The organism is Stackebrandtia soli, assembly GCF_965137155.1.
Lineage (GTDB): Bacteria > Actinomycetota > Actinomycetes > Mycobacteriales > Micromonosporaceae > Stackebrandtia > Stackebrandtia soli.
Map to the genome: position 1 here is coordinate 114,505 of NZ_CBCRZX010000002.1, position 57,671 is coordinate 172,175.

General features: G+C 67.2%; 49 protein-coding genes (1 of these 49 running past the window's edge). 21 read left to right on the top strand and 28 right to left on the bottom strand.

The features are described 5' to 3' along the window. Positions 1 to 56 precede the first annotated feature (56 nt). The 8 genes from ACM9NP_RS01745 to leuS all read right to left on the bottom strand — a co-directional run bounded on the left by ACM9NP_RS01745 (position 57) and on the right by leuS (position 10,215). Positions 57 to 605 carry a hypothetical protein gene (locus ACM9NP_RS01745; RefSeq protein WP_415644756.1) on the bottom strand — a complete coding sequence of 183 codons (549 nt, stop codon included), beginning with the start codon at positions 603 to 605 and terminating at the stop codon, positions 57 to 59. 103 nt (positions 606 to 708) lie between these two features. After that, on the bottom strand, positions 709 to 1,251 hold the full coding sequence (locus ACM9NP_RS01750) for a hypothetical protein (RefSeq protein ID WP_415644757.1): 543 nt from the start codon (positions 1,249 to 1,251) through the stop codon (positions 709 to 711). Between the two features lie 253 nt (positions 1,252 to 1,504). Beyond that, the gene (locus ACM9NP_RS01755) at positions 1,505 to 2,050 is read right to left on the bottom strand and encodes a hypothetical protein (protein ID WP_415644758.1); all 546 of its coding nucleotides are present in this window, start codon (positions 2,048 to 2,050) and stop codon (positions 1,505 to 1,507) included. A gap of 245 nt (positions 2,051 to 2,295) precedes the next feature. Beyond that, on the bottom strand, positions 2,296 to 2,838 hold the full coding sequence (locus ACM9NP_RS01760) for a hypothetical protein (protein WP_415644759.1): 543 nt from the start codon (positions 2,836 to 2,838) through the stop codon (positions 2,296 to 2,298). A gap of 22 nt (positions 2,839 to 2,860) precedes the next feature. Next, positions 2,861 to 3,436, bottom strand: coding sequence for a hypothetical protein (locus tag ACM9NP_RS01765; protein WP_415644760.1), 576 nt, complete (start codon positions 3,434 to 3,436; stop codon positions 2,861 to 2,863). Positions 3,437 to 3,546: 110 nt separating this feature from the next. Next, a complete protein-coding gene (locus ACM9NP_RS01770) occupies positions 3,547 to 5,775 on the bottom strand; it encodes a HelD family protein (protein ID WP_415644761.1) in 2,229 nt (742 codons plus the stop codon). A gap of 239 nt (positions 5,776 to 6,014) precedes the next feature. Further along, a complete protein-coding gene (locus ACM9NP_RS01775) occupies positions 6,015 to 7,079 on the bottom strand; it encodes an N-acetylmuramoyl-L-alanine amidase (protein ID WP_415644762.1) in 1,065 nt (354 codons plus the stop codon). A 313-nt stretch (positions 7,080 to 7,392) separates the two neighbouring features. Further along, positions 7,393 to 10,215 (bottom strand): leucine--tRNA ligase, encoded by a 2,823-nt coding sequence (leuS, locus tag ACM9NP_RS01780; protein WP_415644763.1) that lies wholly within the window; start codon positions 10,213 to 10,215, stop codon positions 7,393 to 7,395. A gap of 440 nt (positions 10,216 to 10,655) precedes the next feature. On the opposite strand from leuS, the gene ACM9NP_RS01785 reads away from it, so the two are divergent. From ACM9NP_RS01785 to ACM9NP_RS01795, 3 genes are read left to right on the top strand one after another with little or no spacing between them, the layout of a single operon-like run. Next, the gene (locus ACM9NP_RS01785; protein WP_415644871.1) at positions 10,656 to 11,618 is read left to right on the top strand and encodes an AAA family ATPase; all 963 of its coding nucleotides are present in this window, start codon (positions 10,656 to 10,658) and stop codon (positions 11,616 to 11,618) included. 3 nt (positions 11,619 to 11,621) lie between these two features. Next, positions 11,622 to 12,920, top strand: coding sequence for a DUF58 domain-containing protein (locus ACM9NP_RS01790; RefSeq protein ID WP_415644764.1), 1,299 nt, complete (start codon positions 11,622 to 11,624; stop codon positions 12,918 to 12,920). Further along, entirely contained in the window at positions 12,917 to 15,286 is a 2,370-nt protein-coding gene (locus ACM9NP_RS01795; protein ID WP_415644765.1) for a transglutaminase TgpA family protein, read from the top strand. The genes ACM9NP_RS01790 and ACM9NP_RS01795 overlap by 4 nt, the downstream gene beginning before the upstream one ends. Positions 15,287 to 15,400: 114 nt before the next feature. Here ACM9NP_RS01795 and ACM9NP_RS01800 read toward each other — a convergent pair whose 3' ends face one another. From ACM9NP_RS01800 to ACM9NP_RS01845, 10 genes are all read right to left on the bottom strand, one after another. Continuing rightward, complete coding sequence (locus tag ACM9NP_RS01800; RefSeq protein WP_415644766.1) at positions 15,401 to 15,814, bottom strand: DUF3040 domain-containing protein; 414 nt, start codon at positions 15,812 to 15,814, stop codon at positions 15,401 to 15,403. 140 nt (positions 15,815 to 15,954) lie between these two features. Continuing rightward, entirely contained in the window at positions 15,955 to 17,217 is a 1,263-nt protein-coding gene (dinB, locus tag ACM9NP_RS01805) for a DNA polymerase IV (RefSeq protein ID WP_415644767.1), read from the bottom strand. A gap of 21 nt (positions 17,218 to 17,238) precedes the next feature. Beyond that, positions 17,239 to 18,408 carry an alkaline phosphatase family protein gene (locus tag ACM9NP_RS01810; RefSeq protein WP_415644768.1) on the bottom strand — a complete coding sequence of 390 codons (1,170 nt, stop codon included), beginning with the start codon at positions 18,406 to 18,408 and terminating at the stop codon, positions 17,239 to 17,241. A gap of 11 nt (positions 18,409 to 18,419) precedes the next feature. Continuing rightward, positions 18,420 to 19,178 carry a methyltransferase domain-containing protein gene (locus ACM9NP_RS01815; RefSeq protein WP_415644769.1) on the bottom strand — a complete coding sequence of 253 codons (759 nt, stop codon included), beginning with the start codon at positions 19,176 to 19,178 and terminating at the stop codon, positions 18,420 to 18,422. Between the two features lie 61 nt (positions 19,179 to 19,239). After that, entirely contained in the window at positions 19,240 to 22,548 is a 3,309-nt protein-coding gene (locus ACM9NP_RS01820) for an error-prone DNA polymerase (protein WP_415644770.1), read from the bottom strand. Positions 22,549 to 23,678: 1,130 nt separating this feature from the next. Next, positions 23,679 to 24,386, bottom strand: a complete 708-nt coding sequence (locus tag ACM9NP_RS01825; protein WP_415644771.1) for a hypothetical protein — start codon at positions 24,384 to 24,386, stop codon at positions 23,679 to 23,681. A gap of 298 nt (positions 24,387 to 24,684) precedes the next feature. Further along, positions 24,685 to 25,098, bottom strand: a complete 414-nt coding sequence (locus ACM9NP_RS01830; RefSeq protein ID WP_415644772.1) for an SAV_6107 family HEPN domain-containing protein — start codon at positions 25,096 to 25,098, stop codon at positions 24,685 to 24,687. Between the two features lie 277 nt (positions 25,099 to 25,375). Continuing rightward, entirely contained in the window at positions 25,376 to 25,981 is a 606-nt protein-coding gene (locus ACM9NP_RS01835; RefSeq protein WP_415644773.1) for a hypothetical protein, read from the bottom strand. Between the two features lie 168 nt (positions 25,982 to 26,149). After that, complete coding sequence (locus ACM9NP_RS01840; protein ID WP_415644774.1) at positions 26,150 to 27,559, bottom strand: sensor histidine kinase; 1,410 nt, start codon at positions 27,557 to 27,559, stop codon at positions 26,150 to 26,152. Between the two features lies 1 nt (position 27,560). Continuing rightward, positions 27,561 to 28,247 carry a response regulator transcription factor gene (locus ACM9NP_RS01845; RefSeq protein WP_415644775.1) on the bottom strand — a complete coding sequence of 229 codons (687 nt, stop codon included), beginning with the start codon at positions 28,245 to 28,247 and terminating at the stop codon, positions 27,561 to 27,563. 119 nt (positions 28,248 to 28,366) lie between these two features. On the opposite strand from ACM9NP_RS01845, the gene ACM9NP_RS01850 reads away from it, so the two are divergent. The 4 genes from ACM9NP_RS01850 (at position 28,367) to ACM9NP_RS01865 (ending at position 32,284) form a co-directional block, all read left to right on the top strand. Then, positions 28,367 to 29,080: a PepSY domain-containing protein gene (locus tag ACM9NP_RS01850; protein WP_415644776.1), complete on the top strand. Its 714-nt coding sequence runs from the start codon at positions 28,367 to 28,369 to the stop codon at positions 29,078 to 29,080. A gap of 308 nt (positions 29,081 to 29,388) precedes the next feature. After that, positions 29,389 to 30,342 carry a hypothetical protein gene (locus ACM9NP_RS01855; protein WP_415644777.1) on the top strand — a complete coding sequence of 318 codons (954 nt, stop codon included), beginning with the start codon at positions 29,389 to 29,391 and terminating at the stop codon, positions 30,340 to 30,342. Next, positions 30,339 to 31,595 (top strand): sensor histidine kinase, encoded by a 1,257-nt coding sequence (locus tag ACM9NP_RS01860; protein ID WP_415644778.1) that lies wholly within the window; start codon positions 30,339 to 30,341, stop codon positions 31,593 to 31,595. Before ACM9NP_RS01855 ends, ACM9NP_RS01860 begins: the two co-directional genes overlap by 4 nt. Further along, a complete protein-coding gene (locus tag ACM9NP_RS01865) occupies positions 31,592 to 32,284 on the top strand; it encodes a response regulator (RefSeq protein ID WP_415644779.1) in 693 nt (230 codons plus the stop codon). The genes ACM9NP_RS01860 and ACM9NP_RS01865 overlap by 4 nt, the downstream gene beginning before the upstream one ends. Here ACM9NP_RS01865 and metF read toward each other — a convergent pair. Further along, the gene (gene metF / locus ACM9NP_RS01870; RefSeq protein WP_415644780.1) at positions 32,262 to 33,179 is read right to left on the bottom strand and encodes a methylenetetrahydrofolate reductase [NAD(P)H]; all 918 of its coding nucleotides are present in this window, start codon (positions 33,177 to 33,179) and stop codon (positions 32,262 to 32,264) included. The two genes, ACM9NP_RS01865 and metF, sit on opposite strands and share 23 nt — an antisense overlap. A 156-nt stretch (positions 33,180 to 33,335) precedes the next feature. Between metF and ACM9NP_RS01875 the strand changes: the two genes are divergently transcribed. The 4 genes from ACM9NP_RS01875 to ACM9NP_RS01890 all read left to right on the top strand — a co-directional run bounded on the left by ACM9NP_RS01875 (position 33,336) and on the right by ACM9NP_RS01890 (position 37,861). Then, a complete protein-coding gene (locus ACM9NP_RS01875) occupies positions 33,336 to 34,397 on the top strand; it encodes a polyprenyl synthetase family protein (protein WP_415644872.1) in 1,062 nt (353 codons plus the stop codon). Between the two features lie 186 nt (positions 34,398 to 34,583). Then, positions 34,584 to 35,057 (top strand): hypothetical protein, encoded by a 474-nt coding sequence (locus ACM9NP_RS01880; RefSeq protein ID WP_415644781.1) that lies wholly within the window; start codon positions 34,584 to 34,586, stop codon positions 35,055 to 35,057. A gap of 51 nt (positions 35,058 to 35,108) precedes the next feature. Beyond that, positions 35,109 to 35,897 (top strand): class I SAM-dependent methyltransferase, encoded by a 789-nt coding sequence (locus ACM9NP_RS01885; protein ID WP_415644782.1) that lies wholly within the window; start codon positions 35,109 to 35,111, stop codon positions 35,895 to 35,897. A 62-nt stretch (positions 35,898 to 35,959) separates the two neighbouring features. Continuing rightward, the gene (locus tag ACM9NP_RS01890) at positions 35,960 to 37,861 is read left to right on the top strand and encodes a Stk1 family PASTA domain-containing Ser/Thr kinase (protein ID WP_415644783.1); all 1,902 of its coding nucleotides are present in this window, start codon (positions 35,960 to 35,962) and stop codon (positions 37,859 to 37,861) included. A 45-nt stretch (positions 37,862 to 37,906) separates the two neighbouring features. Here ACM9NP_RS01890 and bfr read toward each other — a convergent pair whose 3' ends face one another. Together bfr and ACM9NP_RS01900 are read right to left on the bottom strand one after the other, a co-directional pair. Further along, positions 37,907 to 38,386, bottom strand: coding sequence for a bacterioferritin (bfr, locus tag ACM9NP_RS01895; RefSeq protein WP_415644784.1), 480 nt, complete (start codon positions 38,384 to 38,386; stop codon positions 37,907 to 37,909). Positions 38,387 to 38,497: 111 nt separating this feature from the next. Further along, a complete protein-coding gene (locus tag ACM9NP_RS01900) occupies positions 38,498 to 38,698 on the bottom strand; it encodes a (2Fe-2S)-binding protein (protein ID WP_415644785.1) in 201 nt (66 codons plus the stop codon). Between the two features lie 182 nt (positions 38,699 to 38,880). Here ACM9NP_RS01900 and ACM9NP_RS01905 point away from each other — a divergent pair, with 182 nt between their 5' ends. After that, positions 38,881 to 39,936: an ABC transporter ATP-binding protein gene (locus ACM9NP_RS01905; protein ID WP_415644786.1), complete on the top strand. Its 1,056-nt coding sequence runs from the start codon at positions 38,881 to 38,883 to the stop codon at positions 39,934 to 39,936. Then, entirely contained in the window at positions 39,933 to 40,907 is a 975-nt protein-coding gene (locus ACM9NP_RS01910) for an ABC transporter permease subunit (RefSeq protein ID WP_415644787.1), read from the top strand. Before ACM9NP_RS01905 ends, ACM9NP_RS01910 begins: the two co-directional genes overlap by 4 nt. 38 nt (positions 40,908 to 40,945) lie before the next feature. On the opposite strand, the gene ACM9NP_RS01915 is transcribed toward ACM9NP_RS01910, so the two are convergent. After that, positions 40,946 to 41,974, bottom strand: a complete 1,029-nt coding sequence (locus tag ACM9NP_RS01915) for a threonine aldolase family protein (RefSeq protein ID WP_415644788.1) — start codon at positions 41,972 to 41,974, stop codon at positions 40,946 to 40,948. Between the two features lie 89 nt (positions 41,975 to 42,063). Here ACM9NP_RS01915 and ACM9NP_RS01920 point away from each other — a divergent pair, with 89 nt between their 5' ends. After that, the gene (locus ACM9NP_RS01920; RefSeq protein ID WP_415644789.1) at positions 42,064 to 42,309 is read left to right on the top strand and encodes a hypothetical protein; all 246 of its coding nucleotides are present in this window, start codon (positions 42,064 to 42,066) and stop codon (positions 42,307 to 42,309) included. A gap of 66 nt (positions 42,310 to 42,375) precedes the next feature. Here ACM9NP_RS01920 and ACM9NP_RS01925 read toward each other — a convergent pair whose 3' ends face one another. After that, complete coding sequence (locus ACM9NP_RS01925; protein ID WP_415644790.1) at positions 42,376 to 43,770, bottom strand: class II 3-deoxy-7-phosphoheptulonate synthase; 1,395 nt, start codon at positions 43,768 to 43,770, stop codon at positions 42,376 to 42,378. Positions 43,771 to 43,933: 163 nt separating this feature from the next. Here ACM9NP_RS01925 and ACM9NP_RS01930 point away from each other — a divergent pair, with 163 nt between their 5' ends. The 4 genes from ACM9NP_RS01930 to ACM9NP_RS01945 all read left to right on the top strand — a co-directional run bounded on the left by ACM9NP_RS01930 (position 43,934) and on the right by ACM9NP_RS01945 (position 47,172). Next, positions 43,934 to 44,557: a cyclodeaminase/cyclohydrolase family protein gene (locus ACM9NP_RS01930; protein WP_415644791.1), complete on the top strand. Its 624-nt coding sequence runs from the start codon at positions 43,934 to 43,936 to the stop codon at positions 44,555 to 44,557. Further along, complete coding sequence (locus ACM9NP_RS01935; RefSeq protein ID WP_415644792.1) at positions 44,554 to 45,402, top strand: bifunctional 5,10-methylenetetrahydrofolate dehydrogenase/5,10-methenyltetrahydrofolate cyclohydrolase; 849 nt, start codon at positions 44,554 to 44,556, stop codon at positions 45,400 to 45,402. The genes ACM9NP_RS01930 and ACM9NP_RS01935 overlap by 4 nt, the downstream gene beginning before the upstream one ends. A gap of 47 nt (positions 45,403 to 45,449) precedes the next feature. Then, positions 45,450 to 46,574, top strand: coding sequence for an ADP-ribosylglycohydrolase family protein (locus ACM9NP_RS01940; RefSeq protein ID WP_415644793.1), 1,125 nt, complete (start codon positions 45,450 to 45,452; stop codon positions 46,572 to 46,574). A 220-nt stretch (positions 46,575 to 46,794) separates the two neighbouring features. After that, positions 46,795 to 47,172, top strand: coding sequence for a hypothetical protein (locus ACM9NP_RS01945; protein WP_415644794.1), 378 nt, complete (start codon positions 46,795 to 46,797; stop codon positions 47,170 to 47,172). Here ACM9NP_RS01945 and ACM9NP_RS01950 read toward each other — a convergent pair. From ACM9NP_RS01950 to ACM9NP_RS01960, 3 genes are all read right to left on the bottom strand, one after another. Then, positions 47,101 to 47,556, bottom strand: a complete 456-nt coding sequence (locus tag ACM9NP_RS01950; protein WP_415644795.1) for a hypothetical protein — start codon at positions 47,554 to 47,556, stop codon at positions 47,101 to 47,103. The two genes, ACM9NP_RS01945 and ACM9NP_RS01950, sit on opposite strands and share 72 nt — an antisense overlap. A 42-nt stretch (positions 47,557 to 47,598) precedes the next feature. Then, on the bottom strand, positions 47,599 to 48,624 hold the full coding sequence (locus ACM9NP_RS01955) for a 6-phosphofructokinase (protein WP_415644796.1): 1,026 nt from the start codon (positions 48,622 to 48,624) through the stop codon (positions 47,599 to 47,601). 92 nt (positions 48,625 to 48,716) lie between these two features. Further along, positions 48,717 to 49,220 (bottom strand): polyadenylate-specific 3'-exoribonuclease AS, encoded by a 504-nt coding sequence (locus ACM9NP_RS01960; RefSeq protein WP_415644797.1) that lies wholly within the window; start codon positions 49,218 to 49,220, stop codon positions 48,717 to 48,719. Positions 49,221 to 49,673: 453 nt separating this feature from the next. Between ACM9NP_RS01960 and ACM9NP_RS01965 the strand changes: the two genes are divergently transcribed. From ACM9NP_RS01965 to ACM9NP_RS01975, 3 genes are all read left to right on the top strand, one after another. Continuing rightward, positions 49,674 to 50,318 (top strand): Crp/Fnr family transcriptional regulator, encoded by a 645-nt coding sequence (locus tag ACM9NP_RS01965; protein ID WP_415644873.1) that lies wholly within the window; start codon positions 49,674 to 49,676, stop codon positions 50,316 to 50,318. 201 nt (positions 50,319 to 50,519) lie between these two features. Next, positions 50,520 to 54,059: a DNA polymerase III subunit alpha gene (gene dnaE, locus ACM9NP_RS01970; RefSeq protein ID WP_415644798.1), complete on the top strand. Its 3,540-nt coding sequence runs from the start codon at positions 50,520 to 50,522 to the stop codon at positions 54,057 to 54,059. Between the two features lie 116 nt (positions 54,060 to 54,175). Beyond that, a complete protein-coding gene (locus ACM9NP_RS01975) occupies positions 54,176 to 56,611 on the top strand; it encodes a PEP/pyruvate-binding domain-containing protein (RefSeq protein ID WP_415644799.1) in 2,436 nt (811 codons plus the stop codon). A 34-nt stretch (positions 56,612 to 56,645) separates the two neighbouring features. On the opposite strand, the gene ACM9NP_RS01980 is transcribed toward ACM9NP_RS01975, so the two are convergent. Further along, the gene (locus tag ACM9NP_RS01980; protein WP_415644800.1) at positions 56,646 to 57,314 is read right to left on the bottom strand and encodes a response regulator; all 669 of its coding nucleotides are present in this window, start codon (positions 57,312 to 57,314) and stop codon (positions 56,646 to 56,648) included. Beyond that, positions 57,311 to 57,671: the 3' portion of a sensor histidine kinase gene (locus ACM9NP_RS01985; RefSeq protein ID WP_415644801.1), read on the bottom strand. 14 nt of this gene lie beyond the right edge of the window; the window shows 361 of its 375 coding nt (coding positions 15-375); the start codon falls outside the window, past its right edge — the gene reads right to left on this strand; it ends in the stop codon at positions 57,311 to 57,313. Before ACM9NP_RS01985 ends, ACM9NP_RS01980 begins: the two co-directional genes overlap by 4 nt.

The following is a 57,671-nucleotide window of genomic DNA, read 5'->3' on the forward strand; positions in this document are numbered from 1 at the left end:
CGGCACGCCGATCGACCGGGCCGACGAGGACTCTCGACACGGTCCGCCGTCGACCGTCAGCCGCCCGTGTCGTGCTCGTAGCGTTCCGACACCGCCGGCCCCTCGCGCGTCCACAGGCGACGGCCGGCCCCCGTCACCAGCAACATCCCCTTCTTGAACGGCTTGTCGACGGTCCCCCAGCCGTACGCGGTCAGGCGTTCGCCGGCGACCAGCCCGGTGGAGTCAGACAGATGAACGTATCGATACCGGTCATCGCTTCGCGGCAGGCAGAGCGCCACCGAGATCGGATACGGCCGGTCGGCGTCGTCACAGTGCACGACCGCCGAGCACGCGACGGACGACTCGGCGCCGTCCAGAATCCGTTGCGGCGCACCGGGGCCGGGCGCCAGTTCGCTCAGGCCGACGAGCCCGTAGAAGGTCGCGAAGGCGATGACGAAACCGCAGACGATGTCCAGGCACCAGTTCATGCCGTCGGACCCCTCGGAGAACAGCCACCACCAGGCGAACGGCGTGAACGGGGCGATGGACGTGCCGACGATCAGATGGCGTCGATCCTCCGCCGCCCACTTCGTCAACGTCGCGACGTCGTCGTCCTGCGATCTCATGGTCACCACCGTCGGATCTGCCGTGACGCTACCGATCCCAACCGACGACGTCGACGGACGGCGATCCGATGAACGCGCCGAAGACGGTCGAGACCGTCCGCCGTCAACAGGGGTCGACCTCGTGGCGCTCGGTGATCAGCAGATGTTCACGGATCCACAGGCGACGACCGTTCTCCGGTTCGAGGAGCACTCCGTCCCGGAACAGGTCTGTGGCTGGCCCCCACCCCATGGCCGCCAAGCGCTGGCCCAGCCCCACGCCCGAATCGGTCCTGAGATGCACATATCGACGCCGCTCGTCTCCGGGCACGTCGACCCGGACCGACAGCGGCGTCGGCGAGTCGCCGTCGTCGCAGTGCACGACCGCCGAATACCGTACGGTCGGCTCGACTCCGTCCAAGACCAGATCGGGCACGCTGCGGCCACGGGACAGGTCCACGATCGCGATGCCCGCGATGATGCTTCCGAACAGGGCCACGGGGCCGAGGAGCAACTCCAGACCGAAAACGCCGAAATCGATGAGTTCCTCGATCAGCCACCACCAGACGAACGGCATGAACGGTGCGAGGCAGACCCCGATGACCCGATTCCGGCGCTCGGCCGCCGCCCACTCGGTCAGCGCCGCGACATCTCGGTCGTCGAGTCTCATGCCCTCACCGTCGGATACTCGGTGCCGCTACCGATCCCAGGCGGCCGAGAGAACGCCCGTCACCCCTCGGTGTCGGTCCACCTTCGCCGATCCATATGCGACACCCATTCGGCCCTGAAACGGGACGTCGCCACGGAACAGGTCCTCAAGCGAGCCCCGCCCCATCGCGTGCCGACGGCTCCCACGTCGAGACCGTGCGTCGCCGGAAACGGAACGTACCGACGACGGACGCGACGACCCTACCGATCCTGGATCACCCCCAGGTGCCGTCCTCGTAGCGGGACGTCGGCCCCGGGCGTTCCCTGGTCCATATGCGACGCCCGTTCGACTCCTCGAGCAGGACGCAGTCCGGGAACGGATAGTCGGACGACCCCCAGCCCATGGCCTTCAAGCGCGTCCCGACGACGAGGCCGGGCACCTCGTGGAGCAGGACGAACCGATGAGGGGTGTCGCCGGGAATGTCGATGCGGACGGACAGCGGATACGGCGAATCGCCGTCGCCGCGATGCACCACCGCCGAGTACACGATGGATGGATCGGCGCCGTCCAGGATCCGCTGAGGAAAAGAGCGCCCGCGCGACAGGTCGAAGATCGCGGAGCCCAGCAGGATGGTCCCGAACAACGCCACGGGGCAGAGGATCACCGCCCCCCAGATGCTCTCGGACGGCTCGAACTCCGTGAACAGCCACCACCAGGCGAAGGCCGCGAACGGTGCCGCGCTGACTCCGAAGATCCGGTATTGACGCTCGTCTTTCGCCCATTCCGTCAGCGTCGCGATGTCCTTCTTGCCCAGCCTCATGACACCAGCTTCGAGCGCCCCGCACCGCTACCGATCCCACTTCTCCGGGGAGCGACCTCGAGGACACTCCGGCACCGTGTCGCGGTCCGCAGGAGCGGATGACACCCGGGGCCCTGTGCGTGGGCCCCGCATCCCGCCGCGCGCTCACCGTCGACACGTGGCGGCGTTGTCGCATCAACCCCGGTGTACTTCCGCCCTTGTCACCCACCGCGTGGAGGCCGCTCAAGACCGACAAAGATCCATATCTAACCGAACGCCTCCGGCGTCCTCCAGCGTGCCGTTCCACCGCCGGGCACTCCGCGGCTCCACCATCGACGGCCGGTCTCCGACTCGTACAGCGTCACGTACCGGAACGGCGTGCGCTCTGTGGCGAAGCCGACGACGGTCAGATTATCGCCGACGCGAAATCCACTGTCGATCGACTCGTTCGTCCAGCCGCCGTAAGGAGCGGGAGCGTCGACCATGATGGACACCTCGTTGGGAGAATCGCCGTTGGCGCGGACGACGGTGCCCGTCAGGCGGATGGTGGGTCGACCTCCGGCGAGGATCCGCGCGGGGGAACCGGCCCGCGGAATCCACAGTGGCAAATACTCCGCGACATAGAGGGACGCGAACAATGCCGTGCCGCTGCAGATGAATCCGAGTGTGAGATTGCCTGGGATGACTTGGAACATCCAGTAGCAGGGGAACGGTAGAAGCGGCAGCAGCCCGATCGCGGCCCACCGGTGCCGACGATCGGAGGCGGCGAACCGCCGCAGCACGGCCTTATCGTTCTCGTCGAGCGTCATCGTGATTCCTCCCCGCCGCCGCTCAGATGGCGTCGACGTATGGCGGCCGGACGTACGAACGCGCCCGCCCGTATGTGACGCCCGCCTTCCAGTGACGCCGACCGTCCATGATCGACTCGACGACGGCGACGCCGTGAACCGAACCCTTCCCGAAGACGCGCAGGCGGACCCGAGCCCCCTCGGTGAGCAGCCACGCGGGGTCCGCGTCCCCGACGTAGACGTACCTTTCCCCGTTCACCGGTTCGTCGAGCCCCATCGACCATCCGAAAGGGTCGTCGCCGCAGGTCTCCGCCATCCTGCCGGTGACGACCACCGTCGGCCCCGCACCCGCCAGCACGCACGCGACGCCGCCCGAACCGCCCAGGATCGGGCGAACCGTCCACACGAGTTGGACGACCATCGCACCCGTCAGGACGAGAACCCACCACGGCAAGGCGTCGACGTCCACGACGAACACCGCGAGAACGAGCACCAACACCGCCACCGGGCCGAGCACGAGCGCCGACACGACGACGCCCGACCATCCGCCCCGCCGGGAACGCATGGCCCCCAGCGCGGCGCGATCCTCGGCGGTGAGCCGGAATCCGGTGTCGGCCATCGGGTCCTCCTCGATTCGATGCCACACCGTAACGAGAGTCGGGGCCTACCGATCCCAGGCCGCCGGGGCGTCGGCCCGCCACGGACCGACGCCCCGGATTCACCGTCCGATCAGCCGGTCACGTCGATCCGGCCGAGCCGCCGCGTCGCGCGTGTCACGGCGACGTACAGGTCGTTGAGCCCGTGCCGGGACTCGGCGACGATGCCGGGCCCGTCGACCACGACGACCGCGTCGAACTCCAAGCCCTTCACTCGATCGACCGAGGAGATCACGACCGGCTCGGTCAGGTCACCGGCGACGTCGAGGCCGAGCGCGCCCGCCAGCGCGAGCTGACGTCCACGAGGGACGATCACACCGAGGCGGCCGTCCCCGATGAGTTCGCGCTCCCGGTCGATCGACGACGCGAGCTCCCGAACCAAGGCGGACTCGGACACGAGGACGCGCCACGGCTCATCCTCCACATCGCGCACCGCGCGCGGCACCGACAAGCGAGGATCAATGCGGCTCAACACCTCTGCGGCAACCGACATGATCGACGCGGGCGTCCGATAGCTGACCGTCAACTCACGGAACCGGTAGCGGTCGGCGACGTACTCCCCGAGCACCTCGTCCCACGACGAGGCGCCGTGCGCGGCACCCGTCTGGGCGAGATCTCCGACGACGGTCAGCGAGCGGGTCACGCTGCGGCGCATCACCATCCGCCAGGCCATCGGCGACAGTTCCTGGGCCTCGTCGACGACGATGTGCCCGAACGTCCACAAGCGGTCCGCCGCCGCGCGCTCCGCCGTCGTCGCTCCGCTCGCGTCGACATGGCGTTCTCCGAGGATCGCGGCGTCCATGATGTCGGTGACCAACAGGATCTCGGGGTCGTCCTCGTCCTCGACGTCGATCGACGCCGATCCGGCGGCGATGTCGAGGACACCCTGCGCGTACGCGGCCCGTTCGGCGCGACGGCGCTCCTCGCGATCGTTCGCGGCCGAGCCGTCGACCTCGCCGAGCAACTCGGCGGCCTCGTCCAGCAGCGGAATCTCGGACACGCTCCAGCCCGACCGGGCGGGACGCAGCAGGTCACGGCGTTGCGCGGCGGTCAGGTCCGGTGCGGCCGAGGCGATGCGCGCGTCGGTGCCGAACAGTCCCGCGACGAGTTGCTGCGGGGTGAGGACCGGCCACAACCAGTCGAGAACGGCCTGGACGTCGGGTTCGACGGCGAGTTCCGCGGCGACTTCGTCCACGTCCGCCTCGCCGAGAAGATTCTCGCCTCCGAGCGGATCCTCGCCGATGCGGTGCGCGACCTGCGCCGCGAGTGCCGCCAACACGGCGGTGACGAACACGGCCCGGGCGCGGTTGTGGGGGCGATCCGTGGATCGGGCGGCGGCGCGCGCCTCCGCGATCTCCTCCGGCGTCAACAGCAGCGGCCCGTACTCGGTGTCCATGTCCACAGACGAATCCGGGACCCGTTGCCGGTCCGCCACGGCACGCCGCATGACCTCCACCATGGATAGATCGCCCTTGATCGCGGCGGCCCCCTCGACCTCCGGACGGTCGGCGGACTCCCCCGGATACAGGTCACCGATCGTGCGCAGCAGGACGTCGGTCTCGGCGAGGCCCGGCAGGACGTCGCCGATGTAGCGGAGGAACGTCGGCGAGGGGCCGATCAACAGGACACCGCGCTTGGCGAGTCGATCGCGGTGTTCGTACAGCAGGTACGCGGCGCGATGCAGGGCGACGGCGGTCTTGCCCGTCCCCGGCCCGCCCTGCACGACCAGCACACCATCCAAACCGGACCGGATGATCGCGTCCTGTTCGGACTGAATGGTCTCGACGATGTCTCGCATCCGCCCGGTGCGATCGGCCGTCAGCGCGGCCAACAGCGCCGCCTCACCGGTGACCTCCTCGCGCCACTCCGAGCGGGGGGCCGACAGGTCGAGCACCTCGTCGTTGACGTCCGTGACGGTGCGCCCGCTGGTGTGGATGTGCCGACGACGACGCACGCCCTCCGGTGCCGCCGCCGTCGCCTGGTAGAACGGCCGCGCTGCGTCGGCGCGCCAGTCGACGAGCAGCGGTGGCTTGGAGCGATCCGGGTCGAGCAGACCCGTCCGGCCGACATAGCGAGTCACGCCGTCGTCGAAGTCGAGTCGACCGAAGCACAGTCCGTACTCGACGGAATCCACTTCAGACAATCTGCGGCCGTACATGGCCACCGTCATATCGCGTTGAAGCATTCGCTGGTCGGTTCCGTCGTTGTCCCGACGCGCCGCCGCGAGCCGGTCAAGAAGAAGTTCTCGCAGGTCATCAAGCCGCCGATACAACACGGACACATATTCTTGTTCCGATCGCATTTCCGTGTCGGACGTCGCGCTAACGCGATTTGACAACGCCTCATCCCATCTGGTAGCATTCGTGCAATCGAACGCCATAGTGGGCGTTCTTTTTTTGTGCGCAACCATTGAAGGTATCAGCATCGCGAGAGTTTCCGCGTTGAGCGGTCGCCGCGCGACCGCGGCCGATCGATGGGGACACGAAACGGCCCACGCGAACAGGCGAGTTCGACGCGGGCCGTCCTTGGGTTCGACGTGGGTCAGCCCAGCAGGGCCTGCCATGTGATCGGGCCGACGACGCCGTCGACCGTCAGTTTCTTCCGGGACTGGAAGGTGCGTACGGACGTGTCGGTGCCAGGCCCGAAACTTCCGTCGACCGTGGTGGCGATGCCGTGCTTGGACGACAGCGAGCGCTGGATTCCCTTGACGGCCTCTCCGGTGTCGCCGTTGCGACGGGTGAGGACGGTCACCGCCCAGGTCTTGGGGCCGACGACGCCGTCGACCGTCAGATTGAGGCTGGTCTGCAGCGCGCGCACCGCGGTGTCGGTCGCCGGACCGAACGAGCCGTCGACGACGACCGTCTGACCGCGCTGACGCAGCAGGTACTGGAGGGTCCGCACGTTCTCGCCGGTGGAGCCCTGGCGCAGCGTCGGCCACGTCGGTGTCGGGTCGGGGGTTCCACCGCCCAGCCCGAGGTACTGGGCGATCCCCTTGGCGTGACCTATCGCGGTGGCCTTCAGGAACGCGGAGTTCTTGAGCAGTGCCGCGTCTGCCGCCCGGTCGATGAACAGTGTCTCCGTGAGGATCGCGGGCATCGACGTCTCACGCAGGACGTGGAAGTTGGCGCTCTTCTTGCCGCGGTCGGTCACCGATCCGACCGACCGCATTCCGGCCAGGATCTGGGGGTGCATCGCGTTCTGCAGCGCCACCGAACCCGCCGATGCGGTCGTGTAGCGGTAGCTCTCGAAACCGGTGCCGCCGCCGGAGTTGATGTGGACGCTGACGAACAGGTCGGCGCCCCACGAGTTCGCGTCGGAGGAGCGGTAGGCGAGGGTGCGGCTTATGTCGGTGGTGCGGGACATCCGAATGTCGACGTCCCAGTTCGCGTTGAGGTGGTCGCGGACGCCCAGAGCGATCGCCAGGGTGAGGGCCTTCTCCTGCAGACCGTTGCCGACCGCGCCCGGGTCGGTGCCGCCGTGACCGGGGTCGATGTAGACACGGGGCAGGGCCGAGATCGTCGGCTCGGCCAGCGCCCGGCCGATGCCCAGAAGCGGAACGGCGGCCAGGCCGCCCGCCGCGATGAACAGTGCACGACGTCGACTCATTGCTGATTTGGACATGAATACCTCACGCTTGAGCAAGAAGGTCGCGGCCTGGCAGGGGACGCCGCGATGCGGATTGTTCGAACGGATCGAAAATATTCGATCTTTGGGAGTCGCGTCAACCCTCTACGACATCTGCTCACTCAATGAAGATTTTTTACGGAACCGTCGCCGTCGGACCGCGACCGACCCGTCACCTGCGGGTACCCTACTCCGAATAGTCCACTATGAACCTGCCACCTTACGATCGTCCATCCACTGCGGACACGCCGGAGGGGCCGCTGAGAGCGCGGTCCCTCCGGCGACGACGGTCGGCTCAGGCGACGATCGACACCATCCGGCCCGGTACGACGATGACCTTGCGCGGAGGCTTCCCCTCCAAGGTCGCCGCGATCTTCGGCAGGGCCAGTGCCTGCTCCTCGACCTGCTGCGGCGTCGTCTCGGCCGGCACCTCCAGGCGATCGCGAACCTTCCCGTTGATCTGCACCGGGTAGGTGACCGTGTCCACCGTCAGGTAAGCGGGATCGGCCTTCGGGAACGGCTCGTTCGCCAGTGAATGCGTGTGACCCATGCGTCGCCACAGTTCCTCCGCGATGTGCGGCGCGAACGGCGCGGTCATCAGGACCTGCGCCTCGGCGACTGAACGCGGCACCGGCGACAGTCCCACGACGTGGTTGTTGAACATGATCAGCTTCGCGATCGCCGTGTTCATCCGCAGATTGTCCACATCGTCACGAATGCCCTCGACCGTGCGGTGCTGCAGTTTCAACGTCTCGGCGTCCGGCTCGACGTCGGCGACGATCACCTCGCCCGTCGCCTCGTCGATGATATTGCGCCACAGGCGTTGCAGGTACCGCTGCGACCCGACGACGGCGCGCGTCTCCCATGGACGCGACACGTCCAGTGGACCCATCGCCATCTCGTACATACGGAAGGTGTCGGCCCCGTATCGGTCGCACATCTCGTCGGGGGTGACGACGTTCTTCAGGGACTTGCCCATCTTGCCGTGCTCGCGGTTGACCTTCTGACCATTGTAGAAGTACTCGCCGTCAGCCTCCTCCACCTCGGCGGCGGAGACGTAGGCGCCCCGGTCGTCGGTGTAGGCGTAAGCCTGGATCATTCCCTGGTGGAACAGCTTCCGGAACGGCTCGCGGCTCGACACGTGCCCCAGGTCGAACAGGATCTTGTGCCAGAAACGGTCGTACAGCAGATGCAGGACGGCGTGCTCCTGACCGCCGATGTACAAGTCGACCCCGCCGACGTCCTCCGCCGAGCGCGGACCCATCCAGTACTGCTCGTTGACCGGGTCGGCGAACACCTTGTCGTTCGTCGGATCGGTGTAACGCAACTCGTACCAGGACGAACCGGCCCAGTTCGGCATCGTGTTCGTCTCGCGGCGGTACTGCTTCGGCCCATCGCCCAGGTCCAGTGTCACGTTGACCCAGTCCGTGGCGCGACCCAGCGGCGGCTCCGGTGAGGTGTCGGCCGCGTCGGGCTCGAAGGTGCGCGGCGAGAAGTCCGCCAGTTCCGGCAGTTCCACCGGCAGCATCGAATCGGGCAGGGCGATCGGGCGATCGGTCTCGTCGTAGACGATCGGGAACGGTTCGCCCCAGAACCGCTGCCGAGAGAACAGCCAGTCCCGCAGCCGGAAGTTGACGGTGCCGTGACCGCTGCCCCGCTCCTCCAGCCAGGCGATGACGCGGGCCTTCGCCTCAGGGGTCGAGCGACCGTCCAGGAATCCGGAGTTGACGGCCACACCGTCGCCGCCGAAGCCGCGCCAGTCCGTGTCGTTTTCGGGGTCGACGACCTGGACGACCGGCAGCGCGAACGCGTCCGCGAAGGCCAGGTCACGCGAGTCGTGGCCGGGGACGGCCATGATCGCGCCGGTGCCGTAGCCGGCCAACACGTAGTCGGCGATGAAGACCGGGACGGGGACGCCGTTGACGGGGTTCGTCGCGTACGCGCCGGTGAACACCCCCGTCTTCTCCTTGGCGTCGGCCTGCCGTTCCATGTCCGTCTTCGCGGCGGCGACGCGCCGGTATTCGGCGATCGCGTCGCGCGGCGTCGCCGCACCGCCGGTCCACAGCGGATTGACGTCGACGGGCCAGGCGTCGGCGGCCAGGGCGTCGACCAGGGAGTGCTCGGGCGCCAGGACCATGTACGTCGCGCCGAACAGCGTGTCCGGCCGCGTCGTGAACACGCGGATGTCGCCGGCGTCGGTCGCGAAGTCGACCTCCGCGCCGGTGGACTTGCCGATCCAGTTGCGCTGCATCAGCTTCGTCGACTCCGGCCAGTCAACGTGGTCCAGGTCGGTCAGCAGACGGTCGGCGTAGGCGGTGATGCGCATCATCCACTGCCGCAGCGTCCGCGTGAAGACGGGGAAGTTGCCGCGCTCGCTGCGTCCCTCGGAAGTGACCTCCTCATTGGACAACACCGTGCCCAGGCCGGGACACCAGTTGACGGGGGACTCGGCGACGTACGCCAGGCGGTACCCGTCGACGATCGCGCGACGGGCGTCGTCGCCCAGCTCGGACCACGACTCGGCACCGGGAACGGCGCGTTCACCGGCCTCGAACTGCCGGATCAGCTCCTCGATCGGACGAGCATGGTCGGCGTCGACGTCGTACCAGGAGTTGAAGATCTGCAGGAAGATCCACTGTGTCCATTTGTAGTAGTCGGGATCGGACGTCGCGAAGGTGCGCTTGGTGTCGTAGGCCATGCCCAACCGACGCAGCTGCTGGCGATAGCGGTCGATGTTGCGTTCCGTGATCCCGGCCGGGTGCTGCCCGGTCGCGACGGCGTACTGCTCCGTCGGCAGGCCGAAGGCGTCGAACCCCATCGCGTGCATGACGTTGTGACCGGCCATCCGCTTGTACCGCGAGTAGCAGTCGGTCGCCACATAACCCAGCGGGTGACCCACGTGCAGCCCCTCACCCGAGGGATACGGGAACATGTCCATAACGAACAACTTCGGCTCGTCCGACTTCGGATCCGCCGGATTCGCCAGCGGCCCCGCCGGATCGGGGGCACTGAAGATCTCGGTCGCCTCCCAATGGTCCTGCCATCGCCGTTCGATCTCATTCGCCAGTTCGGCGTCATATCGATGAGGTGTTGATTCGGGAGCGCGTGAGTCACTCATGGTGGTCCTATCGGTTCGAGAAAGACGTAATCTGGGCATAAAAATGCCCCTCGCATAGGAGGGGTCGCCGTGCTGTCGAAGAAGATCGATTCAGCACGGCCCGCTAAGAAGCAGCGCACGCCAGTTCATGCGTGCAGTGTACCGCAACCGACCTGCGACGTCATCACCGTATGAACCTCGTAGCCCTACGTGAAAGTCCCTCCATTCCGCGACGGCGCGAATGGTCTGACACCCGAGGGGTCAGAAATTATTGACCGGACTGGTCATGCTTCTCATCACAGACAATTTGACAGACTTGAAACGATAACCAGCCCATGAGAATCCCGACCGGTGAGCACCGGTCGACGAGCCGGCGAGCTCGGTTCGATTCCTTTAGCGATAGGAGGACGCCGGTGACCGCACACCCCATCGGCTCGACGACCGAACCCTCGGTCCCAGCGATGAACGGGCAGGAGTTCGCGGACGCGACGGAAGCGATCGTCACGAACATCGAACGGGTCATCGAGGGCAAGACCGCGATCGTGCGACTCGCCCTGTCGGTGTTGCTGGCCGAAGGGCACCTGTTGATCGAGGACGTGCCTGGGGTCGGCAAGACGATGCTCGCCAAGGCGATGGCGACGTCCATCGACTGCACGGTGCGCCGTATCCAGTTCACCCCCGACCTGCTCCCCAGCGACGTCACCGGTGTGTCGGTGTTCAATCAGGACACCCATGAGTTCAGCTTCAAGCCGGGCGCCGTCTTCGCCAACATCGTCGTCGGCGACGAGATCAACCGGGCGTCCCCGAAGACGCAGTCGGCACTCCTGGAGTGCATGGAGGAACGGCAGGTCACCGTCGACGGGCGCACCTACCCCCTGAGCACCCCATTCATGGTCATGGCGACGCAGAACCCGATCGAGATGGAGGGCACCTACCCGCTTCCCGAGGCGCAACGCGACCGCTTCACCGCCCGCGTCGCCATCGGATACCCGGACGCCCGGGCGGAACTGGCGATGCTGGACGCCCACGGGGCGTCCAACCCGATGGAGGACCTGCGCCCCGTCGTCGACGACTCGACGATCCGCCGCATGATCGGCCTGGTGCGCTCGGTGCACGTCGCCGACACGATCAAGGAGTACGCCGTCGCGCTCGTCACCGCGACCCGCCAGGCACCCGACCTCCGACTCGGCGCGAGCCCCCGCGCGGGCCTGCAACTGCTGCGCACCGCGCGGGCCGTCGCGGCCTTCGACGGACGTGACTTCGTGTTGCCGGACGACCTACAGGCTCTCGCGGTGCCCGTCCTCGCGCACCGAGTGATCTCCACATCGGACGCACAACTGGCGCGGCGCACCACCGACGCGATCATCGCCGACATCGTGCATCGCTTGCCCGTCAACGCTTCGCGCGGCCGGGACCGTCGATAGGTCATGAGAGAAGCACTCCGCAATCTCACCACGCGCGGCAAGACCCTGATCGCCGTCGGGATCGCGCTGCTCCTCGCGTCGTTCGTCATCGGCGAGCGCGACCTGATCCGGGTGGCGGCCCTGGTCGGCCTGCTGCCGCTCGCGTCGGCGGCACTGCTGTCGCGCGCGAAGTACCAGCTGACGGTGAGCCGGGTCCTCGACCCGGTGCGCGTGGAGGCCGGGCAGCGATCCCAGGTGACGCTGCGTCTGCGCAACGGATCGCGGTTGCCGACCGGCACGCTGATGCTGGAGGACCGCCTTCCGTACGCGCTCGGCAATCGGCCCCGGCTGGTGTTGGAGCGGCTGTTGGGCGGCGGTGGAAGCGCCGTGTCGTACAGCGTCCGGTCGGAACTTCGCGGCCGATATGAGGTGGGGCCGCTGCTGGTGCGCATCACGGATCCGTTCGGGCTCATCGAGATGACCCGATCGTTCCCGAACACCGACGCGCTGACCGTCATCCCGTCGATCACTCCGATGCCGGCGATCCGGCTGCCGGGCGAGTTCGCCGGCAGCGGTGACAACCGTGCCCGGTCCGTGGCCGTCCACGGCGAGGACGACGCGGCGACCCGCGAGTACCGCTACGGCGATGACCTTCGTCGCGTGCACTGGCCGTCCACGGCTCGCGCGGGCGAGCTCATGGTTCGTCGCGAGGAACAGCCGTGGGATTCGCGGGCGACCGTCGCTCTCGACATCCGCGCGGGGGCGCACCGGGGTGAGGGACCGACGTCCAGCTTCGAATGGGCGGTCTCGGCGACGGCGAGCGTCATGCACCACCTGCGGCTGTCCGGGTACAAGCTGCGGATGGTCACCGAGGAGGTCGACATGCAGCCCGACATCGGCGGGCCGGGGTCGACGCTCGATCATCTCGCGGCCGTTCGAACTCAACGCCACGGCGACATCTCCCGACTGCTCGAGCAGATTCGCAAGAATGATCACAGTGGACTTATCGTGGCGTCGATCGGCAGTCTCACCGCCGATGAGGCGGAACGCCTGGGCGGTTTGCGAACCTCCGGCGCCACCTGCGTCGCGCTCCTCATCGACAGCATGTCCTGGCTGAAACTCTCCGAGGATCGCCGTGCCACGGCGGACGCCGAGTACCACCGGACCCGACTCACCCTCATGCGAGCCGGATGGCGAGTCCTGCCGGTGCGCAACGGGGAACGCCTGCCCGAACTGTGGCGGGGGCTGACGCAGGGGCCGCAAGGTTTCGCCTACCGCGCGGCGATGGCGGAAACCGTCTCGACGACGAAGAAGGCAACATGACTCAACGCCGATCGGTCGCGCTCGTCGCGGCATGCGCGCTGCTCCTCGCCTGCGCTCCGCTATCGATGATCTACAAAGGTCTCTTCGAGTGGTTCATCCCGGCGGCACTCGCCGTCGCCTTCATCACCGGCGTCGGCATTGGAGCTCGGGCGCTCCGCGCGGCCGCCCCGCTGCAGATCCTCGCGACCACTGGCGCACTGCTGCTGTACTGCAGCTGGATGTTCCGTAGCGGCAGCGAGTTTCTCGGGGTCATCCCCACCGGCGGCACCTTCGCCGAGTTCGGTCGGCTGTTCGGCAGCGCGGGCAAGGCGATCGCCGAACAGTCCGTTCCCATCAACGCGACCGACGACGTCGTGTTCGTCGCCGTCATCGGAATCGGCGTGTGCGCGATCGTCATCGACGCCCTCGCCGTGACGTTCCGACTGCCGTCGCTGGCCGGTCTACCGCTGCTGACGTTGTACATCGTGCCGGTCGCGATCCTGCCGGACAGCGTGCCGTGGCTGCTGTTCGTCCCTGGAGCGCTCGGGTACCTGTGGTTGCTGATGACGGACAACATCGACCGCGTGCGGCACTTCGGGCGGCGTTTCACCGGCGACGGCCGAGGCGTCGAGCTGTGGGAACCGTCCCCGCTGGCGTCGGCGGGTAGGTGGCTCGCGGCGCTGATCATCCCGGTGGCGTTGATCGTGTCGGCGATGCTGCCGGGGATCACCACCGGCGGGCTGCTCAACACCTTCGGGGGCACCGGGCCGGGGGTAGGACCGGGCGGAACGAACACGACGTCCAAAGTGAACCCGGTGGCGGCGCTCCAGGGAGCGCTGGACACGAGTCAGGTCCAGGAACTGGCGCGGGTGACGACCACGTCGGCGGACCCCGGGTACATGAAGATGTACGCGGCGAGCACTCTCACCGAGAAGGGGTTCCAGGCGGACCTGACGATGTCGACGCAGTCGGTGCCGGCGGAGGGTTCCCTCCCGATGACGTCCAGCCAGGCCGAGGGCAAACGCCAGACGGCGACGTTCACGTCGATCGCGCTGTCGGACTTCGCGATTCCGCTGTTCAGCGAGCCGTCACGGGTCGACGCCGGTGGGGACTGGATGTACGACCCGCAGACCAGCATGGTCGCGTCGGCGAGCACCACGACCAAGGACATGAGGCTGACGTACGAGTACGTCGACTTCTCCTACGCGCCGGACGACCTGCGGACGGCGCCGAGCGCGCCCGTCAACACGACGCCGTTCCTTCGCGCCAACACGTCCACACCGGACAACGCGACGGTGACGGAGCTCGTCGACACGCTCACCGCCGAGGCCGAGACCGACTACGACAAGGTCATGGCGATCCAGGACCACTTCTCGAAGGAGAACGGGTTCGAGTACGAACTGCGCACCCGGGACGGCTGGTCCGCCAGCGCGATCGAATCGTTCCTGAAGGAGAAGCGCGGCTTCTGCCAGCAGTACGCGGGCGCCATGGCGTGGATGGTCCGTGACGCGGGCATCCCCGCCCGCGTCGCGATCGGCCTGACGAAGGGGAGCCTCATCGGCTCCAACGAGTACCGGCTGACGAACTTCAACTTCCACGCCTGGGTCGAGGTGTACTTCCACGGATACGGCTGGGTGGCCTTCGACCCGACGCCGTCGGCTCAGGTGCGCAACTCGACCGAGTTCCCGTGGGCGCCGGACATCGACGACGAGAACTCCGACGGCACCGGCGAGAACGGCGAGGACGACCCCGCCGAGCAGCCGGGCCAGGAACCCGCTCCCGGTGGCCCGGACCAGGGCCCCGGAAGCACCGGCAGCACCGTCGCGTGGAGCGCCGTCGTGGCGCCGACGACCTGGCCGTACTGGGTCGCCGGAGCCGCCGCGGTGGTGCTGGCGGCGCTGATGCCCGCCGCGTACCGCCTCGCGCGACGAGCCCGGCGGATGCGCGTCGCCGCCACCGAGACACCGGCCGGCGTCGAGGCGGCCTGGCTCGAGCTCGAGGACCTGCTGACGGACCTCCGAGCCGAACCGAAACGGGCGAACACGCCACGGGCGACCGGGGAATGGCTCACTGAGCATTACGAGCTGTCCGGGTTGGCGGAGGCGGGCGTGCGGCACCTCGTCGCGGCCGTCGAGCAATCCCGCTACGCCGACCGACGACCCGGCGACCTGACGCTGCCGCGCGCCGTCACGGCGGTACGAGTGGGCCTGTTCAACGCCGTCTCGACCAGGACGGCGGCTCGCGCGGCCTTGACCCCGGTGTCCGTGTTGCGGCGCTGGAGGCGCGGCCTGAGCGGCTCCAACGCGGCCCTGACGACCGCGGCGGTCCGAGCGCGGCTCGCGGTCTCCCGGACGCTGCGTCGACCACGTCGGAGACGCGCCGTCTGACGACGGTCCGGCCGTCACCCCGTGCGGGTGACGGCCGGACCTCTCTCGAACTCCTTCGCACACACGAACGCCTCGGCGGTCGGCCGAGGCGTGTGCGTTTCTGCCTAGATTCGGTTACTGCCAACCGTTGTCGCGGCGACGGCGCCAGCGTTCCTCCATCCGGTCTCCCCACGAGTTACCGGAACGACGTTGGGTCTTCGACCCACGGGAGGACTTACCGGCGGTGCGGCGCGCCTTGCCGTCAACGGCGGAGAGTTCCCCGTTGGCGAGTTTGCGCTGAGTCTGGAGGGCGAAGATCATCCCGGCGAACATCACCACCGCACCGGCGATGCCCAGCCAATACTCCGCCATCACGCCGGCCACGAGAAGGGCAAGACCGGCCAAGGTGATGACGCCGGCGATGATCATCCGGCGACGGCTTCGGTGACGAGGGTCGTGAGATCGCACAGCCGAGGCGAATTTGGGATCGTCGGCGAGCGACCGCTCGATCTCGTCGAACACTCGTTGTTCATGCTCGGAGAGCGGCACGGCACTCCTCCTGCGGTCATAGCGGCTGTCGCTGACAGCCGGGATTTAGGTTCAAGTCTACGGTTACTAAGACGTATCCGAAACCAGGTTCGGTCACGAATTTACCGGTAAGGCCAACGATCCTGGCCAGGTGTACGAGTTCACGCAGACCTCGTCCCATCATCGGGCCGCCGTCGCTTGCGGGAAGCCGGATCGAGCAAACTCGCCGGACCGATCGCGGTCGTCCCGAAACGGTCGTGCATCGAGTCGACGACGCGCTCCACGTCACGCCACCCGTGCAGGGGTTCTCCCAGCCTCGGTTGAACCGCCCGACCTCGGGCTTCGCTGAGGCCCTCCAGACGAATGCCGAGCAGTCGCAGCGGCGCCGTCATGTTCGCTGTGATCAGGTCACGGGCGTGCTCATAGATCTCATGAGCGACATCAGTCGGTTCCGGCAACGTCCTGGCCCGGGTGAACGTCGAGAAGTCGCCATACCGGATCTTGACCGACACGGTCCGGCCCACCAGCCCGGCCCTACGGGCCCTGGCCGCTGTCTTGTGGCTCAACCTCAGGGCGACCTGGGCGATACGCTCAGGTTCGCCGATATCGGTGTCGAACGTCGTCTCCGCGCCGATGGACTTCTCGACGTGCGTGACCTGCACCGTACGCGGGTCACGACCCCACGCCAACGCGTGCAGATGCTCGGCCGACGCCGTGCCGATGAACCGACGCAGCCGATCCAGCGGGGTGTGGGCCAACTCCCCCACCTTGTGCACGCCCAGTCGCTTCAATGACGTCTCAGTGGCCGCGCCGACGCCCCACAGCGCGGAGATCGGCAGCGGGTGCAGGAAATCGATGACCTTGCCGACCGGGACGACCGCCAGCCCGTCCGGTTTCGCCTGGGTCGACGCGAGTTTCGCGACGAACTTCGTCGACGCGATGCCGACGGTGCAGGTGATGCCGTGCTCGCCACGAACGTCGTCCCGGATCGCGGCGGCGATCCGGGAGGCCGAACCGAACAGTCGACGCGCCCCCGCGACGTCGAGGAAGGCCTCGTCGACGGAGACGGGCTCCACGAGCGGGGTGTACCGGGAGAAGATCGCGCGCACGGCCTTCGACACTCGGGAGTACTCGCCGCCGCTGGGGCTGATGAACACGCCGTGCGGGCAACGGCGACGGGCCACCGCCGTCGGCATCGCGCTGTTGACGCCGAACGGGCGCGCCTCGTAGCTGGCGGCCGTCACGACGCCACGCGGACCGAGCCCCGCGACGATGACCGGCTTCCCGCGCAGGCTCGGATCGCGGGCGATCTCGACCGACGCGAAGAACGCGTCCATGTCGATGTGCATGATGTCGCAACCCGTGTCGTCCAGACCCGGTCCGAAGGCGTCGCCGGTCACCGCCGACGGGGTAGTGCGTCCCACGTCAGCGACCGTAACGGCACGCTACGACATTCCGCGATACGACCAGAGCCCGATGGACATCTCGGCGTCCGTCAGGCCGCCGTGGTAACCACGCAGAAGACCGATGGTGGGGCGTTCGGACGGAGCGCCCAGGATGACGCTGCGCCCGACGCAGGCGACGACGACGTCGCCGATGCGCTCGCGGTGTTCCGCCGCGACGGGGCCGAACCAGCCGGCCTCGATGGCGGAGTCCCGGGTGCGGACGTCGGCGACGTCCCCGAAGAACTCACGCCAGCGCTCCGCGACCGCCGTCGCCGCGCCGGGCTCGGTGTGCAGGTAGCGGGCGCGCGGCTCCCCCGCGATGAGGCGGACGCCCTTGTGCAGGGCGGGAAGATCGGTGACGTCGATCTTGTCGGCGTCGGCGATGTTGATCATGCCGTGATCGGCCGTCACGATCAGGCCGGCGTCAGTGGGCAGTCGCGTCATGATCGCGGCGATCAGGTTCTCCACCTCGGTGACCGCGTTCCACCACTGTGGTGATTCGAGACCGAAGCCGTGCCCCGTCTTGTCCGCGATCGAATTGTATCCATACACAAGGGACTTCTCGCCGACACTCAGTGCGGCGATCACTCCGTCTGCGGTCGCGGTCATGTCGGGGGCGGGGAAGGTCTCGCTGCCACGGAACGCGGCCGTGTTGAGGCCGTCGAAGGAGAACACCTGGGAGACCTTCGCGGTCGAGACCCCGGCGGCGGCGGCCCGCTCGAAACCTGTCGGGATCGGTTGCCACGACAGTGGATCGGGTTTGTCGGCCCATTCGATGTGGGTGAGTACGTCGGTCGTCCCGGGAACGTTGACGGTGAAACCGAGCACGCCGTGTTCGCCCGGTGTGGCCCCGGTCCCGAGGGAGGTGAGGCTCGTCGGCGTCGTCGACGGGAAGTTCGTGGTGAGCTCGTCGAAGCGGCCGACGTTCCCCGTCACGATGTCCGAGATCAACGGCGAGCGATCGGCGGCCAGCCGCAACGGGTACAGACCGAGCCCGTCGATGAGCAGGATCGCGACCCGATTCACCCCGGCGAGGGGGCCGTCGGCGAGCCCGAGCACGTCGCGTCCGCCCGGAACACCCAGCAGGGACAGCACCGACGGCATCACGTCGCAGATGCTGGCACGGCCATAGGCGGGCAGTCGAACAGACAGGTCGAGTGTGGGCCGCATAGCCCGACAGCCTACGTGGCGGGGGGTTTGCGCGCCAGCCCGTGCAGTTGTGTGGCGATGTCGCGATAGGGCGGTCGCGCGGCGACCGTCAACTCGAACTCGCGCATGGCCTCGGCGGCCCCCGGCTCACCGTCACGGAAGCCCGCGGCGAGGTCGGCGGCGATCTGGATACCGTGCAGTCGTTCGAGGACGAGGCCGCCCTCGGTCACGAGGCCGCCCAGCGAGTCGGGGTCGAAACGGCGCAACAGCGTGTCGGCGGTTCCCGATCCATCCGGGTCGGTGAGAATGGTGGTGGCCGCCGACAGCTGGCCGGTGATGGCACGAGCCAGCACCGCTCCGGCGCGGTTCGCGACGAGCAGACTCAGCGCGCCGCCCGGAGCGAGGACCCTGGACATCGCGGCGATGGACTCGCGCGGGGAATCGACCATCTCCAACACGCTGTGACACAGGACCAGCCGCGCCGTGCCCGCCTCGACGACATCGTCGAGAGTGTGCGCGTCCGACTGGATGGCGCGGATCCGATCGGCTACACCGGCGTCGGCGGCGCGACGGGTCAGCCCGGCGAGCGCGTTCGGGCTCGTGTCGACGACGGTGACGTCGTAACCGGCCTCGGCCAACGGAACCGCGAAGCCGCCGGTGCCTCCTCCGACGTCGACGATCCGGCACGGTTCGTCGGGGCCGCCGCAGTCGAGGGCGGTTTCCAGCTCGGTCGTGAGGATCGACCACACGACGGCGGTGCGCGGGGTGTGACGGGCTTTGAGACGGTCCACGGGCTGAGCCTAGCGGTTGCGCGAAACAGATCGCAGGTCAGCGAGGAGCCCGGCGCGCGGTTCATTGGAAGTCCCTTGACGCGGACGCGGGCCCCAACGGCAGGGGAAGGTGCGTCAGCCGTTCGGCGACGACGTTGACGACACCGGGGGCACCTTCGATCCGGCCGCGAATGACGAGGGCGGCGGCGGTCCGAGCAAGACGCCGATACCGCTGCCACAGACCGGGAGAACAGATGACGTTGACCATGCCGGTCTCGTCCTCGAGGTTGAGGAAGGTGACGCCACCAGCGGTGGAGGGACGCTGTCGGTGGGTGACGAGCCCGGCGACGAAGACCCGTTCCCCATGCGGGACTTCGCGCAGTTCCTCCACTCGACGGACTCCCCCGGTGTCGAGCATGCGACGAACGAACTGGATCGGGTGGGAATCCGGGGACAGGCCGAGCGACCAGTAGTCCACTCCAGACAATTCGAGGAGGCTCATGCCGGGAAGCGCGGGAGTCGGGGCCGTGGATTCCGTTCCGGCGAGGGCCTCGTCACCGGCGCGAGCGGCGGCGGCCGCCTCCCACAGGGCTTGGCGGCGGCTCAGCCCGAAGCAGACGAAGGCGTCCGCCGCGGCGAGCGCCTCCAGCTGAGGACGGGTGACGCCGGAACGACGGGCCAGATCAAACATGTCGCGGTACGGGCGACCCGCCGCGATGCGCTCCGAGACCCGCTTGGGCAGACCGCGCACCGTGGACAGCCCGAGCCTGATCGCCGCGACACCGTGGACACCGGGCGGTGCCGGGGCGTCGCAGGCCTCTAGGCGAGCGGTCACGTCGCTGGCGTTGATGTCGGGACGGCGGACCTCGACCCCGTGCCGTCGGGCATCGGCCACGAGCGTGTTCGGGGAGTAGAAACCCATCGGCTGCGCATTGAGGAGTGCGGCGGTGAACGCGGCGGGATAGTGGCGTTTCAACCAGGCGCTCGCGTAGACGATGTAGGCGAAGCTGGCCGCGTGGCTTTCGGGGAAGCCGAAGTCCGCGAACGCGGACAGTTGGGCGAAGATCTCGTCGGCGGTCTCGCCGGTGATGTCGCGTTCGGCCATCCCCTCGTACAGGCGCCCCTTGAGGCGTTCCATGCGTTCGGTGGACCGTTTCGAACCCATCGCTCGGCGCAACTGATCGGCTTCGGCGGGGGTGAAGCCCGCGGCGTCGACGGCCATCTGCATGAGTTGCTCCTGGAACAGCGGCACGCCATAGGTTTTGGCGAGGGCCTTGTGGAGACGGGGGTGGACCTTGTCCTGCCAGGGCTCGCCTCGACGGCGCGCCAGGTACGGGTGGACCGAACCGCCCTGGATCGGCCCCGGCCTGATCAGCGCGACCTCGACGACGAGATCGTCGAAACGACGCGGGCGGAGGCGGGGCAGGGTCCCCATCTGCGCGCGGGACTCCACTTGGAACACTCCGATGGTGTCGGCGTCGCACAGCATGTCGTAGACCTCCTCGTCGTCGGGAGGAAGAAGCGCCAAGTCGATGTCGACGCCGTGGAAGCCACGGATCTCGTCGATGGCGTATTGCAACGCGGCGAGCATGCCGAGCCCGAGCAGGTCGAACTTGACGAGGCCCGCCGTGGCGCAGTCGTCCTTGTCCCATTGGATGACGCTGCGATCGCGGGCTCGGGCCCACTCGACGGGGCAGATCTCCGAGACTGGACGGTCGCTGATGACCATTCCGCCGGGGTGCAGACCGAGATGCCTGGGGGTTCTCAGTAGTTCCTCGGCGAGTCGATGAACCGGCGTCGGCAGATCGTCCACGTCGGACTCGGCGACGCCGCGCCACCGGTCGAGTTGTTTGCTCCAGCCCAAGGCCTGGTCCTCGGAATAGCCGAGCGCCTTGGCGACGTCGCGGACCGCCGATCGAGGACGGTAGGAGACGACGTTGGCGACCTGAGCCGAGCACAATCGACCGTAGCGGTCGTAGACGTACTGGATGACCTCCTCGCGGCGGTCGGATTGGATGTCCAGGTCGATGTCGGGCGGCCCGTCGCGGTCAGGCGACAGGAAGCGCTCGAACAGGAGGCCGTACCGGACCGCGTCCACTTTGGTGATGCCGAGGGAATAGCAGACCGCAGAGTTCGCCGCCGACCCCCGACCCTGACACAGGATCCCGTTGCGACGGCAGAAGTCGACGATGTCGGCGACGATCAGGAAGTACCCGGCGAAATCGAGTTCCCTGATGACCGTGAGCTCCTTCTCCAGCTGCCGATAAGCGCCGTCGACCCGTTCGGACTCGGGCGGTCCGTACAGATCCCGCGCGCCCGTCAGAGTGCGGTGCGCCAGGTGGGAGAACTCGCTATGCCGTGCGGGGACGGGGAAATCGGGCAGACGAGGCTTCAACAGTTCCAGGTCGAAGGCGCACTCGGCGGCGAACCGGGAGGCGTTGGCGACGGCCTCGGGGTACGACGCGAACCGACGCAGCATCTCGTCGCCGCTGCGCAGATGAGCGGTACCGGCGGCCGGCAGCCAACCATCCAGTTCGGACAATGATCGCCGGGAACGGGTCGCCGCGAGGACCTGGGCGAGCGGCTGCCGAGACGGCGCCGCGTAGTGAACGTTGTTGGTGGCGACGATCGAGAGACCTCGCTCGGCGGCGAGCCCCGCCAAGGCGTCGATCCGGTCGTCGTCACCCGGCCGATCGTGATGGATCAGCTCGACGACGACATTGTCCCGCCCGAATGCGCCGACGAGACGATCCAGCTCACGGCGGGCACCGTCAACCCCCTCGGTGTCCAACGCCGCCGAAACGAGACCCTTACGACACCCGGTGAGCACGAGCCAGTTGCCACCGGCGAGCGCCGCGACCCGGTCGAGTTGATATCGCGGCCGGTCCTTGGACCCGGCCAACTGCGCCCGGGTCATCGCCCTCGACAGGCGCCGGTAGCCCTGGGGGTTACGAGCGAGGACGACGAGGTGCCCGCCGGTGGGATCGGCGTCGCCCCGACGGTCGCCCCGATGCAGTGTCAATTCCGCGCCGAACACCGTCGGCAGCCCGGCCTCCCGAGCGGCCTCGGCGAACTGCACGACGCCGTAATAGCCGTTGTGATCGGTGAGCGCCAAACCCGTCAGACCCAAACGGACCGCTTCGGCCACAAGACTTTCCGGAGAATCGGCACCATCCGAGAAACTGAAGTGGGAGTGGCAGTGCAACTCCGCGTACTCAGTCATAGGAACCCTCCACGAACCATTGCCCGCCGTCGAGAATGAGGAGAAGGGCTCGGGAATCGTCGAGGCGAACCTGAAGCCGGGCGAAGCGACGCGGCGCCTCCCACCAGTGCTCCTCCACCGGCCATGGACCGGCCCAGGCCACGACCTCGGAGGCCCGCCCGCGTTCATCCGTCACCTTCGCAGGGGCGGCGCTCAACACATAACGCCCGCTCACGGTGACGGGGCCGCCCCGCGAATCAACGACCCGCACCGGAGACGGCCGATCGGTGATGAGAGCCGGCTCCGGATCCGGTGGCGCTCCCGGCCATGGACGCTCCGGCGAGCCGACGGGTACCGGAGGCTCCCCCCAGGGGACGAGCCTCCGTCGTTCGGCAAGACCTCGGCCACCGTCCTCCACCGCGGTGACGACGGCGTCGTGACCGAGCAGGCCCTGAACATGGACCAGAGCCCTGGCCGCCCGCGCCTCGGCCGAGCCGACCGCGCCCCACAGGCCGGGGTGGGCGTCGTGTCGACTCATCAAGCCGTCGGGGGTCAACCGCAGGGCGACGATTCCGCCGTCGGCGACCCCGCCGTTGGTCAACCATCCGTCCAATTGCCACCGGACGCGGTCGGTCACGGCCGCCGCCGACAACGCGCCGTCGTGCCGCCAGGTCCGGCTGACCAGCACGCCACCCCCGGTCGTCGCGTCGATGATCAACCGATCGCAGGCCAGGCCGTGCACGTCCAGAAGACGATGCAGTTGCACCGCGAGAGCGCGCGCCGTGAACGCCGCGACATCGACCCTCTCCAAAGGAGGGTCGCATTCGATGGAGACGGTCAGATCCGGCGGCGGTGTTCGCGCCACCGGAGGGCGGGTGTCCTCACCGGCGGCCAACCGGTGGGCGAAAACGGCGTCGGCGCCGAACCGGTCGGCGACGGCGGCGCGCGGCAACGCCGTGAACTCGCCGAACGTGTTGACACCGAGTTTGCGGAGGATCCCGACCAACTCCGGTCGACCAAGACGGGAGACGTCGATCCCGCTCAAGAACTCGGCGGTCGCGCCCGACGGAACGATCCGCCCCTCGTGGGCGGCGAGATAGGCGACGAACAGGCCGTCCGCGACCCCGACGACGACATCGACCTCGCACTGTTCGGCCACGACGTCGACCAGGCGCTCGGCGGCGACCTCCTCACCGCCGTAATACGCCGAGACACCGGAAGCGGCGAGCGCCAGCAGGCCCGGACGAATGATCTCCACGCCCGCCGCCAGGGACTCCACGGCCACGACGACCGGATCGAACGACTCGGCCGGATCCCACTCAGGACAGCGGAGGACGAAGGATCGCACGTGCGGACACTCCCTTTCGTTTCTGTCGGTGTTCGGCGAGCGACGTCACCCCGGCCGCCCCGATGTCGATCTGCTCGGTTTCCCTCCGAACGGGCTCCGGGCGAACCCCGTAGGGCCAGACCGTCGCCGTGGCGCGGCGGCCGTGATGACGCGTCGACACGGTCAGTTCGCAATGCCGGAGCAGGCCACGTCCCCATCCGAGTCCGTACCATGTGGACTGTTCAACGGTCAGTCGTGCCTCGGCCTGTGGCCAATCGGTCCCGTCGCCGCCGAACGCGACCAGGACGCCCTTCTGGCGTCGCGTCTTGGCGGACAGTCGGGCCGCTCGGCTCGGTGAGATGTGCCCAGGCACGTGCACCGCCACTACGTCGATGCCCTCCAGCAGAGCCCCGACGACGCTTTCCCAGCGATCGCCGGGATGCGGCACCAACGCCAGCCGAGACGCGTCGACCCCCGACCGGCGGATGGCGGAAGCGGACACCGTCGGCGCCCCCACCAACGCGCACCAGGCCCCTGACCCCGAGGGGCCGGCCAGCAGGGCCAACAGCAAGGACGTCAGCCCGGCAGGGCCCGCGGACGCCACGGTGAGTGTGGTTCCTCGCCGCAGGCGTGGCCACGGCAGCACGGATTCCACAGCGGTGGACAGGGGAAGCCCATCGGTGTCAATGGAACGAGCCACGTCACTGGCCCGACGCATTCCATCGGGCACAACAGACGGCGCTGCCGCATGGACCGACATCTCTTCCCCGTTACCTGTTCACAATCGATGCCGCTGAGGCACCGGGACGAAACCGGACTCATGGCAGGAACACGGTTTCGTCCCGGTCTTCCCCTTACGACCCGGCCATTACCGTCCACAGTTCACCTCGTGGACGAAAGCGGCAGGTCATCGTCGTGGCGGTCGACCGGTCGATACCGGCGACGACGGAGCGGGGCCATCACCGGATCGGCGGCATCCAGTCGACGCCACCGGTAGGTCATCTCAAGCCGATGAGCTCGGTCACCACCGACACGAAATGGTCGGCGTCCCGGAGCAAGTCGTCGGCTTCCCGCGTCGTGACGACTCGCGGAACGCCCGCTTGCGCCATCGTTCGCTTGTGCGCGGTCTGGGCGAAGTACTCCGCCCATTCCTGAAGCTCGGGCGCGACCTGCGCCAACAGGCGCCACACGTTCGTCACGCGACCTCGCTGGCCCGAATTGATGCGAGCCCGGATCGATAGAACCGCGGCAGCCGCGCGCAACGCCGCCAAATGGGCCGTCGCATACCGAGCCCCGTCACGGGTCTCCTCGCCTGCCTCGGCCAGCCCCTGCCTGGAGAGAATCAACAACTCCAATGGGGACCGATTGGTCATACCGCGCGCCGGAATCTCCGAAACGCTCTGTCGCGGCATCCGCCGCGACGGTGCCGATGATCGCCCGGTGACGCTCACCGGCGTGGTTGCGGTCGCCAACATTGCTTCCCCTCAGTGGCGATTCGACAGTGGATCGGTCAGGGCCGCCGCCCACCGGGGATCGGTGGGAGGTGAGCGGCGGTCCTGCTCCGAAGTTCGAACTTACGAACGAATGTTCGAACACCTCGATAGTAAACCCCGGGCCCGGTCGAATCGCAAGCGATGACGAATATTTGTTCGAAAAAATTTTGATCATGAGCGTACCCGCAGGTCAACGCTACTTTCGTAGAGCCGCCGACACGACGATCGTCAGCTGGATGAGCCCCAGGACCCCCAACAACAGCCAGGCCGTGGCCGCGATCGACATCAGCCCGGTACCCAGGCCCTCCGCCATCGGAGCACCCGTCACCGCCACGGCGCCCGCGATGCCGTACCCCGCCAACGCCGCCCAGCCGCGCCCCGAATGCTCCCCCAGAGTCAACATTCCCGAGCCGCGCAGACCCGCGATGTACGCCCGCGACCGCACGTACTCGTGAGTGAACGACACGGCACCGGCGGCGACCACGACCCCCGCCGGGACCCCGAGTCGCCAGAACCCGTACAACCAGGCGACTTCCGCGATCCGGTTCGACAACGGAACGAACACCAGGGCCCGCCTGCCGAGTTCGCCGACCCGGTCGCTGACGGCCACATAGCCCCACTCACAAGCGATCGTGGCGAGGACGCATCCCGCCCCCACCAACACCCAGACCCCACCTCGGGCGGACACCAACGACGTCACCATCGCGAACACGAGCCCCGAGACGACCATCGTGGTCGGTGTGATCCGCAGGCCACGGAGCACACGATCGGCGGAACCGACCGGTTGCGTATGCGTCTCCACACCGCATATGTAACAGATCCCACCGACAAGGGCAACCTCAGGTGACGACGCGACGGCGCCACCGTCACCATTCGACCGGGGGTCGCGCCGACGTCTGGCGCGGAACCGGAGGCGTTGACACCGACATCATGGACTCTTCAATGGAACGTCTCGTATGGACAACGAGAATCAACGACGACCGGGCAACCGAATCCGGAACGCCGCCCCTCCACGCGGAGAGGACGTCACCTCGATCACTCCGCTATGGGCCGCGATCACGTCCCGGACGATCGCCAAGCCCAACCCGGCGCCACCCTCGTCACGGCTACGCGCCTCGTCCAATCGCACGAAGCGTTCGAACACCCGGTCGCGCTCCGCGTCCGGCACGCCCGGTCCGTCGTCGGCGACCTCCCACACCACCGTGCCGTCCGACGCGGGACGCAGTGTCACCTCCACCATCGACGACGCATATCGCTGCGCGTTGTCGACCAGGTTCGCCAACACCCGCGCCAGCTGCGCCCGGACACCGAACACCGTCACCTCCTCCGCGACGTGGACCTGCACCGGGACCCGATCGGTCGCGGCTCGCCGAGCGATCTCCTCCCGGGTGAGCTCGGTCAGGTCCACGCGAGCGGTCGTCCGCTTCTCTCCCGCGTCCAACCTGGCCAGCAGCAGCAGGTCCGTCGCGAGCGTCTGCAATCGGATCACATCGCGCAGCGTGGCCTCCATGTCGAACAACTGCGGGTGCGACATCGCGACCTCCAGCTGAGCGCGCAGGATCGCCAACGGGCTGCGCAGTTCGTGCGAAGCGTCCCCGATGAAGCGCCGTTGCTGCACGATCGACTGCTCCAGCGCCGTCAAGGTCTTGTTCGTCGTCACCGCCAGATCGTGGACCTCGTCGCGGGTGGAAGGCACCGGAACCCGCTTGGACAGGTCCCCCACCGTGATGGCGGCCAGCTCGGACCGGATCGCCGCCACCGGCCGCAGCGCACGTCTCGTCACCGCCCAGGTCACCGCTCCGACGACGAGCAGAAGGGCGGGAAGAGCCAACAGCATCGACGTGGTGACGGCGTCGATCGCCTGTTCCTCCGTCGACAGTGAGACACCGGCGTACACCGTCAACACGGTTCCGCTCGGAGTGCGCAACGCGATCCCCGCGATCCGGTAGTCGTCACCGGCGAACGGGATCGTCGCGAACGACACGTCATCGCTCACCTCGCCGGGACGATCGTCATCATCGTCGTCATCATCGTCGTCATCGTCGGACGGTGACGCGCCTCCGGGTGTCTCCACCGGAAAGCTCGCGATCGGCGCCGTGGTCAGGTCGTCGCTGCCGACGACCACCTCCCCGGCGTCGTCGACCACCTGGGTCGGTTCGTCATCGTCGGGCAACTCCACGTCCTTGACCGGAGCCCCCGAGGCCAACTGAGCGGCGACCGAGCGCGCGTTGAGTTCTGCCGTCAGCTCGGCGGCGCTCACCAATTGGGCGCGCAGCAACGAGATGACGACGATCCCGACCGCGACGAGCGCCACCGCGACCACGACCGTCGCGGCCAGCGTCGTGCGAGCGCGCACCGACTTGGGTTGCCACCAGCGCATGTCAGCCGCCCTGACCGTTCAACCGGTAGCCGGCGCCGCGCACGGTGACGATGGAGGACGTACCGAACGGGGAATCGATCTTGCGACGCAGGTTCGACACGTACACCTCGACGATGTTGACGTCACCGTCGTAGCCGAAGTCCCACACGCGCTCCAGTATGTCCAATTTGGACACTACTTCTCCGACGCGGCTGGCCAGATACGCGAGGACGGCGAACTCCTTCGCGGTCACCACGATCTCGCTCGACCCGCGCCGACAGCGCTTGGTCGCGGTGTCGATCTCCAAGTCGCCGAAGCGGTACACGACGGGTGAGACGGACTCGCCGCGACGGCGAAGAAGCGCTCGAATGCGGGCGAGCAGCACGATGAACGAGAAGGGCTTCGTCAGATAGTCGTCGGCGCCGGTGTCCAGCCCCTCGGCCTCGTCGTATTCGCCGTCCTTGGCGGTGAGCATGAGAATCGGCGTGCGGACTCCCTCGCCGCGCAACCGTTCGCACACTTGATATCCGTTGAGCCCGGGCATCATGATGTCCATGATGATCACGTCGTAGTCGATGCCGTTACGGCTGGCCATGTCCAGGCCTGTGACTCCGTCGTGGGCGACATCGACGGCATAGCCCTCCGCGCTGAGCCCGCCGGACAACACCTCGGCGAGCCGCTTCTCGTCTTCCATGATCAACAGGCGCATATCCACAGCGTGACACAACGGTCGACACCGAACCTGAAGCCGGCTTCAGGTGACTTAAGGCTGGCTTCAGCATCCATCAGGCATGGTGGGAAACGTCCAACCGATGAAAGGAAAAAACAATGAAGAAGTCCCTGCAAACCCGTCGCCGTACTTGGATCATCACCGGCGCGGCCGGTGCCTTGATCCTGGGCAGCGCGGTCGCCGCCGGCGCCGCCTTCGCCGACGATGAGGATCCCCAGCGCGACCCGGGCACCGTGACCGCCGAATCGGTCGGCGACCGGGACGACGACGACCGTGAGGACGACGACCGGGACGACGAGGACGGAGTGTCCGTCCCGAGCGACATGATCAGCCCCGCCGACGCCGCCGACGTGGCGGTCGCCGAGATCGGTGACGGTCTGGTCACCTCGGTCGAGCTTGACGATGACGGCAACCTTCTGGTGTGGGACGTCGACGCGGTCGACGCCGACCAGGTCGAGCACGAGCTGACGATCCACGCGGTCGATGGAACCGTGCTGTCGCACGAGAAGGAGGACGACGACGCCGACACCATCGACCACGCGCGCGCTTCTGCGGCGACGGTGACGATCCAGGAGGCGACGAGCCTCGCCCTGTCCGAGGTCCCCAACGGTCGGGTCATCGGTGTCGAGTTGCAAGGTGGTGTCGACGCCCCGGTCTGGGAGGTCGAGGTCTACAACACGTCCGACGAGACGTGGCAGTACGTCGAGATCGACGCGGTGAACGGCACGCTCATCAGCGTCAACGACGACTACTCCGCCGGTGACGATGATGGCGACGACCGTGATGACAACGAAGACGGCGACGACGACTAGCCCGGCCCCGCGGCCCCGCCCACCACACGGGACCGCCCCCATATTGAACACAGTTGAATAGCCCGTTGAGGCAATGAATGAACGACCCAGGCTGATGATCGCGACGTTGGCCTGGGTCGTTTCCGTTATTCGGACGACCGCGAAGGCGGTCGAGCGTTGTTTGACAACTTCATAGTGGTTCACTTGCGCGCCTTCAGGACTGAGGCCGAGGGCATGAGAGACCATTCGTCCGAAATACCTCTGTCGGCCGATGCGATCCGGCCTCGCGACAGACGCCGGACATGGTCGAACCCGGAATCGTTGTCCGCATGACGACAACACCCGACCAAAGAGGTCACGCGCGAGACTCCCGGCTGATCCGCGTCACCGTGACCTGTCTGTTCATCGCTCTGGCCGCGCTGGCCCTGAGATGGGTGGCCACGCCCCTGCCTCCTCGGCTCGACTACACGGTCGGGTTCGCTCCGTGGTGGGTCATGTTGACGGCGACGGTCCTCGGCGGCACTGCCGTCACGATCATCTCGGTCATCCGATCCCCGCTTGGGAAACACGTATCGATCATCGGTGGAACCGCGGCGGTACTGTTCCTGTGGTCGGCCTCGGGAGTCGTCCTCGACGGGTTCCGGGCGTTCTTCGCCATAACGGGCATCCCCGCGGGCGATTTCAGCACGGTGGACTGGCCGGGAATGGTTTGCCGCACGGCGAGTCTGCTGGCTTGCGGAGCGATCGGCTACACGACGCTTCGGGCCCGCCGAAGCCGCGCGAAGATCTGCGCCGTCTGCAAGACGGCCACCCCGCCTCTGGTGACCGGCCATCGATGGCACGGCATCGCGGCCGCCGCGTTGGGTATCCCGTATCCGGCGCTGAAGCTGTACTGGTGGTGTGGCGGCGTCGTGGCGCGGCCCGAATCATCGACGGAAGGATTCCCCACTATGGAGCTGTTGGCCGGAGCGGCAGGATTGTTGGTGTCGCTTGCCCTGGTTCACCCGTGGGGCCGTGTCCTTCCCCGCTGGGCGCTGCTGAGTGCCGCGGGCGTGGCGACGACGATGCTGATCAGCATGGGGAGTCTCTCCGTTCTCGGGACGTTGTCGCAGCTGCTCGGAATCACCGACGGCCCCGTACCGCTGACGGATGATTCGATGTGGATGGTCGCTGCCGTGTACGGGACCTGGTTGCTGTTCGGTCTGGCGCTCCTCGGCGCGATCGCGTACTACGTCGAGAAGCGTCGGCCTCGCTGCGCCGCGGACGCGAGTTGCCCGGTATGAGAGAGAACGCCGTCCGGTCGACGACCGACGCCCCCGACCGGGGCGTAGACGTGTCGCCTTCTAACAACGGTGGGGTGACCGTGCTCATCGGCGTACCCCTCGCCCTGATGTCTGGGTGGGTGGCGCTGGCCTCGCTCGACACGTGGAGGGCGGTCGGCATCATCGCCGCCATCACCGTCGGCCTGGTCGCCACGGCTTGGCGACTACGAGCACCGCTCACCGTCTACGCGGTGGTGTGGTCGGCGTGCGCCGCGCAGGCGGCCATCAGCGGCCTGTCCCTGGTGTTCCCGTCTACCTTGCTGTTCCTCGTGGCGCTTTACTCGGTGGTGGCGTGGGCCGGTGAACCCGCCCGGATCACGGCGATCAGCGGAGCCTTCCTCGGGGCCTTCCTCGGCGCGTGGGTGCTGATCACCGATGACAGCGTTCGAGCGGCCGGGCTGCGACCGGAACCGGTGATGGTCGTCGCCGTCCTGTCCGCGGTGGTCTTGGCGACGATCGGCATCGGTCACTGGAGACGTGACCAGTCGCGTCAGTTGGCGAGCGCCGCTCAGCGGGCGAGACAGGCGGAACGGGACCGAACGGCTCGCCTCGACGACGCGGTGCGACTCGAGCGGCGACGCATGGCGCGGGACATGCACGACGTCGTTGCGCATTCCCTGGCGGTCGTCATCAGCCAGGCACGAGGCGGTCGCTACGCGGCGGTCGCGAACCCGGACCGGGCGATCGACGTGCTCAAGACCATCGAGGACGAGGGCCGACAGGCCTTGCGAGACATGCGCGGCATGGTGCGAATGCTGCGCGTCGGCGGAGAGGAATCGGCTACAACGATCGGAGAGGAACCGCAGCCCGGCCTCGCGGACATCCCGGGGTTGGTCGAACGCGCCGGTTCCACGGGCCGGATCGTCGCGGTGGAGACCGTCGGGCGTCCACAACCGTTGAGCGGGTTCGTGGAGCTGACCGTCTACCGGTTCGTCCAGGAGTCGCTCACCAACGTCGTTCGTCACGCCGCTCCCGGATCCGGCGCGACGTTGACCATCCGGTGGGCGACCACTGAGTTGACGATCGAGGTCGTCAACGAGGCCGCAGCGACCGCGCGCGTTCACGGCGAGGGCTTCGGATTGATCGGCATGGCCGAACGCGTCCGCGGGGTGGGGGGCTCCATGGCAACGCACGACGACGGTGGGCGCTTCCGGGTCGTGGCGACCATTCCATTGACCATTCAGGATGAATCTGCCGTGAGGCTGTCCCGATGACGATCCGAGTCTTCGTCGTGGACGATCAGGCGCTGGTCCGGACGGGCTGCGTGATGGTGATCGAATCCCAATCGGACATGACGGTCGTGGGTGAGGCCGCCGATGGCCGTGAGGCGCTCGATCTGTTGGCTGCGACGAGGACCGACGTCGTCCTGATGGACGTCAGGATGCCGGTCGTGGACGGTATCGAAGCGACGCGGCGGTTGCTTGGGACGATCGACCCGCCACGAGTCATCGCGTTGACGACCTTCGATCTAGACGAGTACGCGTTCGCGGCGATTCAGGCGGGTGCCAGCGGTTTTCTCCTCAAGGACGCTCCCGCGGAGCAGTTGCTGTCGGCCATTCGCGCGGTTCACGGCGGTGACGCCGTCATCGCCCCGTCGACGACCCGACGTTTGATCGCGCATATCGCGCCGCAGCTCAGCCCGCCGCCCGACGTCGATCCCGCCGCCGCGTTGACGGCTCGGGAACATGACGTCGCGATGCTTCTGGCGAGGGGCCGGTCCAACGCGGAGATCGCCCAGGAACTGTTCCTGTCGGAAGGCACGATCAAGACACACGTGGCACGCGTGCTCGCCAAACTGCGACTGCGAGATCGCGTCCAGGTCGTGGTGTGGGCCTATGAGAATCGACTCGTCCGACCGGGCGACGACGGGTCCGCGCCGCTCACCGAACGGGCGTCGAGCTGAGGTTCTGCCAGACCTGGCGCGTCGCGGTGGACTTGTTCAAGGTGATGAAGTGAATGCCGGGAGCGCCCTCCGCGAGGAGACGGCTCGAGAGCTCGGTGGCGACCTCCACACCGATCTCGGTCACCGCCTCGGGGTCATCGCCGACGGCACGAAGGCGGTCGGCGAGCGCCGAGGGGAAATCGGCTCCGGAGAGTTTCGCGAAGGTCTCGATCTGTTTGACGCTGGTCACCGGCATGACGCCGGGGATGATCGGTGTGTCGAGGCCCGCCGCCGCGACGGCGTCCCGCAAGCGGACCCAGTCCCGCCAGTCGAAGAAGAACTGGGTGATGGCGAAGTCCGCCCCCGCACGGCACTTGTCGATGAAATGCCGGGTGCAGGTGTCCCAGTCCGGACTACGGGGGTGCTTCTCCGGGAAGGCGGCGACGCCGACGCAGAAGTCACCGGACGACTTGATCAGTTCGACGAGCTCGTAGGCGTGCCGAACGCCCTCGGGGTGAGCGACCCACTCGCCTTGTGGGTCACCGGGCGGATCACCGCGTACGGCGAGGATGTTGCGCACGCCGACCGAGGCGAAATGACCGATCAGGTTCCGAAGTTCCGCGGTGGAGTGATCGACCGCAGTGAAATGAGCCATCGGAAGGAGTGTCGTCTCCGTCGCGATGCGGCTGGTCGTCTCGACGGTCGTCGTCCGGGAGGACCCTCCCGCCCCGTACGTCACTGACACGAAGTCCGGTTGCAGGGACTCCAGTTCACGTACCGCCCGCCACAACACCTGCTCGGCGCGATCGCTCTTCGGGGGGAAGAACTCGAACGAAAACGTGGGCGCCGAACCGGAGAGCAGCTCGGCGATCGCCGTCGGCTGCCCCGGCATCACAGACGCGGTTCCAAGGGTCACAGGTCAAGACTAACGGCCCACATGTTGGACGAGATCGACGTCCATCGGTGGCTTCGCGCATCCCTGTTCCACAGGCGGTTCTCGCGCCACACCGACGCCCACCCTTGGCGCCATACGCCGAGTCACACGCGTACCGTCTGTTCCGTGCCATCACCGATCGAGCATGCCGAGCTGGGTACCCGTGTCGGCTCCGCCCTCACCGAGTTCCTGCGTCGGCAACGACACCGCTTGACCGACATCGACGTCGAGCTGGGCCGCGTCGCCGAAGCGGCCGAGTTGTTCATCCTCGGCGGAGGAAAACGGATTCGACCGGCCTTCGCCTACTGGGGGTATCGCGGAGCGGCCGGTCCGGACGGCGACGCGATCGTCGCGTGCGTCTCGTCGCTGGAGCTACTGCAGGCGTCGGCGTTGATGCACGACGACCTGATGGACGACTCCGACACCCGGCGCGGTGAGCCGTCGGTGCATCGACGATTCGCCACCCACCACCGCGACGCCGGATGGTCGGGTTCGCCCGAGCACTTCGGTTCGTGTGCGGCAATCCTGCTCGGTGACCTGTGCATGACGTGGTCCGACGAAATGTTCACGGGCGGTGGAATGTCCGCGGACGCGGTCGGCCGTGCTCGCGCGGACTTCGACTTCATGCGGACCGAGGTCAGCGCCGGGCAGTATCTGGACGTGTTGACACAGGCTCAGCGCGACACCAGCATCGAACGGGCGCTCAAGGTCGCCCGCTTCAAGTCGGCGAAGTACACGATCGAACGGCCGCTGCTGATCGGTGCGGCGCTCGCTGACGGATCGCCCGAGTTGCGGGAGTGCTATTCGGCGTTCGGTCTCCCCCTGGGTGAGGCGTTTCAGCTGCGGGATGACGTCCTCGGGGTGTTCGGCGACCCATCGCACACCGGCAAACCCGCAGGAGACGACCTCCGCGAGGGCAAGCACACCTTCCTGATCGCGAGCGCTTACGAGACAACGGATGCCGCGGGCTCGAAGTTGCTCGACGAACTGCTCGGCGACCCGGAGCTCGACGTTTCCGGGGTGGCCGCGTTGCGGCAGGTGATCACCGAGTCGGGTGCCTTGGATCGCACGGAACAGCGCATCGATCGGCTCGCCGAGCAAACCCGTGCGGCCCTTGAGAAGGGCCGCCCGCTCATGGTTCCCGAGGCCTTCGACATGCTGGAGCGGTTCGGTGAGGCTGCGGTGCGCCGTCGGCTGTAGCGGCCGCGCGGATCGTTTGTCCGTCGATTGCCACCCCAACGGGTAGAGACTTTTGCGGCCATGAGTCGTTGAACCCTGTGTCGACGCGCTCGCCGGTGGGAATGTGTCGCAGGCGAGCCGATTCACGCACTGATGACGACGGTGGTCAACCCTGGGGAGGGGAGCCACCTCGCGAAGGGGTATCTCATGAGGATCGGCCGGGAAATCGCGGGCCTGTATCGCTCCATAAAGTACGATCTGGAACACTCGAAGCGCGCACGCCGACTGTCGATAGTGGGCTTGTTCAGTTTCCTACTCGCCGGTGTCATGGCCGTTGGAGTCGTGAACGCCTGGGGGCTCGACACCAGCGAGGACGCCGCGGTGAACACGAGCGGCGAGTCCACCGCCGGGGTGGCCGACCAGGACGCGGACACGACCTTGGGCAACGGCGGAGGAAATCGACCCTCTCCGTCCCTGTCCCCCACACCGTCACCGTCGCCGAGCAGCCCGACCCCGAAACCGAGCTCGGCCAGCCCGACTCCAACGAAGACCGAGAGTTCGCACACGCCAACGGAGTCACCGACGTCGCCGAAACCCAGCGACCCGTCCCCCTCGCCGAGCGGATCCACCGATCCGCAACCGACCGGTTCGGAAGTGTCGATCACGCCGACGACGCGCTAACGCGCACTGTGGTTCGCGGTCGACACGGATCCCGACGGATAGGTTTGTGCCATGGAATCGAACCTGACCGATAGAACGCTCCTGAGCGGGGCCGCCTATCGCAATCCGACCGCGTTGGAGGCACGGCGAGCCATCTACCGTTACCAGCGGCCGGTTCTCGACCTCGTCGGTACCGTCACCGCCGAGTTCGCCGCGGTGGCCGGCCCGATCATCGACGTCGGTTGCGGTTCCGGTGTCTTCACCTCCGCGCTACGGCGGGCCCATCCGGATCGTTCGGTCGTCGCGATCGACCTGTCTCCGGGAATGGTGACGGTGGCGGGAAAGCCGGGCGTCAACGCCGAGGCGACCAGACTTCCGTTCCGCGACGGCAGCGTCGCGGGAGCGTTGGCGGCACACATGCTGTATCACGTTCCCGGACCCGGTGACGCGCTCGACGAACTGGCGCGCGTGTGCCGTCCCGGTGGCCGGGTCGTCCTCACCGGCAACGGCGCCACCGACAAGCTCGAATTGCACGACCTGTGGATCGAGTCGGCGCGAGTCGTGCTCGGTCGGCCGGAGGTCCTCTTCGGCGAGGCGCTGCGCGTCGACGGCATGGAATCGCTGGCACGGCGGCATTTTGGGCCGGTTTCGAGAGTGAATCTGACGGCGAGAACGGTGGTGCCGCACACTCGACCGATCATCGACTACCTGGAGTCGACGCGAGCTCTGTCGCCGCTGTCGGATGCCGACTTCACGGCGGTCATCACCGAGGCGACCGAGCGCTTGAGTGACCGCATACGACGGACGGGTGACTTCTCGTTCTCGAACGAGGTCGGGTTGATCATCACCGAGATCCGATAGGGCCTCAGGCCCCACCGTGTCAGGCTCGACATCGTACGGTACATAGACATACACTCTCCGCTGTGGGGGAACTGCACGCTGTTGGGCGGGCCGAGCCGGACGCCCCGGTCTCCGATTCGCTCGTGGGGCAGCTGATCGACCAGCGCTACCGCGTCGTGGCGCTGATTTCGACTGGTGGGATGGCTCGGGTCTACCAGGCATGTGATGAGCGACTGGAGCGAACCGTCGCTCTCAAGATCATCAATGACTCTCATATCGACAATCCTCGGTTTCTTCAAGCGTTCCAGGACGAGGCCAAGACGATCGCGCGGTTGTCGCACCCGCACATCGTCGCCGTATTCGATCAGGGGGAGCACGACGGCCTTCCATATGTCGTGATGGAGTACGTCGAGGGTCGGACTCTGAGGCAGGTCCTCAACGAGTACGGCTCCGTCTCCCCCGAGGAGGCGCTGTTCTTCATGGACCGTCTCCTGGCGGGGCTGGCCGAAGCTCACCGGATCGGCCTGGTTCACCGCGACATCAAGCCGGAGAACATTCTGTTGTCCTACGGTGGTGACGGCGACATCGTCAAGGTCGCGGACTTCGGTCTGGCCCATGCGGCTCAGGCACGGAATGGGCGGGGGGCGATCGAGGCCGAGCCGGAGGAGCCGTTGCTGGCGACGGTCGCCTATGTCGCGCCGGAGATCGTCGCGACCGGCCACTGCCACACGAGTTCCGATGTGTACTCGGCGGGGATCCTGCTGTACGAGCTCGTGACGGGAACGGTCCCGTTCGATGGTCCAGACCCGATGGTTGTGGCGTACCAGCATGTCGACAACGAGGTCCCCTCGGCGAAGAAACTGGTCCCGTCCCTGCCCGACGAGGTGGACGCGTTGATCAGGCGGGCGACGGCTCGGGACCTGGCGGAACGGCCGAGTGACGCCGCGCGGTTCGGTCGGCTCGTCGCGGCGGCGACGGAGCGCTTGAGTCCGGGAGACGATCGCGGTGGAATGAGCCTTCGCACACCGCCGATGGGTTTGGGCCGACAGCGACAGGATTCCGTCTCGGCAAGGACGTCCACCTCCAGACGAACGAGCGGTCTGCGGCCGAACCGGGGAACGGTCGCACAGTTCGTCGCGGCCGTGATGGCGCTGTTCCTCATCGGCCTCGGTGGGTGGTGGTTGGCGAACGGACGCTACGAATCCACACCATCCCTACTGGATCAGACGGCGGAGACGGTCGCGCCGTTCGCGCAACGACACGGGTTCACCGTCGAGTTCGACGAACGCCGGTTCAGCGAGACGGTCCCGGCGGGAACCGTCATCGAGCAGGAACCAGGCCCCGGGGAGCGCATCCTGAGCGGCGGCACCGTGACCGTGACGATCTCCAAAGGACACGAGCGGTATGAAGTGCCGGACGTCTCGGCGATTCCCGCGGAGGCGGCGATCGCGAGCCTCGCGCAACTTCGGCTGGAGGTGCGAGTGATCGAGGTATTCGATGATCGGGTGGCACACGGGGACGTCGTGTCCAGTGACCCTGCACCGGGGTCGGTCGTGAGACCGAGAACCGTCATCCGATTGACGGTCAGCATGGGACCGGCACCTGCGACGGTGCCGGACGTGACGGGCGTGCTGGAGGCCACCGCCGCGAAGCGACTCCGCGAGGAGGGGCTGACGTCGATGGTCACGCACGTCTTCGACGATGGTGTGCCGAAGGGCCGCGTCATCTCGCAGGGGCTCCCACCTGGCACCGGCGTCGCCACGAACACACCGGTACCGCTGCGGGTGAGCCGGGGATCGGCTCCCGTCGAGGTTCCCGACGTCACGGGTCTGCGCCTGGACGAGGCGATGGAGACGCTCCGGGAGGCGGGGTTTCGCGTCCAAGTCGAGAAGGCCGCCAAACCCGGGGACATCGTGCGGCGCCAATCCCCCGACGCGGGATCCTCGGATGCCCGGGGAACGCGCGTGACGTTGCGGGTGGATTGACGCCCACGAAGCCGTGGGCCGGCGGCCTGGTCCGCCGACGGCGCCTCAGTCCTCCGGTTGTTCGATGAGGCTCTGCAGGTAGAGCTGCTCACCGAGTTTGTCGATGAGGTCCATCTGGGTTTCCAAGTAGTCGATGTGCTCCTCCTCGTCGGAGAGGATCGACTCGAAGATGTTGGCGGAGGTGTGGTCGCCGATCGAACGCATGTACTCGATGCCGCGCCGGAGCCGATCGACGGCTTCCTTCTCAACGAGCATGTCGCCTTCGAACTGCTCGGGGACGGTCTGGCCGATCCGAAGCGCGAACAAACGTTGATAGTTGGGCAGGGTGTCGAGGAACAGGATCCGGTCGGTCAGGACCTCGGCGTGCCGCATCTCGTCGATCGATTCGGCGCGTGTGTGTTTGGCGAGCTTCACATATCCCCAGTTCTCCTGCATCTTCGCGTGCAGGAAGTACTGGTTGATGGCGGTGAGCTCGGCTGTCAACTGTTCGTTAAGGAATTCGATGACGCGTGGATCGCCTTGCATGACGGTTCCCCCTCGTGATGTTTCCGTTCACAATCAGGGTACGAACCGGCTTTAACGGACATTTCCTGAGGAAACCCTAAAAACAGGTCGAGCCGGGCGAATCCGGCGCCGTCACAGGCGTGCGGGTTGACCGAAGTACGACTCGATCATGTCGGCGATGCGGTCAAGGCACGTACCGCAACCGGTGCCCGCCTCACAGGCGTCACCCACCGCTTCCTCGGTGCTCGCGCCACCCTTGATGCAGTCGTGAACCTCGTGTTCACCGACCTGATGGCAAATGCAGACGTACAACCGACCGACCCTCCCAGGCAAGCCTCTCCTTACTAAGGCTCACCTAAGGTATCTCCCGACCTGCCGGTTCGCCAATCACCCGAACGGCTTGATCTCGGAGGGTCACCGACAAGGCGGCAACCGGTCGCGTCGGACGCCACATCGCGCCCACCGATCACTGGCCGCGACCCAATAGATTGTGGCGACAACCAATGGGAGGCCTGATGACGCCAGTACTTGACGTGAGTGAGCTGAGAAAGACTTACCGTTCCCGAAAGGGCGGTTCGACCGTCGCGGTCGCGGGTCTCGACCTGACCGTGAATCAGGGCGAGGTTCACGGGTTCCTCGGCCCGAACGGTAGCGGCAAGACCACGACCCTGCGAATCCTGTTGGGACTGGCGCACGCCGATGGCGGTCACATGCGGATCTTCGGGGAGACGGTCCCACAGGGACTCCCACGAGTCATCGACCGGATCGGCGCGATCGTGGAGAGCCCCCGATTCTTCGGACACTTCACGGGCCGAAAGACGCTGTCACTCCTGGCCGGAACGATCGGCCTACCCGTCGGCCGAGTCGACGAGGTCCTTGAACTGGTGGGGTTGCGCGAGCGCGGCGAAGAACAGGTGAAGGGGTACTCCCTGGGCATGCGTCAGCGCCTCGCCGTCGCCAGCGCCCTGTTGAAGCAGCCGCAGCTGCTGATCCTGGACGAACCCACGAACGGGCTCGACCCGGCCGGTATTCGAGAGATGCGCGAACTGATGCGTCGCCTCGCGAGCACCGGCGTCACGGTCCTCGTCTCGTCCCACCTTCTATCCGAAGTAGAGCAACTCTGTGACACGATGACGATCGTGTCGCGGGGGCGTCAGGTCACCTCCGGCCGCGTCGACGAAATCCTCGCCGAGCACGCGACGAAGCAACTCCGGGTTCGATTGGAGTCGGAGGCGTCGCTGTCGGACGCCCAACAGATTCTGGTGGAGAGTGGATTCGCCGTCGATGTCGCCGGCGACCGGTTGATCATCCGCAATGGAGCGCCTCCGGCCGCCGTCACCAAGGCACTGGCCGACGAACAGGTGTATCTGACGGAGCTCGTCGGCATCCCCGTCGACCTGGAGACCGTGTTCCTGCGGTTGACGGGTACTGAACCGGTCGACGGCACCTACCCCCAGGTGAACAAGTCGTATCTGCCGGACCTGCCCGGCCAGGTCGTATCGGACAACACCGTGTCGGTCGTTCCACTTCCGGCTCAGGCGCTCACCCAGGAGAAGGAGACCCACCAGTGAGGCTTTTCGTCGTCGAACTGCGCCGTTTCTGGTCGCGCCGAACAGCGATCCTCATCGCGGGTGTCGGTCTGTTGTTCCTGCTCGCGAGCCTCGCCACGCTGGCGTCGAGTTCGCAGACCCCGTCGCCACAAGAGATCGAGACGGCGCGAGCCGACGCGCAGGAGGAGCGGGACTGGGTGACCCAGGAACGCGAGTTGTGCTTCAAGTACTGGGAGAAGGCTCCGGACACGCCGCCGGAGCAGGCGGACTACCCGAAGGACTGCGCCGGCAACCACGACCCCACCCGAATCAAGGACACGCATTACCTCTCCGGTGTCGTCATCTTCGCCGACGAGGCGGAAGGACAGTTGTACTTCCTCGGGATGGTGCTGGCGGTCTGCGGCCTACTGATCGCGGGCTCGTACATCGGCGCGGAATGGACCTCCGGAGGCATGACGAACCTCCTGCTGTGGACGCCACGCCGGATCCCGGTGTACCTGGCCAAGTTGGCAAGCGCGCTGACGAGCATGTTCGTGCTGTCGGTCGGGCTTGGCGTACTGCACATCGGCGCGCTGCTGGCGATCGCGACGTCTGTCGGGGACGTCGGGCAGATCAGCTCCACCTGGTGGTCGGACACGACCATGCTGTCGTTGCGGGTGCTGTTCCTGGTCATGATCTGTACGACCGTCGGTGTGGCGATGTCGATGATCGGACGCCGCACGGTGACGGCGATCGGAACCTTCATCGGCTACCTGATCCTGGTCGAGTTCGGCGTCCGGTTCATTCTCGCGATCGTCGACATTGACATCGAACTGTGGCTCATGTCGACGTACATCATCGGGTGGACGGTCGGCGGAACCGAGCTGTGGCCAGTGGGCGCCGGGTACCCCGATTACCTGTCCATGTGGACGTCCGGGTCGATTCTGCTGGCGGTGACGGGCGTGCTGACGGCGATCGGCATGACCCTGTTCCAGCAACGCGACGCGAACTGACGCGAGTGCGGGGGTGGCTTCCCACCCCCGCCGCTCCGCTACAGGCCGTGCGATTCCAGCGATCCGGTCAGAACGGCGATCGCGTGCTTGAGTTTCGCGTCGTCAACGTCCAGATGCGTCAGCAGTCGCCCCGACGTCGGCCCCATGACCGAGATGAACACACCTTGTTCCGCCGCCGCGGCGGCCAGTTCGGCGATCCGGGGAACCCGAAGCAGGACGATGTTCGTCTCGACGGTCGACGCGTCCGTGACGCCATAGGGTTCCAGCGCGGCCGCCAGCGCGGCCGCGCGCTCATGGTCGTCCGCGAGCCGCGCGAGGTGCTGGTCGAGCGCGTGCACTCCGGCCGCCGCGAGGATTCCGGCTTGGCGCATTCCTCCACCCATGCGTTTACGGAGTACCTTCGCCCGGGCGATGCGATCACGAGACGCGATGACGAGGGAGCCCACGGGGGCGCCGAGGCCTTTCGACAGGCACACCGACATCGTGTCGAACAGCGCGCCGTACTCGGCGAATGAGACGCCACTGGCCACGGACGCGTTCCAGATTCGCGCTCCGTCGCAGTGGAGCCCCAGTCCGGCCGCGCCGGTCAACTCGCGAAGGCCGCGCAGTTCGTCGAGCGCTTGGACGGTGCCTCCCCCACGGTTGTGGGTGTTCTCCACGGCGATGGCCCGGGTCGCGACCGTGTGGAAACCCGCCGCGGGCCGAACATAGTCGGACACGAGGTCGGCGGCGACGCGACCGCGCGGCGGTGACGGCCACGTCCGGGTGGAGATGCCTCCGATCGCGGCGGCGGCGCCCACTTCGTGGGACACGACGTGGGCCTCGGAATCGAGCAGCAGTTCGTCACCGGGCGCCACGAGCAGTTGGAGGGCGATCTGATTCGCCATGGATCCACTCGGGGTGAACAGGGCCGCCTCGTGGCCGAACATGTCCGCGACCAGCGCCTCCAGCGCGTTGACGGTCGGATCCTCGCCATACACGTCGTCGCCGACATCGGCGTTGGCCATGGCCTGCCGCATCGCGGCGGTCGGTCGGGTCACGGTGTCGGAGCGCAGGTCCAGCAGCATTCCGCAAGTCTAGGAGGCGCGACCGCGTCGCCGTCCCGTGAGTCGTGTCCGCCCGACGTCGGCTCCCAGGCGATGGTGACAATGGCGTCATGGCAGACGCGGAACACGTGATGGTGTTGCCGGACCGGGATGCGGCGGAGGAGATCGCCGACGCACTCGTCGAGGAGTTCGGCATTACGTCACCCAGGGTCGTCCGGGAGGCGTTGGCGGGTGAGGACGATGCCGAGGACGCTCAGTGGCTCGTACTGGCCCGGCTGCCGGAGGCCATCGACGGTGAGGCCGTGGAGGCGATGCTGTCCGATCACGGGGGCTGGCTGGAGGGCCTCGACGAATGAGGCTCCCCGGTGTCGCCACCGGGGAGCCTTGAGTGAGCGGATCGTCCCGTCGAACGGGACGGCCTTCTAATGCCGCAGCATCTCGGCGACGAGGAACGCGAGCTCCAGCGACTGCTGCGTGTTCAGGCGCGGGTCGCACGCCGTCTCGTAACGCTGGCTGAGGTGCTCGTCGGCCAGCGCCTGTGCCCCGCCGATGCACTCGGTCACGTCTTCGCCGGTCAGTTCGATGTGGATTCCGCCGGGGTGCGTGCCGACGGCCCGGTGGGCCTCGAAGAACCCGAGCACCTCGTCGACGATCCGGTCGAAGTGCCGGGTCTTGTACCCGTTGGACGACTCGTGCGTGTTGCCGTGCATCGGGTCGCACTGCCAAATGACGGCACGCCCCGCCCCGTGAACCTTCTCGAGGATCGGTGGCAGCACGTCGCGGATCTTCTGGTTCCCCATCCGGGTGATGAGCGTCAGCCGACCGGGAACGTTGTCCGGGTTGAGCTTGTCGCACGCCTCTAGCACCCAGTCGGGGCTCGTGGTGGGGCCGATCTTGACGCCGATCGGGTTGCTGATCCGCGAGATGTAGTCGATGTGCGCGCCGTCGAGGCGCCGCGTGCGCTCCCCGATCCAGAGGAAATGCCCGGACAGGCCGAACGCGCGGTCACCGTTGATGCGCGTCAACGCGCGGTCGTACTCGAGCGCGAGCGCCTCGTGGGATGCGTACATGGTGACGGTGTGCAGGGCGTCGTCGTCGACACCACAGGCGGCCATGAACGCGAGGGCCCGGTCGATCTCGCGACCGATGGCCTCGTACCGCTCCCCGGCCGGGGAGTTCTTGACGAAGTCCTTGTTCCAGTGGTGGACGGCCCGCAGGTCGGCGGTTCCGGCCGACAGGTACGCGCGCAGCATGTTCATCGCCGCCGCCGCGTTGGCGTAAGCGCGGATCATGCGCTGCGGGTCAACGCGACGCGCCTCCGCGTTCGCCTCCAGGGAGTTGAGCATGTCGCCCCGGTAGACGGGGAGCCCGAGGGCGTCGGTCATCGCCGAACGCGGCTTCGTGTACTGGCCGGCGATCCGCCCGACCTTGACGACGGGGAGGCTCGCGCCGTACGTCAGAACGACCGCCATCTGGAGCAGCGTCCGCGCGGTGGCGAGAAGATGGGCTTCGGTGTTGTCCGCGAAGGTCTCGGCGCAGTCACCACCCTGCAGGAGAAAGGCCCGGCCCTCGCACACGTCCGCCAGCTGCGCGCGCAAGGTGTCGACCTCATAAGGGGCCACGATGGGCGGCACGGTGCTGAGAACGGTGGAGACGTCGTCCACCTCGGTCTGGTTCGGCCACGGGGGCGCCTGGTCTCGCGGAAGCTCACGCCATCGGTCGAGGCCCAGTCGCGTCGCCTGCTCGGCGGCGATCGCCGGATCGCTTCCACCGGGCACGAGGCCAGGGTTACGCAATTGGTGCCATTGCTCAGTCACCTGACAAGCTTAGGCCTCCGCTCGGCATGTTCCCGCAGGTGGCCGGTCTATGTCACAGTGCCGTGTTGTGAATGTCGGCACAGGTGGCTCGCGCGTGGTGGCGGACAGTGCGGGCGATAGGGTCTCCATCGGTCCGAATTGTCGCAAGGAGTTCTCGAGAATCATGCGCGATCACAACATTGGTGAATGGCTGGACGATCTGGCCTCGGATTCGCCCGCTCCCGGGGGCGGTGCGGCGGCGGCGATGAACGTCGCGCTCGGGGCGGCTTTGATTTCGATGGTGTGCAATCTGACCATCGGTAAGCCGAAGTACGCCGAACACGAGCTTTTGATGGCGGACGTGTTGTCGAAGGCGACGGAGTTGCGGGCGGAGGCGCTGCGGCTCGCGGAGGCGGACGCCGCGGCGTTCTCGGGCGTGATGGACGCCTACGGCCTTCCTCGGGGGGACGACGCGCAGAAGGCGGAGCGGAGCGTCGCGATTCAGCGGGCCCTCGTCGCCGCCGCGGATGTTCCCATGCGGATCGGAACGATCGCGGCCGACGTCATCGCGTTGGCGGGTCGCATTCTCGACGGCGCGAACGTCAACGTACTGTCCGATGTGGCGGTCGCTGCGGATTCCGCGGGGTCCGCTCTGCGTTCCGCCAGGATCAACGTGGAGATCAATCGGGCGTCCATCAAGGACGAGGGGCTGCGGGCCGAGTTGGCCTCGCGCCTGGAGGAGCTCGCCAGCGCCGAGCTGACGGCGGGGGCGATCGTGGACATCGTGATGAACAGGATCAAGAAGTGACACGGGTAATTGACGGACGGGCCATCGCGGGCGCCATCGCCGACGAGGTCACCACTGACGCGGCCGCGTTGCGAGCCCGTGGGGTGACCCCCACACTCGCCGTCGTCGTTCCGACGGACGACGCCGCGACGGCCTGGTACGTACGGTCGATCGAACGGACGGCCGGGAAGGTCGGGGTCAACTGTCGAACGGTGACCTTGACCAACCCCACCGCCGCCGAGCTCATCGACACTTTGGACGAGTTGTCCGCGGATGACACGGTGCACGGCGTCATCTGCCAGACTCCGCTGCCCGACGGGGTGACGCTCGCCGATGTGGGCGAGCACATCGCCATCGGCAAGGACGTCGACGGCGCCAACCCGGCGAGTCTGGGACGGCTCGCCATCGGCCTCGACACCTTCGCTCCCGCAACGGCGGCGGCGGTCGCCGAGATCCTGCGACGCGACGAGGTGTCGTTGGCGGGCGCGGAGGTCGTCATCGTCGGACGGTCCACTGTCGTCGGCAAGCCCGCCGCGCTGCTGCTGTTGGCGGAGAATGCGACCGTGACGGTGTGCCACTCCCGAACCCGGGATCTGGCGGCCGTGTGCGGTCGCGCGGACATCGTGGTCGCGGCGGTGGGAAGCCCCGGGCTCGTCACGAAGGACCACGTCAAGACCGGAGCCGTCGTCATCGACGTCGGCACGAACCCGACCGAGGACGGCGGTCTCGTCGGTGACGTCGACGCGGTGAGCGTCAACGGCGTCGCCGGGGCGCTGACACCGGTGCCCGGAGGGGTCGGTCCCGTGACGACGATCCTGCTGATGCGGCACACGATCGACGCGGTCACCCACCCCGACGCGGGCTGACGACTTCTCTCGTTGAGGGCATCGCACCACTGTGGCACAGTGGTGCGATGCCCTCAACGAACATCACTCCGCCGTCGCTCGATCGCGTCCGGGGCTGTGTCCTCGGCGGCGCCATCGGCGACGCCCTCGGCAATCCCATCGAGTTCGACCCGACCGACGTGATTCGCGCCGAGTACGGATCGGCGGGCCTCACGGGTCTCACCGGCCTGACGCCCGATGGTTTCGCCGTCATCACCGACGACACGCAGATGACCCTGTTCACGATCGACGGCCTGCTGCGCGGCGGCACGACGAACGAAGCAAGTCCGTCCGCTGTGATGTCCGAAATGTACTGGGCGTATCAACGCTGGTTCAGAACCCAGAACCAGCGCGAAGCGCAGGACCCGCCGGACGGTTGGCTCGCCGGGGAGGCCTGGCTGTACCACCGTCGCGCCCCGGGCCTGGCGTGCCTGTCCGGGTTGCGGAGCGAACCTCCCGCCCCCAACGCGCCATTGCACGGCGCCGGTCCCGTCAACCCCGAGTCCAAGGGCTACGGCACGGTGATGCGTTCCGCGCCGTTCGGGCTGGCGTGGGGACCGGAGAACGCGTTCGAGCACGCCGCCCGGTGTGCCCGGCTGACGCACGGTCATCCCACCGGCTATCTCGCGGCCGGGGCGTTCGCGGCCATCGTGTCGCTCGTCGCTCGCGACACGGGCTTCACCGCCGCGATCGAGGAGACGCTGACGATCGTGGCCCGCTACCCCGATCACCGCGAGACGACCGACGCGATCGTCCGAGCGGTCAACGCGGCCGCGACGGCCGCACCGACCCCGGAGCGGGTGGAGCGTGTCGGCGGAGGCTGGATCGCGGAAGAGGCGCTGGCCGTCGGCCTCTACTGCGCGCTGGCGGCGGAGTCGGATACTGGGGCGAAGCCCGAGGTGATCGCCCGGGCGCTCCTGGCATCGGTCAATCATTCGGGCGACAGCGACTCGACCGGATCGATCTGCGGCAATCTACTCGGCGCGCGCCATGGCCGCGACGCGCTGCCGATTCAGTGGCTGACTCATGTGGAGCACACCGACGCCATCGACGCGGCCGCGATCGACCTCGCCTCCGCGCTCGGCACGCCGGACGCACCTCCGCGCGACGCCGACTACTGGCGAAGCCGGTATCCGACAACCGGAGCAAAATAGTCCACTACAGACGGTATGAAATATACGCTTGTCGATGAATTACGTAGCCGCACCAACCGAAATGGCTAGGTAGCGACGGATACCCGACAGTCATCGACCGGTCCTCTCGGTTAGCGTCGAGGCAAGGGGCCGACCCGCTGCCCAGATCACGCGAGACGCCGCAGCGGATCCGCTGGGAGCGGGCCGGCCTCACGGCTCGACTCAACCGAGGAGGTGCGACATGCGAAGAATCGCTGTCGCCGTCATCGCCGCCGTGGCATCACTCGCCATCGCGTCGCCCGCATACGCCTACGCACACGACCGCGTCCACACCCCATGGCTGCACACCTTGCTGGACGTACTGACCCTCGCCGTCGTCACGTCTCCCGTATGGACCGCGTTCCTCTGGGGCGCCAAGGCACGCGGTGGCCTGATCGCGCTCATCGCCGTCGTCCAGGTTCCGGCGGCGGTGTTCGCGTTCGTCCCGATGCACGACCCGACACTGCATCTGATCGCCCTGCCTCTCGGCCTCGCGATCACCGGGACGTCACTGTGGTACGTCCGCCGCCTCGCCAAGGGCGAGGCCGCCGAACCGATCCGACAAACCGCCGCCGACTGACTCCCATGCCGTGGGCGCGCCCACGGCATACCGGAACGCATCGGTTCCGGTGTGGACTGTGAGTTCCCGAACCTGCTCGCCCTCGCGGCGCACCTCGATGTTGGGACAGCCGACGAACGGCCCGACGACGCCTCCGCCGGGGAGCGCGATCGTGTGATAAGAGCAGTGCTCGTCATCGACGAAGCCCCACGCGCGGAACAGTTCGACGCCGTTGACCATGTAGATGCCGACACTCTCCTTGCGATCCCCGAGCGTCGTGCGGTAGTACGCGCCGATCAAACCGGGAATCGCCGCCCCGCCGAACTCGACGTCGTACAGGACTTTATGGAATGTGAAGGACTGGAGATCGGGAATGGGCACCGACGCGACAGGGCTTGTCTGCACGTCTGACTCAACGAGCCAGACGTGCAGACAGTGACGGTATCGCTACCCGAAGAAGACCTCGGCCTCGGCAAGGCGCTCGGCGGGCACCGTCTTCAGTTCCGAGGTGGCCTCGGCCAGCGGAACACGCACGATGTCAGTGCCGCGCAATGCGACCATCTTTCCGAAGTCACCCTCGTGCACGGCGTCGATCGCGTGCAGACCGAAGCGGGTGGCGAGGACGCGGTCGAACGCGGTCGGTGTTCCGCCGCGCTGGACGTGACCGAGAACGACGGCACGCGATTCCTTGCCGGTCTGCTTCTCGATCTGATCGGACAACCACTGTCCGATGCCACCGAGCCGCACGTGGCCGAACGCGTCCAGTTCGCCGTTCTGGGTGACCATGTCGCCCTCCGTCGGCTGCGCGCCCTCGGCGACGACGACGATCGGCGAGTAGTCGGTCTCGAATCGGGATTCGACGTAGGCGACCACTTGCGACACGTCGAATCGCTGCTCCGGCACGAGGATCACGTTCGCGCCCCCGGCGAGGCCGGAGTGCAGCGCGATCCAGCCGGCGTGACGGCCCATGACCTCGACGACGACGCACCGATGATGACTCTCGGCCGTCGTGTGCAGCCGGTCGATCGCCTCGGAGGCGATGTTGACCGCCGTGTCGAATCCGAAGGTGTAGTCGGTGGCGTTGAGATCGTTGTCGATGGTCTTCGGAACACCGACTACCGGAATGCCCAGGTCGGTGAGCCGCTTGGCGACACCCAAGGTGTCCTCGCCGCCGATCGCGATCAGGGCGTCCACACCTCGATCGGCGAGCGTCGCGCGGACCTTGTCGACGCCTCCGTCGACTTTGAACGGATTGGTGCGCGAGGATCGCAGGATCGTCCCGCCGCGAGGCAGGATGCCGCGAACCTCGGCGACGCCCAGCGGCGTCGTCTTGTTCTCGACCGGTCCGCGCCAGCCGTCGCGGAATCCGATGAACTCGTGTCCGTATTCGCCGACGCCCTTACGGACGACCGCGCGGATTACGGCGTTGAGACCGGGGCAGTCGCCGCCACCGGTGAGTACGCCAATGCGCATAGAAAGCACTCCATGTGATTCGTGCCTGGCGATGGTCCGAGACGCCGTTGTCCCTGCCCTTCGTGTCGAGGGCGAGCCTATACCGGCGCAGGTTACCGGGCGGTTTGCTCCATCGCCTGCCACCGTGCCAGGTTGTGGCGGGCGTCGGCGAGCGCCGAATGCTGGTCGGGGGGAGGCTTCGGCAGGTCGGGGTTGCCGAGATCGTCCCAGCGCTGCTTGAGGTCCTTCGTCATCCGGGGCAGAGCCCTTGGCAGGGCGGGCATCGCGCCCCACAGTTGGGCGAGGGCGATGTGGTCGTACGCGCCGTACCAGGCCCACAGTTCGATGCGTTCTCCCGTTCGACCGCGCAACGGCGCGACGAGGAACTCGTACAGTTCGTCGCGGATCTTCTTTCGCGGCTGCCACGCGGAGTCGGCGGGCGAGGGGAGCTTGTCGAGGACATTGTGGCGGACCCATGGGATCGCCTTGGAACCGTCGAACTCGGTGGAGACCGCGTAGAACTCGCGCCCGTTCTCATCGACGACGCCAATCGACACCAAGTCGATGGTCACGCCATCTTCGATGAATTCGCAATCGTAGAAGTACCGATATACCACGACGGTATAGACCTTTCGACCGAGGGTGCATCGCACGAAAGGTCAGGATTCCGTGGTGACGCGATTACGCCACGACCCCGCGATCTCCCACTCCTGCGCAATCTGCACCCTAAAACCTGAGTATTCATGCTGCATCGCCACAATTAATTCGGACATTCATCAACAAACCACGTATAATTCTGGGCGGGGCGGAGAGCTCCACCCCAACAGCACGGTGACAAACTTGCCCGAAGCACTGTCGCACATCCGACGCAGGGGGTGTACATCGCCGCCAAAGGAGGCCATGATCTACAGATACCCGCGCTGTGCTCACTCCGACAGGGCTTTCCTCGGCAGTGCCGTTTCCGGTTGCGCGCCATCCGGATCGGCTCCCCGCCGACGGTGTTCCTTCGACGGTTAGGGGGATGGAACGTGAACGCATCCGCGTCTGATGATCTGCTTTCCGGTGTCACGATGTTCTCCGGCCTCGACTCCGACGCCCGTCGGAAGATCGTCGCGGCCGCCATTCCCCGACACTTCCGGCGCGGCCAGTTGTTGTTCGTCGAAGGCGATCCCGGCGAATCGCTGATCATGGTCCGCACCGGCGCGGTATCCGTCTTCCGCACCGCGCCGACGGGCGAGCGCGCGATGCTGCACGTGGTCCGCTCCCCCGACGTACTCGGCGAAGTGTCCCTTCTCGACGGTTCGGCGCGCTCGGCCTCGGCCGAGGCACTCGAGGAGACCGTCGCGATGGCCCTGGCCCGCAAGACCTTCCTGGAACTGGTGCACGAGTCGCCCAGCATGCTCGACGCCGTCATGCGCACGATGGGCGGCATAGTACGGCGCCTCACCGAGCAGAACAGCGACCACGTCTTCCTCGACCTGCCCGCCCGGGTTGCGAAGGCGCTGGTCCGCCTAACCGGGCACTCGACCCAACCGATGGTGACGATCGAGCTGAACCAGACCCAACTGGCCGAACTCGCCGGTGGTTCTCGACAAAGCGTCAACCAGGCCATCGGCACCTTCGCCTTGCGCGGCTGGCTCCGCACCGAGGGACGACGCATCGTCGTGACGGACATCGCGGCGCTCCGCCGCCGAGCCGGCCTCGAGGACTACTAACCCGCCCATAAGGGACCAATTCGGGTGGGTGACCGCGGTGCGAAACCCTTCAACGGCTTACTAGGGTGGTCGCTGTGCCCGTCGGCGACGACCCTCGTCCGAGCCGATCCAGGGCACGTCACGATCCGCGATGACGCCGACAGTCGGCCAGGCCCGGCGGTGTCGCGTTGACCTGCCGAGGCCACGGGTGAGGGGTTTGACATGGCGAAGGACTTCGTGCATCTGCACGTGCACACGGAATATTCGATGCTCGACGGCGCGGCCAAAATGAAGCCGATGTTCGCCGAGGTCAAGCGCCTCGGCATGTCGACGATCGCGATGACCGACCACGGCAACATGTACGGCGGCTACGAGTTCTACAACGAGGCGACGAAGGCCGGGGTCAAGCCGATCATCGGCATCGAGGCGTACCTCGCCCCGGGTGACCGCAGCGTCAAGAAGCCGGTGCGGTGGGGGCGTCCCGATCAGAAGGGCGACGACGTCTCCGGTGGTGGCGCCTACACGCACATGACGATGCTCGCGCGTGACGCGCCGGGGCTGCGCAACCTCATGACCCTGGCCAGTCTGGCGTCCTTCGAGGGCCAATACCAGAAGCCGCGCATGGACGTGGAACTGTTGCAGCGCCACGGAAGCGGCATCATAGCCACGACGGGCTGCCCTTCTGGAGAGGTGCAGACTCGGCTTCGGCTCGGTCACGACCAGGAGGCCATCGAGGCCGCCGCGAAGTACCAGGAGATCTTCGGCAAGGAGAACTTCTTCCTCGAGCTGATGCACCACGACCTCGACATCGAGATGCGGGTGCGTGACGGGCTGCTCGACATCGGCAAGCGACTCGGCCTGAAACCGATCGCCACCAACGACTCCCACTACGTGCACCAGCACGACGCGGTCCACCACGAGGCGCTCCTGTGCGTGCAGTCCGGCAAGACCCTGACGGACCCGAACCGCTTCAAGTTCTCCGGCGACGGGTACTACATCAAGTCTCCCAAGGAGATGCGCGACTACTGGGACGCCGAGGTGCCGGGAGCCGCCGACAACACGCTGCTCATCGCCGAGATGGTCGACTCGTACAGCGAGGTCTTCGACCACCACGACCGGATGCCGATCTTCGACGTGCCGGAGGGCTACACCGCCGAGACGTGGCTGAGCTACGAGGTCATGGAGGGCCTCCGCCGCCGCTTCCCCGACGGACTGCCCGACGGTTACACCGAGCGCGCCGAGTTCGAGTTGAGCGTCATCAACCGAATGGGTTTCCCCGCCTACTTCCTCGTCGTCGCCGACCTCATCAACTACGCGCGCAGCGTCGGCATCTACGTCGGCCCGGGCCGTGGTTCCGCCGTCGGCGCGCTGGTCGCGTACGCGCTCGGCATCACCGCGCTCGACCCGATTCCGCTGGGCCTGCTGTTCGAGCGGTTCCTCAACCCCGAGCGCATCTCGATGCCCGACATCGACCTCGACTTCGACGACCGTCGTCGCGGCGAGATCATCGAATACGCGACCCGCAAGTACGGCGCGGAGAAGGTCGCGCAGGTCATCACGTTCGGCACCATCAAGACCAAGGCCGCGTTGAAGGACTCGGCGCGGGCGCACCTCGGTCAGCCGGGCTTCTCCGTCGCGGAGCGGATCACGAAGGCCCTGCCGCCGCCGGTCGCGGCCCAGGACATCCCGCTGTCTGGCATTGTGGACTCCTCACACGAGCGGTACGCGGAGGCCGCCGAGGTCCGGTCCCTGGTCGAGACGGACTCCGAGGTCAAGAAGATCTTCGACACGGCGCGCGGTCTCGAAGGGCTGATCCGCAACGCCGGCGTGCACGCGTGCGCGGTCATCATGTCGAGCCAACCGCTGCTCGGCGAGGTTCCCCTGTGGATGCGTCCGGACGGTTCGATCATCACCGGCTGGGACTATCCGTCGTGTGAGTCAATGGGCCTGTTGAAGATGGACTTCCTGGGCCTGCGAAACCTGACGGTCGTCGGGGACGCCATCAGCAACATCAAGATCAACCGCGACATCGACATCGATCTGGAGACGCTCGCGCTCGACGACCCCGCCACCTTCGAGTTGATGGCGCGCGGCGACACCCTGGGCGTGTTCCAGCTGGACGGCACGGCGATGCGGCAACTGCTGCAACGGATGCGGCCCACCGGGTTCTCCGACGCGACCGCCGTCATCGCGCTGTACCGACCGGGTCCGATGGCCGTGAACGCGCACTTGAACTACGCGGACCGAAAGAACGGCCGACAGGACATCGTGCCGATTCACCCGGATCTCGAGGAGCCGCTGAAGGACATCCTCGCCGAGACCTACGGCCTCATCGTCTACCAAGAGCAGATCATGCTCATCGCCCAGCGCGTCGCCGGTTTCACGATGGGCCAGGCGGACATTCTCCGCAAGGCGATGGGAAAGAAGAAGAAAGAGGTCCTGGAGGAGCAGTTCGCGGCCTTCCAGGGCGGGATGCGGGACCAGGGCTTCAAGGACGACGCCATCCAGACGCTGTGGGACACGGTCTTGCCGTTCGCCGGCTACGCGTTCAACAAGTCCCACGCCGCCGGGTACGCGCTCGTGTCCTACTGGACGGCGTACCTGAAGGCGAACTTCCCCGCCGAGTACATGGCGGCGCTGCTGACCTCGGTGGGCGACAACAAGGACAAGTCCGCGATCTACCTGGCCGAGTGCCGGAAGATGGGCATCAAGGTGCTCCCGCCGGACGTCAACTCGTCGCTGCGGAACTTCACGGCCGTCGGGACGGACGTCCGTTTCGGGCTCGGCGCGATCCGCAACGTGGGTGCCGCCGTGGTCGACTCGATCGTCGCGTCACGCGAGGAGAAGAACGACTACGCGTCCTTCAGCGAGTTCCTGGAGAAGTCGAAACTGCCGGTCTGCAACAAGCGAGTGATCGAATCGCTGATCAAGGCCGGAGCCTTCGACTCGCTGGGGCATTCCCGCAAGGCGTTGTTCGACCAGCACGAGCAACTCGTCGAGGCGATGGTCGGCGTCAAACGCAAGGAGGCGGAGGGCCAGTTCGACCTGTTCGGCGGCCTGCTGACGCCGGAGCAGCCCGCAGGGAGCGGCGGCCCCGAGTTGTCGTTCTCCGGTGAGGAATGGCCGCAGAAGACGCGGCTCGACTTCGAGCGGGAGATGTTGGGGCTCTACGTGTCGGGGCACCCCCTTGAGGGCGCCGAGCAGGTGCTGCGGAAGAACAGCGAACACCGGATCGCGAATCTGATCAATGAGGACGCCGGGGACGGCGCGGCCGTGACGATCGCCGGGATCATGTCCAGCCTGGAACGGCGCGTCACCAAACAGGGCAAGGCCTGGGCGAAGGGCACCGTGGAGGACTTGGACGCCTCCATCGAGGTGCTGTTCTTCCCGAAGACCTATGAGCTCGTCGGGCCGCACCTCGCCCAGGATCAGATCCTCGCGGTCCGTGGCAAGGTGAATCGGCGCGACTCGGAGATCTCGATCGTCGCGATGGACGTGCAGCCGCTGGAGATCAGCGAGGCCGATCTCGTCAACGAACCCACCTTGACCCTCTCGATGCAGCTCGCCAAGGTCAACGATCGACTCGTGTCCGAACTCCGGGCGATCTTGCAGGGCAACAAGGGGGATACGGCCGTCCGCATCCGGTTGCGGTGCGGCAATCACGACACCCTGCTCGCGGTCGACGACGGATACAAGGTCACGACCGGTCCGGGCCTGAGCTCGGAGCTGAAGAGCCTGCTCGGGTCCGAGTGCCTCGACTGAGCTGATCATCACCTGTGGACGGTTCGAACGGAGCCGTCCACAGGCGTTCCACGCTGGCGTCGTCGCGATCACGGGTGTAGCGTTATTTCATCGTCTAATGAAATACGAGGTTGACGATGGAACCGACCCCGCCTCCGCGAACCGTCCGCGAACTGTCCGAAATAGACCGTCGCGCGCTGGCGATCACCGGTGGCAAAGGCGCCAACCTGGGCGAACTGGTCGCGGCGGGTGCGCCCGTACCACCGGGCTTCGTCGTCACGACCGACGCGTACAGCGCAGCGGTTCGCGACCTCGACCTCGATCTGACCGCCGACCCGGCCCGCATCCGGGAGGCGTTGCGACGCGTGGAACTGGACGAATCGCTCATCGAGGCGATCGGCACGGCGTACTCGACGCTCGGCGGCGCCGTCGCGGTCCGCTCCTCCGCCACCGCCGAGGACCTACCGGGCGCCGCGTTCGCCGGACAGCACGACACCGTGCTCAATGTGGTCGGACTGCCGGCCGTCCTCGACGCGATTCGGCGCTGTTGGGCATCACTGTGGACCGATCGCGCCGTCGAATACCGGGCGCGGCTCGGTATCGACGGGGCCGACGTCACGATCGCCGTCGTCGTGCAGCGCATGATCGACTCCGACGCCGCCGGGGTCATGTTCACCATTGACCCGGTGTCGGGCGACCCGGCCCTCACGATCATCGACGCGAGCCCCGGTCTCGGAGAGTCGGTCGTGGCCGGTCTCGTCACCCCCGATCACTACGTCGTCAAGCGCGGCCGAGTCCGCTCGTTCACTCCGGGCCGTCGCGAGCGCGTGATCCGATCGGTGTCCGGCGGGGGAACACGGGAGGCGCGGGGAGAGGCCGACGGTACGCCGATACTGGACGCCGTGACGGTGCGTCGACTCGCGCGGCTCGGCCACGACATCGCGCGGCATTTCGGCGCGCCCCAGGACATCGAATGGTGTGTGGCGGACGAGACCGTCTATATCGTCCAGTCACGGCCGATCACCGCGAGCGCGACGCCGCTCGGCCGGGTCAATCCGATCCAACGCAAGGCCGCCGAGATGTTCACCGAGCTCACGCCGTTTCGACCGTATCCGCTCGACGTGACGACCTGGACGCGGGAGTCCTTCGACGGGGTGCGCGCCTTGTTCGCGTCAATGGGGCCGCGGCTCGACCCGCTCGAATCGCTGCTGACGGAGGAGGACGGTGTGGTCGTGTCACTGACACCACCGACGCCGCGGGTGTCGCCATTGACTCCGTTCCGGCTGCTCCGCAACGTGTTCCGGTCCGATCGCTACACAAGGGACGCGATGCTGGCGGATGAGCGGTTGACGACCGCGTTCGCGATCGTCGCCGACGGCGCCCGGCTCGACCTGACCGCGTTGGACTACGACGACATCGATCGGCGGCTGTCCGAGGCGTTGACGATCATGCCGTCGATCATGCGACTGCGCACCAGGTTCATTCCGCGGTGCGCCATGGCGGCGCTGCGCTTCGGGGTGACGCTGACCCTGCTGGGTCGTCTCCGGCTGTTCGGCCTGTTGATGGCGGGGGTCGATCACAAGACCGCCGAGACGAACCGGGCGTTGGAGGAACTGGCGACGAGCATTCGCGGCGACACGGATCTGGCCGCGCTCGTCGAGGGAACGGACACCGCCGACCTGCCTCAGGCACTCGCCGGAACGGCGACGGGTCGCGCGTTCGCGGAGAGCTTGGAGCGTTTTCTCACGGAGTACGGTTCGCGGGAGACGTCGATCCTGGCGGTGAGCAGTCCTACCTGGGGGGACGATCCCGGCCTGGTGCTGGCGTTGCTGAAGGCGATGGCGTCGGGTGCCCGCCCGAGCGTCGAGACGGGTTCGGCTCGCGCGGAACGGGAGTTGTACTCGCATCCGCTGCTGCGACGCGGCCCGCTGCGCCGACTCGTCGATCGACAGTTGACCGCCGCGCGGGGTTTCACTCAGTTCAGGGAGGACACGCACTTCTACTCGACGTTGGGGCAGCCGCTCGTCCGTCGGCTCCTGCTCGAATACGGTCGACGGTGGACGGAGGCGGGTGCGCTCGACGCCCCGTTCGACGTGTTCTATCTGCGGAGAGAGGAGCTGGCCGAGCCGCCCGGCGCGGAACGGGCCGCCGTGCTGCGGAGGATCGTGGAGCGTCGGCGGGCGGTCTACCGGCGGTTGGGCTCGGCTCCGATCGTCGACCGGAGGTATCTGAAACGGCGACGCGTCGAGAACGCGCTGGTGAGCGGCACTCCGGGCTCCGCCGGCGTGGCGTCGGGTCCGGTGCGCGTGATCACCGACCCGTCGCAGTTCGACCGGTTGCGGCCAGGTGAGGTGTTGGTGGCGCCGACGACGAATCCGGCGTGGACGCCGCTGTTCGGCCGGTGCGCGGCCGTCGTCACCGACACCGGTGGCGCGGCGTCCCATGCGGCGATCGTGGCCCGCGAGTACGCGATCCCAGCGGTGCTGGGCGCGGTCTCGGCGACGACGGATCTGGCGGAGGGGACCATGGTCACCGTGGACGGTACGGCGGGGACGGTCACGGCGGCGAACTGAGCCGGCGCGGGCACCGTCCCACGTCGAAGGCGCCTTACCGGGACTCGGAGTCCGCGGCGTCGTGCGCGAGGAGCGCGAGTTGGATGCGTCCGGTCAGACCGAGTTTGGCGAGGGCGCTGGAGACGTGCGTTTTGACGGTTCCCGTGGACAGGTACAACCGACGGCCGATTTCCGCGTTCGACAGTCCTTCGGCGACTAGCTCGGCGACCCGGCGCTCTGATTCGGACAGTGTGGCGAGACGTCGGCGGGCCTGTTCGGCGCGACTGCTTCGCGGGGTGGCGGCGTGGGCGATGAGGCTCCGTGCCGCTTGAGGGGAGAGCACCGGCTCGCCCGTCGCCGCACGACGCACGGCGTCGACGATCTCGGCGGGGTCGGCGTGTTTGAGGAGGTATCCGGCGGCACCGGAACGCATCGCCTCGACGACGTTGTCGTCGGCGTCGAAGGTGGTCAGCATGATGACCACGGGCCGCGGCTCCGGGAGCGCCGAGATGTCCCGAGTCGCCGAGAATCCGTCCACATCGGGCATTCTGATGTCCATGAGGACGACGTCGGGGAGCGATTCGCGCACCGCGGCGAGTACGTCGCGGCCGTCCGCGACTTCGCCGACCACGGTGATGTCTCCGCCTCCGAGCATGAACCGCAGTCCCGTCCGAACGAGCGGATCGTCGTCGACGAGGAGCACCTTGGTCACGCTGTCGGTCATGGCTCCCAGAGTATCCGTGCGGTGAGGACGAACCTGCCGTCCGCGATGCGATGGTCGAGGTGGCCGCCGTCGACGGCGACGCGTTCGGCGAGGCCGGTCAGGCCGACACCGAGTCCATCCGCGTCTCGCCCGTCCGGGGACATGACGTTGGTGATCGCGACGGTGACGGCTTCCTCCGGTTCGATCCCGAGGTCGACGGTGACGGCCGCGCTCGGCGCGTGTTTGCGCGCGTTGGTCAGCCCTTCCTGGATGACGCGGTAGACGGTGCGCTGATGCTGGGCGGACAACGTCCGCGCGTCCGACAGATCGCCGTTGACGCGGACCGTCACGGCCTGGCCGCTGGCGCGCACCTCCGCC

What these genes read in the sequence shown, in the direction of transcription:
- ACM9NP_RS01745 (WP_415644756.1), bottom strand. Translation starts at nt 605, where the DNA reads ATGAGATCGCAGGACGACGACGTCGCGACGTTGACGAAGTGGGCGGCG.
- ACM9NP_RS01750 (WP_415644757.1), bottom strand. Translation starts at nt 1,251, where the DNA reads ATGAGACTCGACGACCGAGATGTCGCGGCGCTGACCGAGTGGGCGGCG.
- ACM9NP_RS01755 (WP_415644758.1), bottom strand. Translation starts at nt 2,050, where the DNA reads ATGAGGCTGGGCAAGAAGGACATCGCGACGCTGACGGAATGGGCGAAA.
- ACM9NP_RS01760 (WP_415644759.1), bottom strand. Translation starts at nt 2,838, where the DNA reads ATGACGCTCGACGAGAACGATAAGGCCGTGCTGCGGCGGTTCGCCGCC.
- ACM9NP_RS01765 (WP_415644760.1), bottom strand. Translation starts at nt 3,436, where the DNA reads ATGGCCGACACCGGATTCCGGCTCACCGCCGAGGATCGCGCCGCGCTG.
- ACM9NP_RS01770 (WP_415644761.1), bottom strand. Translation starts at nt 5,775, where the DNA reads ATGCGATCGGAACAAGAATATGTGTCCGTGTTGTATCGGCGGCTTGAT.
- ACM9NP_RS01775 (WP_415644762.1), bottom strand. Translation starts at nt 7,079, where the DNA reads ATGAGTCGACGTCGTGCACTGTTCATCGCGGCGGGCGGCCTGGCCGCC.
- leuS (WP_415644763.1), bottom strand. Translation starts at nt 10,215, where the DNA reads ATGAGTGACTCACGCGCTCCCGAATCAACACCTCATCGATATGACGCC.
- ACM9NP_RS01785 (WP_415644871.1), top strand. Translation starts at nt 10,656, where the DNA reads ATGAACGGGCAGGAGTTCGCGGACGCGACGGAAGCGATCGTCACGAAC.
- ACM9NP_RS01790 (WP_415644764.1), top strand. Translation starts at nt 11,622, where the DNA reads ATGAGAGAAGCACTCCGCAATCTCACCACGCGCGGCAAGACCCTGATC.
- ACM9NP_RS01795 (WP_415644765.1), top strand. Translation starts at nt 12,917, where the DNA reads ATGACTCAACGCCGATCGGTCGCGCTCGTCGCGGCATGCGCGCTGCTC.
- ACM9NP_RS01810 (WP_415644768.1), bottom strand. Translation starts at nt 18,408, where the DNA reads ATGCGGCCCACACTCGACCTGTCTGTTCGACTGCCCGCCTATGGCCGT.
- ACM9NP_RS01820 (WP_415644770.1), bottom strand. Translation starts at nt 22,548, where the DNA reads ATGAACGCGGGCGGGCCTCCGAGGTCGTGGCCTGGGCCGGTCCATGGC.
- ACM9NP_RS01830 (WP_415644772.1), bottom strand. Translation starts at nt 25,098, where the DNA reads ATGCCGCGACAGAGCGTTTCGGAGATTCCGGCGCGCGGTATGACCAAT.
- ACM9NP_RS01840 (WP_415644774.1), bottom strand. Translation starts at nt 27,559, where the DNA reads ATGCGCTGGTGGCAACCCAAGTCGGTGCGCGCTCGCACGACGCTGGCC.
- ACM9NP_RS01845 (WP_415644775.1), bottom strand. Translation starts at nt 28,247, where the DNA reads ATGCGCCTGTTGATCATGGAAGACGAGAAGCGGCTCGCCGAGGTGTTG.
- ACM9NP_RS01850 (WP_415644776.1), top strand. Translation starts at nt 28,367, where the DNA reads ATGAAGAAGTCCCTGCAAACCCGTCGCCGTACTTGGATCATCACCGGC.
- ACM9NP_RS01855 (WP_415644777.1), top strand. Translation starts at nt 29,389, where the DNA reads ATGACGACAACACCCGACCAAAGAGGTCACGCGCGAGACTCCCGGCTG.
- ACM9NP_RS01860 (WP_415644778.1), top strand. Translation starts at nt 30,339, where the DNA reads ATGAGAGAGAACGCCGTCCGGTCGACGACCGACGCCCCCGACCGGGGC.
- ACM9NP_RS01865 (WP_415644779.1), top strand. Translation starts at nt 31,592, where the DNA reads ATGACGATCCGAGTCTTCGTCGTGGACGATCAGGCGCTGGTCCGGACG.
- ACM9NP_RS01880 (WP_415644781.1), top strand. Translation starts at nt 34,584, where the DNA reads ATGAGGATCGGCCGGGAAATCGCGGGCCTGTATCGCTCCATAAAGTAC.
- ACM9NP_RS01885 (WP_415644782.1), top strand. Translation starts at nt 35,109, where the DNA reads ATGGAATCGAACCTGACCGATAGAACGCTCCTGAGCGGGGCCGCCTAT.
- bfr (WP_415644784.1), bottom strand. Translation starts at nt 38,386, where the DNA reads ATGCAAGGCGATCCACGCGTCATCGAATTCCTTAACGAACAGTTGACA.
- ACM9NP_RS01905 (WP_415644786.1), top strand. Translation starts at nt 38,881, where the DNA reads ATGACGCCAGTACTTGACGTGAGTGAGCTGAGAAAGACTTACCGTTCC.
- ACM9NP_RS01915 (WP_415644788.1), bottom strand. Translation starts at nt 41,974, where the DNA reads ATGCTGCTGGACCTGCGCTCCGACACCGTGACCCGACCGACCGCCGCG.
- ACM9NP_RS01920 (WP_415644789.1), top strand. Translation starts at nt 42,064, where the DNA reads ATGGCAGACGCGGAACACGTGATGGTGTTGCCGGACCGGGATGCGGCG.
- ACM9NP_RS01930 (WP_415644791.1), top strand. Translation starts at nt 43,934, where the DNA reads ATGCGCGATCACAACATTGGTGAATGGCTGGACGATCTGGCCTCGGAT.
- ACM9NP_RS01940 (WP_415644793.1), top strand. Translation starts at nt 45,450, where the DNA reads ATGCCCTCAACGAACATCACTCCGCCGTCGCTCGATCGCGTCCGGGGC.
- ACM9NP_RS01945 (WP_415644794.1), top strand. Translation starts at nt 46,795, where the DNA reads ATGCGAAGAATCGCTGTCGCCGTCATCGCCGCCGTGGCATCACTCGCC.
- ACM9NP_RS01955 (WP_415644796.1), bottom strand. Translation starts at nt 48,624, where the DNA reads ATGCGCATTGGCGTACTCACCGGTGGCGGCGACTGCCCCGGTCTCAAC.
- ACM9NP_RS01965 (WP_415644873.1), top strand. Translation starts at nt 49,674, where the DNA reads ATGTTCTCCGGCCTCGACTCCGACGCCCGTCGGAAGATCGTCGCGGCC.
- dnaE (WP_415644798.1), top strand. Translation starts at nt 50,520, where the DNA reads ATGGCGAAGGACTTCGTGCATCTGCACGTGCACACGGAATATTCGATG.
- ACM9NP_RS01975 (WP_415644799.1), top strand. Translation starts at nt 54,176, where the DNA reads ATGGAACCGACCCCGCCTCCGCGAACCGTCCGCGAACTGTCCGAAATA.
- ACM9NP_RS01980 (WP_415644800.1), bottom strand. Translation starts at nt 57,314, where the DNA reads ATGACCGACAGCGTGACCAAGGTGCTCCTCGTCGACGACGATCCGCTC.